Origin of the sequence: Amycolatopsis rifamycinica (assembly GCF_000695625.1) — a bacterium.
GTDB classification, from domain to species: Bacteria; Actinomycetota; Actinomycetes; order Mycobacteriales; family Pseudonocardiaceae; genus Amycolatopsis; species Amycolatopsis rifamycinica.
Genome location: NZ_JMQI01000021.1, coordinates 167,897 through 225,567 on the forward strand (window position 1 = coordinate 167,897; position 57,671 = coordinate 225,567).

48 protein-coding genes (1 of these 48 cut by a window edge) are annotated in these 57,671 nt (G+C 71.8%); 35 read left to right on the forward strand and 13 right to left on the reverse strand.

Going from position 1 to position 57,671, the window contains the following annotated elements; translation table 11 throughout:
* From yjfF to mmsB, 8 genes are all read left to right on the forward strand, one after another.
* A protein-coding gene (yjfF, locus tag DV20_RS10385) for a galactofuranose ABC transporter, permease protein YjfF (protein ID WP_043778801.1) crosses the window boundary here: on the forward strand, positions 1-264 show its 3' end. The gene continues 720 nt to the left of window position 1, outside the view; 264 of the gene's 984 nt are visible here — the last part of the coding sequence; the start codon falls outside the window, past its left edge; the stop codon is at positions 262-264.
* 17 nt (positions 265-281) lie between these two features.
* The gene (locus tag DV20_RS10390; protein ID WP_084093404.1) at positions 282-4,106 is read left to right on the forward strand and encodes a LamG-like jellyroll fold domain-containing protein; all 3,825 of its coding nucleotides are present in this window, start codon (positions 282-284) and stop codon (positions 4,104-4,106) included.
* 71 nt (positions 4,107-4,177) lie between these two features.
* Positions 4,178-5,806, forward strand: coding sequence for a ribulokinase (araB, locus tag DV20_RS10395; RefSeq protein ID WP_043778805.1), 1,629 nt, complete (start codon positions 4,178-4,180; stop codon positions 5,804-5,806).
* Complete coding sequence (locus DV20_RS10400; protein WP_043778808.1) at positions 5,806-6,483, forward strand: L-ribulose-5-phosphate 4-epimerase; 678 nt, start codon at positions 5,806-5,808, stop codon at positions 6,481-6,483. The genes araB and DV20_RS10400 overlap by 1 nt, the downstream gene beginning before the upstream one ends.
* 17 nt (positions 6,484-6,500) lie before the next feature.
* Positions 6,501-8,000, forward strand: a complete 1,500-nt coding sequence (gene araA, locus DV20_RS10405) for an L-arabinose isomerase (RefSeq protein ID WP_043778811.1) — start codon at positions 6,501-6,503, stop codon at positions 7,998-8,000.
* Positions 8,001-8,052: 52 nt separating this feature from the next.
* Entirely contained in the window at positions 8,053-9,159 is a 1,107-nt protein-coding gene (gene chvE / locus DV20_RS10410) for a multiple monosaccharide ABC transporter substrate-binding protein (protein ID WP_043778816.1), read from the forward strand.
* The gene (mmsA, locus tag DV20_RS10415; protein WP_043778819.1) at positions 9,156-10,676 is read left to right on the forward strand and encodes a multiple monosaccharide ABC transporter ATP-binding protein; all 1,521 of its coding nucleotides are present in this window, start codon (positions 9,156-9,158) and stop codon (positions 10,674-10,676) included. Before chvE ends, mmsA begins: the two co-directional genes overlap by 4 nt.
* Positions 10,673-11,893, forward strand: coding sequence for a multiple monosaccharide ABC transporter permease (gene mmsB, locus DV20_RS10420; protein ID WP_043778821.1), 1,221 nt, complete (start codon positions 10,673-10,675; stop codon positions 11,891-11,893). The genes mmsA and mmsB overlap by 4 nt, the downstream gene beginning before the upstream one ends.
* A 223-nt stretch (positions 11,894-12,116) precedes the next feature.
* On the opposite strand, the gene DV20_RS10425 is transcribed toward mmsB, so the two are convergent.
* The gene (locus DV20_RS10425; RefSeq protein WP_043778941.1) at positions 12,117-13,568 is read right to left on the reverse strand and encodes a DUF1996 domain-containing protein; all 1,452 of its coding nucleotides are present in this window, start codon (positions 13,566-13,568) and stop codon (positions 12,117-12,119) included.
* Positions 13,569-13,808: 240 nt separating this feature from the next.
* On the opposite strand from DV20_RS10425, the gene DV20_RS10430 reads away from it, so the two are divergent.
* On the forward strand, positions 13,809-14,639 hold the full coding sequence (locus DV20_RS10430; RefSeq protein ID WP_043778823.1) for a substrate-binding domain-containing protein: 831 nt from the start codon (positions 13,809-13,811) through the stop codon (positions 14,637-14,639).
* A gap of 18 nt (positions 14,640-14,657) precedes the next feature.
* Here DV20_RS10430 and DV20_RS10435 read toward each other — a convergent pair whose 3' ends face one another.
* From DV20_RS10435 to DV20_RS10445, 4 genes are all read right to left on the reverse strand, one after another.
* Positions 14,658-15,614 carry a MerR family transcriptional regulator gene (locus tag DV20_RS10435; protein ID WP_043778825.1) on the reverse strand — a complete coding sequence of 319 codons (957 nt, stop codon included), beginning with the start codon at positions 15,612-15,614 and terminating at the stop codon, positions 14,658-14,660.
* A gap of 55 nt (positions 15,615-15,669) precedes the next feature.
* A complete protein-coding gene (locus DV20_RS45460) occupies positions 15,670-15,846 on the reverse strand; it encodes a hypothetical protein (RefSeq protein ID WP_160169710.1) in 177 nt (58 codons plus the stop codon).
* A gap of 126 nt (positions 15,847-15,972) precedes the next feature.
* Positions 15,973-17,922 (reverse strand): glycerol kinase GlpK, encoded by a 1,950-nt coding sequence (gene glpK, locus DV20_RS10440; protein WP_043778827.1) that lies wholly within the window; start codon positions 17,920-17,922, stop codon positions 15,973-15,975.
* 10 nt (positions 17,923-17,932) lie between these two features.
* Entirely contained in the window at positions 17,933-18,700 is a 768-nt protein-coding gene (locus DV20_RS10445) for an IclR family transcriptional regulator (RefSeq protein WP_043778831.1), read from the reverse strand.
* A gap of 154 nt (positions 18,701-18,854) precedes the next feature.
* Here DV20_RS10445 and DV20_RS10450 point away from each other — a divergent pair, with 154 nt between their 5' ends.
* The 4 genes from DV20_RS10450 to DV20_RS10465 are packed head-to-tail and all read left to right on the forward strand — an operon-like array spanning position 18,855 to position 24,074.
* A complete protein-coding gene (locus tag DV20_RS10450) occupies positions 18,855-19,676 on the forward strand; it encodes an MIP/aquaporin family protein (protein ID WP_043778834.1) in 822 nt (273 codons plus the stop codon).
* A gap of 13 nt (positions 19,677-19,689) precedes the next feature.
* On the forward strand, positions 19,690-21,204 hold the full coding sequence (gene glpK / locus DV20_RS10455; RefSeq protein ID WP_043778835.1) for a glycerol kinase GlpK: 1,515 nt from the start codon (positions 19,690-19,692) through the stop codon (positions 21,202-21,204).
* Positions 21,201-22,910: a glycerol-3-phosphate dehydrogenase gene (glpD, locus tag DV20_RS10460; protein ID WP_200876387.1), complete on the forward strand. Its 1,710-nt coding sequence runs from the start codon at positions 21,201-21,203 to the stop codon at positions 22,908-22,910. Before glpK (DV20_RS10455) ends, glpD begins: the two co-directional genes overlap by 4 nt.
* Positions 22,911-22,970: 60 nt before the next feature.
* Positions 22,971-24,074 carry a hypothetical protein gene (locus DV20_RS10465; protein WP_043778838.1) on the forward strand — a complete coding sequence of 368 codons (1,104 nt, stop codon included), beginning with the start codon at positions 22,971-22,973 and terminating at the stop codon, positions 24,072-24,074.
* Here the strand turns inward: DV20_RS10465 and DV20_RS10470 are convergent.
* Positions 24,058-24,933, reverse strand: a complete 876-nt coding sequence (locus tag DV20_RS10470; protein ID WP_043778839.1) for an aminoglycoside phosphotransferase family protein — start codon at positions 24,931-24,933, stop codon at positions 24,058-24,060. The genes DV20_RS10465 and DV20_RS10470 overlap by 17 nt on opposite strands.
* A 91-nt stretch (positions 24,934-25,024) precedes the next feature.
* Between DV20_RS10470 and argG the strand changes: the two genes are divergently transcribed.
* On the forward strand, positions 25,025-26,470 hold the full coding sequence (gene argG / locus DV20_RS10475; protein ID WP_043778841.1) for an argininosuccinate synthase: 1,446 nt from the start codon (positions 25,025-25,027) through the stop codon (positions 26,468-26,470).
* 53 nt (positions 26,471-26,523) lie between these two features.
* On the opposite strand, the gene DV20_RS10480 is transcribed toward argG, so the two are convergent.
* Complete coding sequence (locus tag DV20_RS10480) at positions 26,524-27,531, reverse strand: medium chain dehydrogenase/reductase family protein (RefSeq protein ID WP_043778843.1); 1,008 nt, start codon at positions 27,529-27,531, stop codon at positions 26,524-26,526.
* An 80-nt stretch (positions 27,532-27,611) separates the two neighbouring features.
* On the reverse strand, positions 27,612-28,181 hold the full coding sequence (locus tag DV20_RS10485) for a TetR/AcrR family transcriptional regulator (protein ID WP_043778844.1): 570 nt from the start codon (positions 28,179-28,181) through the stop codon (positions 27,612-27,614).
* Between the two features lie 163 nt (positions 28,182-28,344).
* Here DV20_RS10485 and DV20_RS10490 point away from each other — a divergent pair, with 163 nt between their 5' ends.
* Positions 28,345-31,116: an AfsR/SARP family transcriptional regulator gene (locus DV20_RS10490; RefSeq protein WP_063607786.1), complete on the forward strand. Its 2,772-nt coding sequence runs from the start codon at positions 28,345-28,347 to the stop codon at positions 31,114-31,116.
* 237 nt (positions 31,117-31,353) lie between these two features.
* On the opposite strand, the gene DV20_RS10495 is transcribed toward DV20_RS10490, so the two are convergent.
* The gene (locus tag DV20_RS10495; RefSeq protein WP_043778849.1) at positions 31,354-31,857 is read right to left on the reverse strand and encodes a hypothetical protein; all 504 of its coding nucleotides are present in this window, start codon (positions 31,855-31,857) and stop codon (positions 31,354-31,356) included.
* 233 nt (positions 31,858-32,090) lie between these two features.
* Here DV20_RS10495 and DV20_RS10500 point away from each other — a divergent pair, with 233 nt between their 5' ends.
* The 5 genes from DV20_RS10500 to DV20_RS10520 all read left to right on the forward strand — a co-directional run bounded on the left by DV20_RS10500 (position 32,091) and on the right by DV20_RS10520 (position 36,691).
* On the forward strand, positions 32,091-32,666 hold the full coding sequence (locus tag DV20_RS10500; protein WP_043778851.1) for a DUF6801 domain-containing protein: 576 nt from the start codon (positions 32,091-32,093) through the stop codon (positions 32,664-32,666).
* Between the two features lie 195 nt (positions 32,667-32,861).
* A complete protein-coding gene (locus DV20_RS10505; RefSeq protein ID WP_043778852.1) occupies positions 32,862-33,434 on the forward strand; it encodes a papain-like cysteine protease family protein in 573 nt (190 codons plus the stop codon).
* Between the two features lie 2 nt (positions 33,435-33,436).
* Positions 33,437-34,195 carry a hypothetical protein gene (locus DV20_RS10510; RefSeq protein WP_043778855.1) on the forward strand — a complete coding sequence of 253 codons (759 nt, stop codon included), beginning with the start codon at positions 33,437-33,439 and terminating at the stop codon, positions 34,193-34,195.
* A gap of 82 nt (positions 34,196-34,277) precedes the next feature.
* Positions 34,278-35,315 (forward strand): Lrp/AsnC family transcriptional regulator, encoded by a 1,038-nt coding sequence (locus tag DV20_RS10515; RefSeq protein WP_043778857.1) that lies wholly within the window; start codon positions 34,278-34,280, stop codon positions 35,313-35,315.
* Between the two features lie 137 nt (positions 35,316-35,452).
* Positions 35,453-36,691, forward strand: a complete 1,239-nt coding sequence (locus DV20_RS10520; RefSeq protein WP_043778860.1) for an FAD-binding protein — start codon at positions 35,453-35,455, stop codon at positions 36,689-36,691.
* 5 nt (positions 36,692-36,696) lie between these two features.
* Here DV20_RS10520 and DV20_RS47305 read toward each other — a convergent pair whose 3' ends face one another.
* The 3 genes from DV20_RS47305 to DV20_RS10535 are packed head-to-tail and all read right to left on the reverse strand — an operon-like array spanning position 36,697 to position 38,625.
* Positions 36,697-37,158: a transposase gene (locus tag DV20_RS47305; protein ID WP_407638327.1), complete on the reverse strand. Its 462-nt coding sequence runs from the start codon at positions 37,156-37,158 to the stop codon at positions 36,697-36,699.
* A gap of 40 nt (positions 37,159-37,198) precedes the next feature.
* Entirely contained in the window at positions 37,199-37,606 is a 408-nt protein-coding gene (locus DV20_RS47310) for a transposase (protein ID WP_407638328.1), read from the reverse strand.
* 35 nt (positions 37,607-37,641) lie between these two features.
* Positions 37,642-38,625: a LacI family DNA-binding transcriptional regulator gene (locus tag DV20_RS10535; protein ID WP_043778862.1), complete on the reverse strand. Its 984-nt coding sequence runs from the start codon at positions 38,623-38,625 to the stop codon at positions 37,642-37,644.
* Positions 38,626-38,922: 297 nt separating this feature from the next.
* On the opposite strand from DV20_RS10535, the gene DV20_RS10540 reads away from it, so the two are divergent.
* From DV20_RS10540 to DV20_RS10605, 14 genes are all read left to right on the forward strand, one after another.
* On the forward strand, positions 38,923-40,128 hold the full coding sequence (locus tag DV20_RS10540; RefSeq protein WP_051735877.1) for a Gfo/Idh/MocA family protein: 1,206 nt from the start codon (positions 38,923-38,925) through the stop codon (positions 40,126-40,128).
* A 221-nt stretch (positions 40,129-40,349) separates the two neighbouring features.
* Positions 40,350-41,645: an ABC transporter substrate-binding protein gene (locus tag DV20_RS10545; RefSeq protein WP_235190769.1), complete on the forward strand. Its 1,296-nt coding sequence runs from the start codon at positions 40,350-40,352 to the stop codon at positions 41,643-41,645.
* Positions 41,646-41,648: 3 nt separating this feature from the next.
* Positions 41,649-42,623 (forward strand): carbohydrate ABC transporter permease, encoded by a 975-nt coding sequence (locus tag DV20_RS10550; RefSeq protein WP_043778867.1) that lies wholly within the window; start codon positions 41,649-41,651, stop codon positions 42,621-42,623.
* Complete coding sequence (locus DV20_RS10555) at positions 42,620-43,465, forward strand: carbohydrate ABC transporter permease (protein ID WP_043778870.1); 846 nt, start codon at positions 42,620-42,622, stop codon at positions 43,463-43,465. The genes DV20_RS10550 and DV20_RS10555 overlap by 4 nt, the downstream gene beginning before the upstream one ends.
* A 4-nt stretch (positions 43,466-43,469) precedes the next feature.
* Positions 43,470-44,084, forward strand: a complete 615-nt coding sequence (locus DV20_RS10560) for a DUF624 domain-containing protein (protein WP_043778872.1) — start codon at positions 43,470-43,472, stop codon at positions 44,082-44,084.
* Complete coding sequence (locus DV20_RS10565) at positions 44,081-45,205, forward strand: Gfo/Idh/MocA family protein (RefSeq protein ID WP_043778874.1); 1,125 nt, start codon at positions 44,081-44,083, stop codon at positions 45,203-45,205. The genes DV20_RS10560 and DV20_RS10565 overlap by 4 nt, the downstream gene beginning before the upstream one ends.
* Positions 45,206-45,217: 12 nt before the next feature.
* Positions 45,218-46,444, forward strand: a complete 1,227-nt coding sequence (locus tag DV20_RS10570; RefSeq protein WP_043778876.1) for a Gfo/Idh/MocA family protein — start codon at positions 45,218-45,220, stop codon at positions 46,442-46,444.
* Entirely contained in the window at positions 46,441-47,382 is a 942-nt protein-coding gene (locus tag DV20_RS10575) for a DUF6807 domain-containing protein (RefSeq protein ID WP_043778878.1), read from the forward strand. The genes DV20_RS10570 and DV20_RS10575 overlap by 4 nt, the downstream gene beginning before the upstream one ends.
* A 10-nt stretch (positions 47,383-47,392) precedes the next feature.
* Positions 47,393-48,679 carry a pectate lyase family protein gene (locus tag DV20_RS10580; RefSeq protein WP_043778880.1) on the forward strand — a complete coding sequence of 429 codons (1,287 nt, stop codon included), beginning with the start codon at positions 47,393-47,395 and terminating at the stop codon, positions 48,677-48,679.
* A 209-nt stretch (positions 48,680-48,888) separates the two neighbouring features.
* The gene (locus DV20_RS10585; protein WP_043778948.1) at positions 48,889-49,659 is read left to right on the forward strand and encodes a pectate lyase; all 771 of its coding nucleotides are present in this window, start codon (positions 48,889-48,891) and stop codon (positions 49,657-49,659) included.
* A 66-nt stretch (positions 49,660-49,725) separates the two neighbouring features.
* Complete coding sequence (locus tag DV20_RS10590) at positions 49,726-50,748, forward strand: pectinesterase family protein (protein WP_043778881.1); 1,023 nt, start codon at positions 49,726-49,728, stop codon at positions 50,746-50,748.
* A gap of 133 nt (positions 50,749-50,881) precedes the next feature.
* Positions 50,882-51,868, forward strand: coding sequence for an arabinan endo-1,5-alpha-L-arabinosidase (locus tag DV20_RS10595; RefSeq protein WP_043778882.1), 987 nt, complete (start codon positions 50,882-50,884; stop codon positions 51,866-51,868).
* A gap of 26 nt (positions 51,869-51,894) precedes the next feature.
* On the forward strand, positions 51,895-53,817 hold the full coding sequence (locus DV20_RS46460; protein ID WP_043778884.1) for a GDSL-type esterase/lipase family protein: 1,923 nt from the start codon (positions 51,895-51,897) through the stop codon (positions 53,815-53,817).
* A 16-nt stretch (positions 53,818-53,833) separates the two neighbouring features.
* Positions 53,834-56,740 carry a beta-galactosidase gene (locus tag DV20_RS10605; protein WP_235190771.1) on the forward strand — a complete coding sequence of 969 codons (2,907 nt, stop codon included), beginning with the start codon at positions 53,834-53,836 and terminating at the stop codon, positions 56,738-56,740.
* Here DV20_RS10605 and DV20_RS10610 read toward each other — a convergent pair.
* Positions 56,720-57,097 (reverse strand): amidohydrolase family protein, encoded by a 378-nt coding sequence (locus DV20_RS10610; protein WP_200876388.1) that lies wholly within the window; start codon positions 57,095-57,097, stop codon positions 56,720-56,722. The genes DV20_RS10605 and DV20_RS10610 overlap by 21 nt on opposite strands.
* A 112-nt stretch (positions 57,098-57,209) precedes the next feature.
* Here DV20_RS10610 and DV20_RS10615 point away from each other — a divergent pair, with 112 nt between their 5' ends.
* Complete coding sequence (locus tag DV20_RS10615; RefSeq protein ID WP_043778886.1) at positions 57,210-57,569, forward strand: STAS domain-containing protein; 360 nt, start codon at positions 57,210-57,212, stop codon at positions 57,567-57,569.
* Positions 57,570-57,671: the final 102 nt, after the last annotated feature.

Consider the following 57,671-nt stretch of genomic DNA (forward strand, 5'->3'; position numbering starts at 1 on the left):
CTCTACAAGTCCTCGGGCGACCCGCTCAACGGCGTCGGCCTGGAGCTGACGGCGATCGCCGCGGTCGTCATCGGCGGCACCATCCTCACCGGCGGTTCCGGTTACGTCCTCGGTACCGTCCTCGGGATCATGGTGCTGGGCATCATCCAGACGCTGATCACCTTCGACGGCACCCTCAACTCCTGGTGGACCTCGATCATCACCGGCGCCCTCCTGTTCGTCTTCATCGTCCTGCAGCGCCTCGTCACCCGACGGACCCGCTGAAACCTCGAGGGAGAGTCATGCTCCGCAGACTGCGGCGGCCCATGGCCGTGCTCGCCGCTTTGGCGCTGTGCGCCGCCGTCCCCATCGCGGCGGCGCCGGCCGCCGTGGCCGACACCGACGCGGCCCTGGCGGGGCACTGGACGTTCGACGACGGCAGCGGGACGACCGCCGCCGACACGGCGGGCAGCCACCCCGCGACCCTGACCGGCGGCGCGGGTTGGGGCCCGGGCATCCGCGGCGGTGCACTGACGACCGACGGCGTGAACGGGTTCGCCGACGCCGGCGCGCCGGTGCTCGACACGACCAAGAGCTTCTCCGTGAGCAGCTGGGTGAAGCTGGACAGGACGTCGGGGTTCCAGACGTTCGTCAGCGTCGACGGCACCCAGGTGAGCAACTTCTTCCTGCAGTTCCGGGACGACTCCCGCCGGTTCGCCTTCACCCGCCTGGCCGGGGACGCCCCGGCCGACGGCGTCGTCGCCTCGGCGAACTTCGACCCGGTCGTGGGCCAGTGGTACCAGCTGACCGGCGTGTACGACTCGGCCGCGTCGACGCTGTCGCTGTACGTCGACGGAACCCGCCAGGTCACCGTCGCCGCCCCCACGGCGTGGGCGGGCACCGGGCACCTGGTGATTGGCCGCGGCAAGTACGGCGGCAACCCGGTGGACTTCGTCGACGGCTCGATCGACGACGTCCGCGCCTACTCGGGCGCCCTGACCGCGGCCGACGCCGCCCGCCTGGCCATCGCCGGGCACTGGGGCCTCGACGAGGGCACCGGCACCACGACCGCGGACGACTCCCTCGACGCCCGCACGGCGACTCTCACGGGCGGCGCGGCCTGGGGTGACGGTGTCGTCGGCCCGCACGGCGGCGTGTTCAACGGCACCGACGGCGCGGTCGACGCCCCCGCGCCGGTCGTGGACACCGCGCAGAGCTTCTCGGTGTCGGCCTGGGTCAAGCCCACCGCGGCCGGCGGCTTCCGGACGGCCGTGAGCGTCGACGGCTCGGCGATCAGCGGCTTCTACCTCCAGCGCGCCGCCGACGGCCGCTTCGCCTTCACCCGCCGCGCGGGCGACGGCGACACCCCGTCCTCCTCGGCGGTGTCGACGCTGCCCGCGCAGGCCGACCAGTGGCAGCACGTGGCCGGCGTCTACAACCGGGCGGCCGGGACGCTTTCCCTGTACGTCAACGGCACCCTGCAGCAGAGCGTCCCGTTCACCTCGCCGTGGACCGCGGGCGGGCACCTGGAGATCGGCCGCGGCAAGTGGGCGGGCGCGTCCGCCGACTGGTTCGACGGCGGCATCGACGACGTCCGCGCGTACCCGGTGCCGCTGACCGGATCCGCCGTCGCGGCCCTGGCCGCGAGCGGTTCGTGGCACTTCGACGAAGGCGCCGGCCCGGTGGCCCGGGACGCCTCGGCCAACGCGGCCGACGGCACGCTGACCGGTGCCACCTGGACCGCCGGGGCGGCAGGCAAGGCCGTCCAGTTCGACGGCAAGTCCACAGTGGACATGGGCGGCTCGCCCGCGTTCGACACCGGGACCGGCTCGCTGTCCCTGGCCGCCTGGTTCCGCACCACCGCGTCCGGCACGCTGGCCGGCCACGGTGACGGCTACGCGCTCGGCGTGACCGGCGGCAAGCTGACCGCCCGCGTCGGCGCGATCCAGGTGACCACCAACGGCGGCGGGCTCGCCGACGGCAACTGGCACCACGCCGCCCTCGTCCTCGACCGCGCTTCGCAGCGGCTCACCGTTTACGCCGACGGCGACGCCTCCGCGGTCACCAGCACCTGCGGCACGCCGACCGGCACGACCCTCGACGTCGCCGCCTGCCCGGCTTCGGGCACCGCGGCGGCGCCGTTCACCGTCGGCTCCGGCTTCACCGGCGCGATCGACGAGGTCGAGCTGCGCCGCTTCCCGCTCACCGCGGCCCAGGTCGGCGCCCTCGCCGGGGCCAACCAGCTCGCCGTCGACGCCAACGTGGTCCGGGCCAACACCCGGCCGACGACGTACGGCTCGATCCTCGAGGACATCAGCCACTCGGTCGAGGGCGGGCTCTACGCCGAACTGGTCCGCAACCGCACGTTCAAGGAGGGCTACCAGCCCGGCAGCGGCGCGGGTGCCACGCCGGTCCCGTACTGGTCGCTGCTCACCTCGGCGGGCGCCACCGGCACCTACGCGGTCGACACGGCGGTTCCGCTCAACACCGCGCTCGACCGCTCGCTGAAGCTGCACGCCGACGCGGTCCCGGCCGCGGGCCGGGTGGCCGCCGCGAACGTCGGCTTCTACGGCGTCGCCGCGAAGCCGTCCACCAAGTACACCGGCAGCTTCTTCGCCAAGGGCACCTGGACCGGTGGGGTCCGGGTCAGCCTGGAAAAGCCGGACGGCACGGTGCTGGCGAGCAAGGACCTCCAGCCGGTCGGGGCGAACTGGGCGCAGCAGACGTTCAGCTTCACCACGCCGTCGACGATCACCTCGTCCACCGACAACCGGATCGTCGTCTCGCTGGTCAACAAGGGCCGGACGGTTCTCAGCGGGGACGCCTGGTTCCAGCAGGTCTCGCTGTTCCCGCCGACCTTCAAGAACCGGCCCAACGGCGTCCGCGCCGACCTCGGGCAGAAGCTCGCGGCGATGAAGCTCGGCCTGTTCCGCGTCCCGGGCGGCAACTACCTCGAGGGCAACACCCTCGACACGCGGTTCGAGTGGAAGAAGACCATCGGCGCGCCGGAACAGCGGCCGGGCCACCAGAACACCGCGTGGGGCTACTGGTCCACCGACGGCTTCGGCATCCTCGACTACCTGAAGCTCGCCGAGGACATCGGCGCGCAGCCGCTGCTGGCCCTGTTCGCCGGCTACACCCTCAACGGCCAGCACGTCGACCAGGCCGACTACCCGGCCTACGTCCAGGAAGCCCTCGACGAGATCGAGTACGCCATCGGCGACTCCACCACGACGTGGGGCGCCAAGCGGATCGCCGACGGGCACCCGGCGCCGTTCGACCTGCACTACGTCGAGGTCGGCAACGAGGACTGGTTCGACGGCTCGGGCAGCTACGCCTGGCGCTTCACCGACATGTTCGACGCCATCAAGGCGAAGTACCCGCAGCTGACCGTCATCGCCACCACCGGCGGCCTGCAGGGCGGGGCCGCGTCGAGCACGTCGACCGGGGTGCGCCCGGACGCCGCGGACGACCACTACTACCAGTCGCCGCAGTGGTTCACCGACAACTCGACCCGCTACGACACCGCGGATCGGTCCGGCCCGGACATCCTCGTCGGCGAGTACGGCGCCCAGGACGGCCGGCCCACCGGTACCCTGGCCGCCGCCATCGGCGAGGCGGCGTTCCTCACCGGGCTCGAACGCAACAGCGACGTCGTCATCGGCTCGATGTACGCGCCGGTGCTGGTGCAGGAGAACCAGTCCAACTGGCCGGTCAACCTGATCGGTTTCGACGCCGGGACGAGCTACGCCTCGCCGTCGTACTGGGTGCAGCAGATGTTCTCCAGCACCCTGGGCAAGCAGATCGTGACCAGCCGCCTCAACCAGGGCAGCCCCCTGCGGCAGGTGGTCAACGTGACCACGAAGAGCGGAAGGAAGACCTTCACGGTCAAACTCGTCAACCCGACTCCGCAGGTGCAGACCGCGCGGCTGGCGCTCACCGGCGTCACCGCCGTGGACGGCACCGGCACGCTCACCACGCTCACCGGCGACCCGGCGGGGCGCAACAGCCTCGCCGCGCCGACTGCCATCGTGCCGCAGACCAGGGAGATCACCGGCCTGGCCGCGACGTCGAAGCTGACGTTGCCGGCCAACTCGGTGACGGTCCTGGTCCTCACCGGCCGCTAAAGACCCCGGGACGCGGCGCGTTCACCGCCGCCCGCGCCGCGTCCCGGTCACCAACCAGGAGGGAAGACACCGTGGGAGAACCACTCACCGTCGGCGTCGACTTCGGCACCCTGTCCGGCCGCGCGGTGGTCGTGCGCGTGGCCGACGGGGCCGAACTCGGTTCCGGCGTCTTCGAGTACCCGCACGGGGTGCTCGACGAGACGCTGCCCGCCACGGGCCGCGCGCTGCCGCCGGAATGGGCGCTGCAGGTCCCGGCGGACTACGTAGGAGTGCTCCGCAACGCCGTACCGGCGGCGCTGCGGGACGCCGGCGTCGACGCGGCGGACGTCGTCGGGATCGCCACCGACTTCACCGCGTGCACGATGGTGCCGACGACCGCGGACGGGACGCCGCTGTGCGAACTGCCCGAGTTCGAAGGCAACCCGCACGCGTACGTGAAGCTCTGGAAGCACCACGCGGCGCAGCCGCAGGCCGTGCGGATCAACGAGCTGGCCCGCACCCGCGGCGAGAAGTGGCTCCCGCGCTACGGCGGGCTGATCTCGTCGGAGTGGGAGTTCGCCAAGGCCCTCGAGGTCTTCGAAGAGGCCCCGGACGTCTACGCCGCGATGCGGCACTGGGTGGAGGCGGCGGACTGGATCGTCTGGCAGCTGACCGGGTCCTACGTCCGCAACGCCTGCACGGCCGGCTACAAGGGCATCCTGCAGGACGGCCAGTACCCGAGCCGCGACTTCCTCCGGGAGCTCGCCCCCGGCTTCGAGTCCTTCGTGGCCGACAAGCTGGAGCACCCGCTGGGCCAGCTGGGCTCCCGCGCGGGTTCGCTGACCGCGGAAGCCGCGGCCTGGACCGGGCTGCCCGAGGGCATCGCGGTCGCCGTCGGCAACGTCGACGCACACGTCACCGCCCCCGCCGCCCAGGCCGTCGAGCCCGGGCAGATGGTGGCCATCATGGGCACCTCGACCTGTCACGTGATGAACGGCGCCGAGCTGCGCGAGGTGCCCGGCATGTGCGGCGTCGTGGAAGGCGGCATCGTGCCCGGGCTGTGGGGGTACGAGGCCGGCCAGAGCGGCGTCGGCGACATCTTCGGGTGGTTCGTCGAGCACTTCGCCGGGGCGGGGCACGAGGAGCTCACCCGGCTGGCCGCCCAGCAGGAGATCGGCGAGCACGGCCTGGTCGCGCTGGACTGGCACAGCGGCAACCGGTCGGTGCTGGTCGACCACGAGCTGTCCGGCGTGATCGTCGGCCAGACCCTCGCCACCCGCGCCGAGGACGTCTACCGCGCCCTGCTGGAGGCCACCGCCTTCGGCACCCGCAAGATCATCGAGACGTTCGACGCGGCCGGTGTCGGCGTCACCGAGCTGATCATCGCGGGCGGGCTGGTGAAGAACGCGCTGCTGATGCAGATCTACGCCGACGTCACCAACCTCCCGCTGTCGGTGATCGGCTCGGCGCAGGGGCCCGCGCTCGGCTCGGCCATCCACGCGGCCGTCGCCGCCGGGGCCTACCCGGACGTCCGCGCGGCCGCCGCGGCGATGGGCTCGGTCGAGCGCGCGGTGTACCGGCCGGTGCCCGCGCACGTCGTCGCCTACGACGAGCTGTACGCCGAGTACACGCAGCTGCACGACTACTTCGGCCGTGGCGGCAACGATGTCATGCACCGGCTGGCCGCCCGCAAGCGCGCCGTCGCGAAAGGACAGTCCTGATGTCGCTGACCGGTGAAGTCCTCGACACCGTCGCCGAGCTGCGGGAGACCGTGGCGAAGCTGCACGGCGAGCTGACCCGCAACCAGCTGGTCATCTGGACCGCGGGCAACGTCTCGGCCCGGGTCCCGGGCCGCGACCTGCTGGTCATCAAGCCCTCGGGGGTGTCCTACGACAACCTGTCGGCGGACACCATGGTCGTCACCGACCTGCACGGCGAGCTCGTCGAAGGCGACCTCGCGCCGTCGTCCGACACCGCCGCGCACGCCTACGTCTACCGGCACATGCCGGAGATCGGCGGGGTCGTGCACACCCACTCGACCTACGCCACGGCGTGGGCGGCGCGCGGCGAACCGATCCCGTGCGTGCTGACGATGATCGCCGACGAGTTCGGCGGGGAGATCCCGGTCGGGCCGTTCGCCCTGATCGGCGACGACTCCATCGGCCGCGGCATCGTCGAAACGCTTCGCTCGAGCCGCTCGCCCGCGGTCCTGATGCGCAACCACGGCCCGTTCACCGTCGGCCGCACCGCGCGCGACGCGGTCAAGGCCGCGGTGATGGTCGAGGACGTGGCCCGCACCGTCCACAAGGCCTTCGAGCTCGGCACCCCCGAACCCCTCCCGCCCGAGGACGTCGACCGGCTCTACGCCCGGTACCAGAACGTCTACGGCCAGCACTGACCTTCCCAAGGAGAACGATGACTTCGGCATCGAAACCCCAGCTCTGGTTCCTCACCGGCAGCCAGGCCCTCTACGGCGAGGAGACCCTCGAGCAGGTCGCCGGCCAGTCCCTGCGCATCCAGCAGCTGCTGGACGCCTCGGGCGCGCTCCCGGCCGAGATCGTCGGCAAGCCGGTGCTGACCGAGGCCGCCTCGATCCGCCGCGTGCTGCAGGAAGCCAACGCCGACGCCGCCTGCGTCGGGGTGATCGCCTGGATGCACACCTTCTCGCCCGCGAAGATGTGGATCACCGGGCTCGACGCGCTGCGCAAGCCGCTGCTGCACCTGCACACGCAGCTCAACGAGACGCTCCCGTGGTCCACCATCGACATGGACTTCATGAACCTCAACCAGGCCGCGCACGGCGACCGCGAGTTCGGGTTCATCCAGACCCGGCTCGGTGTGCCGCGCAAGACCGTCGCCGGGCACGTGTCCGACCCGGCCGTCGTCGCGCGGATCGACGCGTGGGCGCGCGCCGCGATCGGCGCCGACCACCTGCGCAACCTGCGGCTGGCCCGGTTCGGCGACAACATGCGCGACGTCGCCGTCACCGAAGGCGACAAGGTCGAGGCCGAGCTGCGGTTTGGCGTCTCGGTCAACACCTACGGCGTGAACGAGCTGGTCGAGCAGGTCGATAGTGTGTCCGATGTGGACTCGCTGGTGCGGCGGTACGCCGAGGAATACAACGTTGTGCCGGAGCTGGCGGCCGGGGGAGCGCGGCACGAGTCGCTGCAGTACGCCGCGCGCATCGAGGCCGGGCTGCGGAAGTTCCTCACCGACGGCGGGTTCGGCGCGTTCACCACGAACTTCGAGGACCTCGGCGGGCTGCGGCAGCTGCCCGGCCTCGCGGTGCAGCGGCTGATGGCCGACGGCTACGGTTTCGGCGGCGAAGGCGACTGGAAGACCTCGGCGCTGCTCGCCGCGGTCAAGGCGATGAGCGTGGGCCGCGACCGCGGCACGTCGTTCATGGAGGACTACACCTACCACTTCGGACCGGGCAAGCCGAAGATCCTCGGCGCGCACATGCTCGAGGTCTGCCCGAGCATCGCCGCCGCCAAGCCGTCCTGCGAAATCCACGCACTGGGCATCGGCGGCCGCGAAGACCCGGTCCGGCTGGTGTTCGACGCCGCGCCCGGCCCCGGCGTCGTGCTCGGCCTGGTCGACCTCGGCGACCGGTTCCGGCTGGTGGCCAACGAGATCGACGTCGTCGCGCCGGACGAGCCGCTGCCGAACCTGCCGGTCGCGCGGGCGGTCTGGGAGCCGGCGCCGTCGCTGGCGACGTCCGCCGAATCGTGGATCACCGCGGGCGGTCCGCACCACACCGTGCTTACCCAGGCCGTGAGCACGGAGACCCTCCGCGACTTCGCGAATCTGCTGGGAGTAGAACTGCTGGTCATCGACAAGGACACGACCCCGCACGACTTCGCCGACCGCATCCGCTGGAATCAGGCCTACCACCGCCTCGCCCAGGGTTTCTGACCGGGCGCTTTCACGTGAAAGCGCCCGGTCGTTGAGAAAGGAAGAAGGAACAATGAAGTTCAGCACCAGAGGAATCGCGGCGCTCGCCGCCGCGGGGCTGGCGCTCACGCTGTCGGCGTGCGGCTCGAGCCAGAAGACCGCGGACCAGACGGCCGCACCCGGCGCGAGCGCCGAGGGCGCCCTGGTCGGCGTCACCATGCCGACGAAGTCGTCGGAACGCTGGATCCACGACGGCGACAACATCAAGTCCGCCCTGGAGAAGCTCGGCTACAAGGTCGACCTGCAGTACGCCGAGAACGACATCCCGACCCAGGTCAACCAGATCGAGAACCAGATCACCAAGGGCGCCAAGGTCCTGGTCATCGCCTCGATCGACGGCACCGCGATCACCACCCAGCTGCAGGAGGCGGCCGACAAGAAGATCCCGGTCATCGCCTACGACCGGCTGATCCGCAACTCGCCGAACGTCGACTACTACGCCACCTTCGACAACTTCAAGGTCGGCGTCGAGCAGGCGAACTCGCTGGTCAAGGGCCTGGGTGACGGTGCCGGCCCGTTCAACATCGAGCTGTTCGCCGGTTCCCCCGACGACAACAACGCCACCTTCTTCTTCAACGGCGCGATGTCGGTCCTCAAGCCCCTGATGGACAGCGGCAAGCTGGTCGTCAAGAGCGGCCAGACCGACTTCGCCCGCGCGGCCATCCTGCGCTGGGACCCGGCCACCGCGCAGAAGCGCATGGAGGACCTGCTCACCAAGACCTACACCGGTGGCGCGAAGGTCCAGGGCGTGCTCTCGCCGTACGACGGCCTGTCGATCGGCATCCTGTCGGCGCTGAAGAGCAACGGCTACGGCACCGCCGGCCAGCCGTACCCGATCGTCACCGGGCAGGACGCCGAGGTCGCCTCGGTCAAGTCCATCATCCTCGGTGAGCAGTACTCGACGATCTTCAAGGACACCCGCAAGCTCGCCGACACCACCGTCAAGATGGCCGACGCGGTGCTCAAGGGCGGCAAGCCCGAGGTCAACAACACGAAGGACTACGACAACGGCAAGAAGGTCGTCCCGTCCTACCTGCTGCAGCCGGTCACCGTGGACAAGACGAACTACCAGAAGGAACTCGTCGACTCGGGCTACTACACGGCAGGTCAGCTGAAATGACCGAACTGCTCGGCATGCGCGGGATCACCAAGACCTTCCCCGGGGTCAAGGCGCTGTCGGACGTCAACCTTTCCGTGCGCCGCGGGGAAATCCACGCGATCTGCGGGGAGAACGGCGCCGGGAAGTCCACCCTGATGAAGGTGCTCTCGGGCGTCTACCCGCACGGGAGCTACGACGGCGAGATCACCTTCGACGGGCAGCGGTGCGAGTTCGGGTCGGTGCGCGACAGCGAACGGCGCGGGATCGTGATCATCCACCAGGAGCTCGCGCTGTGCGGCCAGTTGTCGATCGCGGAGAACATCTTCCTCGGCAACGAGCAGGCGAAGCGCGGCTGGATCGACTGGAACCGCACCAACCACGAGGCCGGCGCGCTGCTCAAGCGCGTCGGCCTCGCGGAAAACGCCACGCGGGCGGTGCAGGAACTCGGTGTCGGCAAGCAGCAGCTGGTCGAGATCGCCAAGGCGCTGTCCAAAGAGGTCAAGCTGCTGATCCTCGACGAGCCCACCGCGGCGCTCAACGACGACGACTCGGCCCACCTGCTCGACCTGCTGCGCGGGCTGCGGGACGAGGGCGTTACGTGCGTGATCATTTCGCACAAGCTCGGCGAGGTGACGGCGATCGCCGACACCGTCACGATCCTGCGTGACGGCAAGACGATCGAGACGCTCGACGCGGCGGGGCTGACCGAAGAGCGCATCATCACCGGCATGGTCGGCCGCGACCTCGAGCACCGGTTCCCGCCCCGGGAGCCGTCGATCGGCGAAGAGGTGCTGCGGATCGAGGACTGGACCGTGCACAGCCCGACCCAGGCCGGGCGGGTCGTCGTCGACCACGCGTCGCTTTCGCTGCGACGCGGGGAGATCGTCGGCCTGGCCGGGCTGATGGGCGCGGGCCGCACCGAGCTGGCGATGAGCGTGTTCGGCCGGTCGTGGGGCAAGGACATCTCCGGCCGGATCCTCAAGCACGGCGAGGAGATCGAGGTCCGGTCGGTGCAGGACGCCGTCCGCCACGGCATCGCCTACGCCACCGAGGACCGGAAGCGCTACGGGCTCAACCTGATCGAGGACATCCAGCGCAACGTGTCCGCGGCCGGGTTGGGCAAGCTGGCCAAGCGTGGCTGGGTCAACGAGCACGCCGAGCACGACACGGCCAACTCCTACCGCCGCGATCTGCGGATCAAGGCACCGAGCGTGCAGAGCGTGACCGGGAAGCTCTCCGGCGGCAACCAGCAGAAGGTCGTGCTGGCGAAGTGGATCTTCACCGATCCGGACGTGCTGATCTTGGACGAACCGACCCGCGGCATCGACGTGGGCGCGAAGTTCGAGATCTACACGATCATCAACGAGTTGGCCGCCCAGGGGAAGGCCGTCCTGGTCATCTCCTCCGAGCTGCCGGAACTGCTCGGGCTCTGCGACCGGATCTACGCGCTCTCGGCGGGCCGGATCACCGGCGAGGCCAAGCGCGAAGAAGCCACTCAGGAACTGCTGATGCAGTACATGACTAAGGAACGGGAATGACCACGACCGAAGCGCGGCCCGCCGTGCCCCCGGTTGAGCGCTCCAAGCGGAGGATCTCGATCAACCCGCGCCAGAGCGGCATCTACGTCGCGTTCGCGCTGATCGTGGTGCTGTTCGAGGTGCTCACCGGCGGCGCGCTGCTGGAGCCGCAGAACATCTCCAACATCATCGTGCAGAACAGCTACGTGCTGATCCTCGCGATCGGGATGATCCTGGTGATCATCTCCGGGCACATCGACCTGTCCGCCGGGTCGGTCGTCGCGATGACCGGCGCGGTGTCGGCGGTGCTGATGGTCAACTCGCACATGCCGTGGTTCTGGGCGGTGCTGATCACCCTCGTCGTGGGCGCGGCGATCGGCGCGTGGCAGGGCTACTGGGTCGCCTACTTCGGCATCCCGGCGTTCATCGTGACGCTCGCCGGCATGCTGGCGTTCCGCGCCCTGACCCTGACGGTCCTGGGCAACCAGGGCATCGGCCCGTTCCCGGACACGATCCGCACGCTGTCGAACGGCTTCACCGACGGCTACCTCGGCAACATCGGCCTCGGCCCGCTCGGCGGCGCCGACCTGGTGTCGCTGCTCGCCGGCGTCGCCGCGGTGGCCGGGATCGCGTTCACCCAGTGGCGCAAGCGGATGGGACGGATGGGCTACGGCCAGGACGTCGACCCCTTCCCGGTGTTCGTGCTCAAGATCGCCGGGATCGCGGTGCTGGTGCTCGCGCTGGTCGTGCAGCTGGCCCGGTTCAAGAACCTGCCGTGGGTGCTCATCCTGCTGACGGTGCTGGTGCTCGGCTACTCGCTGGTGGCCGGGAAGTCGGTGTTCGGCCGGCACATCTACGCCGTGGGCGGCAACCTGCAGGCCGCGACGCTCTCGGGCGTCAAGGTCAAGCAGGTGACGTTCTGGATCTTCGTCAACATGGGCGTGCTGGCCGCGCTGGCGGGGATCATCTTCGCCGGCCGGCTCAACCAGGCGGGCCCGACGGCCGGCATCAACTTCGAGCTGGACGCGATCGCGGCGGCGTTCATCGGCGGCGCGGCGGTCCAGGGCGGCGTCGGCAAGGTGGTCGGCGCGATCACCGGCGGCCTGATCATGGCCGTGATCAACAACGGCATGTCCCTGATCGGCGCCCCGAGCGAGCGGGTCATGCTGGTCAAGGGCGTCGTCCTGCTGGCCGCGGTGGCCTACGACATCTGGACGAAGCGCCGCGCGGCCTCCTGACGCGCGGTTGAGGTGAAGGCCACCTCGAGGTCGACTCCCCGAGGTGGCCTTTCACCGTGATGCCCCGCCGATCACGCGAGATGCCCTCCCGATCACGCGAGATGCCCCGCCGATCACGCGAGTCACGTGCTCGTTCACGCCGGTCGCGGCTTTCGCTCGTGCGCGGAGGGGCATCTCTCGTGATCGAGCGGGCATCATGCGTGAGGGGAGGGGCATCACCCGGCTACTGGTTGCAGCGCTTGCCGGTGTTGATGCAGTTGACGACCTGGTTCATCAGGCGCTGGCCCATGACGTTGGCGAAGTCGTCGTGGTCCGAGCGGGGGTTGTGGCTCTCCTGCGCGAAGGCGTCCACTTTGTACTGGCCCTTGACCTGGATGTCCCGCGGGATGTTGTAGACCAGCTTGATCACCAGCTGCGGCACGTTCTTGAAGCCCTGCGGGCACTTGCCCTGCTGGTCGGCGAACACGATGTGCGTGCGGTGGTTGGCGCTGTCGATGTTCTTGCCGTCCCAGCAGTTCGGGAAGGCGTGGATGCGCTCGACCTTGCTGTTCTGCGGGCAGATCGGGTAGTGGTCGGTGAGCCGGTCCTCGAAGCCGGTGCAGGTCCAGCTCGCCCGGGCGTTGGCCGGGCCGTTGGTGCTCTGCTTGGCGTCGCCGTACAGGATGCGGAGGAACTGCGGCATCGCCACGACCTTGCTCGCGCCGCCGCTGGTGAACGTGATCGTCGCCGACTGGACGCGCTGGATCTCGCCGTCGTTGTCGCCGACCTCGTTCTTGTCGTTGACGCCGGGCAGTTCCGCCGGCTGGCCGCCCGAGTTCTGGCCGCCGTTGTCGAGGCCGCCCTTGCCGTTCTGCTTGAGCGCGCACTGCGCGAGGCCGCCGAGGTTCGTGGGCTTCGCGGCGCGGCGGCCGATCGCGATGGCGATCCGGTCGATGGTCGAGGCCCGCTTGTCCTTGAGCGGGCCGACGACAGCGTTCTGGATGTCCTGCGGCGTCTTCAGGTCGCCGTTCGCGATCCGCTTGTTGGCCTCGTCGATCTGCTTGTCGAGCAGGTCGAGGTTGCGGTTCACCTCGTCCATCGCCTGGTCCGGGACGTCGGGCAGCTTGCTCGCGACGTCGGGGCAGTCGACCTGGGTGCTCGCCTTGTCCTTGGAGCCCTGCGCGCGGTCGCCCGTGGGCTCCTTGCCGGGCGGGTTCTTCTCGGCGTCGCCGGTGTCGATGCGGACGACGGGCCAGAAGTAGGCGGACTTGTCACCGTTCTTGCAGGTGGTGCCGGCCCTCAGGAGGCTCTTGTTGTTGGAGTCGGCGTTCGTGGAGAGGTTGCCGACGTAGTCGTGCAGGTGCTGGGCACCGTTCTTGATCCCCGGTTGGGCGATGAAGTTGTCCGGGTTGAAGTGCTGGTTTTCGTTGCGGCCGCAGTCCACCGTGAACGTGCCGCGGGCGCCCTTCTGCTGCAGCGCCTTGTTCACGTTGACGCCCGAGGGGACCTTCGCGATGTCGATGAAGAACGACGGGTCGGCCTCGTCGGCGCTGGCCTCGCCGGTGCGACCGGCGGTGGTCGCGACGACGATGCCGCCGACGGCGAGGGCGAGCGCCAGTCCACCGGTCGCGATCTTCGTGCGGCGGGTGATGCGATGTCTGCCCGTGGCGGGGGTGCGGGACGTATTCCGGGCCATGTTCACCTCGTTCGATTTTCCGGGCACGCCGAAGAAAGCCTGCGTGCCCGGGCTGGAGACGCGCGGAACCCGGGGAGCGAGCACCGGGGCGCGGGTATCGGGGGAACCCGCCCGGTGTCACTGGTTCCGGCATTGAGGGGAACGGACGCCGCGAGAGGCCGGTTCAGTCCGTTACCTTTTCGTTATTTACGGAAGGTGAATGAAGTTCACGTCTACGAGTGTGATCGCTAACATCGACGCATGTCCGTGGACGACGCAGGTCCCGACGGCCCCCTCCGCGCGCGGGCCCACCGGCGGCGCGGCACGCTCGGGGTGATCGCGACGGGGGCGTCCGCGTCGGGGCCGGTGCTGCACGGCCTGCGCGCGGCCGCCCGCGAGCAGGAGTACGTGCTGAGCGTCTTCAGCGTCTCGGGCACCGGCGGAGCGGCGGTGCCGGCCGCGGTGGCCGGCCTGCAGCTGCAGGGGGTGGCCGGGATCGTGGTGCTCGACGGGCACCTCCTGGCCGAACTGGCCCCGGTCGCCGACATCCCGCTCGTCCCCGCGGCGTCGACCGACCACTACGCGGGTGCGCGTCAGGCCACGGAACACCTCCTGGCCCTCGGGCACCCGACGGTCTGGCACCTCGGCGGCCCGGAGGAGGGCCCGGTGGCCCGCGCCCGCGAGCGCGGCTGGCGCGAGACGCTGGAACGCCACGGGGCCGAAGTGCCGCCGGTGGTCCGCGGCGACTGGTCCGCGCGGTCCGGATTCCGGGCCGGCCAGTCCCTGGCGGTCGAATCCGGGGTGGGCGCGGTGTTTTCGGCCAACGACCACATGGCACTGGGGCTGGTGGCGGCCTTCGCGGAGGCGGGCATGAGCGTCCCCCGCGACGCCCACGTGGTCGGCTTCGACGACGTCCCCGAGGCGGCGTACTTCGCCCCGCCGCTGACCACGGTCCGCCAGGACTACGTGGCGGCGGGCCGCCAGACCCTGGCCACGCTCGCCGCCCGCCTCGACGGCGTACCCGCACCACGGACGACCGTCGAGGCGGAGCTGGTGGTGCGGGAGAGCAGCCGCTGCCTGAAGGGCGCGTAGTCCCGGCGGCGGGTTCGGTCAAGGGCGGCTCCGGTGGCGGCTGTCGAGATGAGTCCGCAGGGCCCGGCCGAACCAGGTGAACACCGGCCCCGGATCCGGCAGCGCAGGCCGGCCGTCGATGGCGGCCACCAGCCGCCAGTACCGCGTGACGCGCGGATCATCGGCGACCTCGAGTCGTTCGAGGAGCCAGCTCTTCAGCTGGTCGTCGTCGGCCTTGCCGAAGGTCTCGGCGTAGCGTGCGGTGAGTGTGGCGACGATGCCGCCGGCCTGCTCCGAGTCCGGCGCGATCCCCGCCGTCACCGCCCGGCCGACTTCGTCCAGCACGGTCTCGGTCAGGTCGTGGTGCAGGCCGGTGGTGTCTCCCTCGGCGCGCTGGGCCGCCTGGTACTCGGCCATCCGCCGCACCGCGGCCCGGAAGCCGGTGTCCTGGACCAGCTCCACGAGCTCCACCCACGCCTCGACCTGTTCGGGGCCGGCGTCCTCGGGGAAGTCCGGCATGCTCGAACGCAGCAGGTCCACCATGGCCGGATTGGCGTCGACGCCGCCGAAGGTGTCGTCGACGAAATCGTGGATGTAGCGGCGTCGTTCGGCGTCGGACAGGTTCACCAGCCGGTGCATCAGATCCATCTCCTGAGGGCTCGATTTCCGGTTCGCGACGGCGGTCAGCACCGCACGCCGCAGGCGCAGGGCCCGGATCTGCACGTCGAGCGCCGCCGCGTGCGCTGCGGCGACCTCGGCCAGCGAGGTCTCACCGGCCAGCACGCGCCGGACCGTGGCCAGATCGACGTCCAGCTCACGGAGCGTGCGGACCAGTTCCAGCCGAGCCATGGCGTCCACGTCGTACCGGCGATAACCCGCCGGGCTCTGCGAGGTCGCCGGAACGATCCCCTTGTCGGAGTAGAACCGGATCCGCTTCACGGACAGACCGGTACGCGCGGCCAGCGCCCCGATGGTGAGGAGGTTCTCGTCGTCCATGCCCACAGCCTGCAGTCTCCCCCGGTGGGAGACGCAACGGAAAACCGCGACCGGCTCACCCGCCGGTCAGCGGGTGAGCCGGCAGGGCCGTCATCCCGCGCGGCGCCGGGTTCGGGCGGCGCTCCACCGCACCCTCGATCCGCAACGCCGGGAACCGCTTTCCCAGCTGTTCCAGCGGCACGGTCAGCTCCAGGCGCGCCAGTGTCGCGCCAGCCGGGCCGGTGCCGGTCACGCCACCCGCGCGTCCGGGACCGCGAAGGTTCCGCCGTCGGCGAGCACCTGCCGGCAGTCCGCGAACCGGCTGAGCACCCAGCCGCCGCGGCAGGGCCCGGATCCGGCTTCACCCGGATGGCCCGCCTCAGAGCTTCAGGCGATCGCCCAGGCCGCGGACGTGGTCCGCGCCGCCGCAGCCGAGGTCCAGCTGGCGGCGGCGTTCGGCGACGAACGCCCGGCCCAGCCCCGTCCGGTCCGAAGTGGACATCTGACGGCGCAGCTCGTTCAGCAGCCCACGCTCCTCGCCGCGGACGTGGGCGTCCACGGCGTTTTCCAGTCTCAGCAACCCCTTTTCGAAGTCGTCGCCCTCCAAGACCGCCAGCAGGTCTTCGGCGAAGGGTGCACCCGGGCCGGCCGGCCGGACGATCCGCTCGGTCGCCGTCGCGTGCGCGACCAGCAGGGCCGACAGCTCCGCCACCAGTGCCGGCCGGTCGGCTTCGCTGTTGCGCAGGTCGCGCAGCAGCTGCTCGAACCGGCGGTGGTCGGCCAGCAGCACCTCGACCAGGTCCGAACCGGGCGCCGCGGCCGCCGGGGCCGGGCGCATCCAGCCGAACGTCAGCTCCACCGCCTGGCGCCAGTGCGCGTACTCGGAGTCGCGGCGGGCCGGGTCCATCGCCGGCAGCCACTGGCCGGCCCGGTGCCAGTTGCGCCGCAGCCCCTCCAGGTCCGGCCAGTACCCGACGGACAGCCCCGCCGCGTAGGCCGCGCCGAGCGAGACCGTCTCGGCCACCATCGGGCGCACCACCGGCACGTCGAGGACGTCGGCGACGAACTGCATCAGCAGGTTGTCCGCGGTCATCCCGCCGTCGACCTTCAACGTCGAGAGCGCCAGCCCCGAGTCGGCGTTCATCGCGTCGACGACCTCGCGGGTCTGCCAGCCGGTCGCCTCCAGCACCGCCCGCGCCAGGTGGCCCTTCGTGATGTACGACGTCAGCCCGGCGATCACCCCGCGTGCCTCGCTGTGCCAGTGCGGCGCGAACAGGCCGGAGAACGCGGGCACGATGTAGCAGCCGCCGTTGTCCTCGACGGTCCGCGCGAGGGTCTCGATCTCGGGGGCGCTGCCGATCAGCTCCAGCCCGTCCCGGAACCACTGCACGAGCGAGCCGGTGACGGCGATCGACCCTTCGAGCGCGTACACCGCGGGCTCGTCGCCGATCTTGAAGCCGACCGTGGTGAGCATGCCGTGGGTGGAGAGCACCGGCGTCGGGCCGGTGTTGAGCAGCAGGAAGCTGCCCGTGCCGTACGTGCACTTCGCCTCGCCGGGCGCGAAGCAGGTCTGGCCGAACAGCGCCGCCTGCTGGTCGCCCAGCGCGGCCGCGATCCGGATGCCGGGGACCACCCTGGTGGTCGTGCCGTAGACCTCCGTCGAGGACCGGATCTCCGGCAGCATCGCGCGCGGGACGTCGAAGAACTCCAGGAGCTCGTCGTCCCAGTTCAGCGTGCGCAGGTTCATCAGCATGGTGCGGGAGGCGTTGGTGACGTCGGTGACGTGCACGCCGCCCTCGGCGCCGCCGGTGAGGTTCCAGATCAGCCAGCTCTCGATGGTGCCGAAGAGCACGTCCCCGCGTTCGGCGCGCTCGCGCAGCCCCGGCGTGCGTTCGAGCAGCCAGCGGACGCGCGGCGCGGAGAAGTACGTGGCGAGGGGGAGCCCACACAGCTGCCGCACCCGGTCGGCGCCGGGTTCGCGGGCGAGCTGTTCGAGCATGGCGTCGGTCCGGGTGTCCTGCCAGACGATCGCCCGGCCGACGGGGTTGCCGGTGCGCCGGTCCCACAGCACGGTGGTCTCGCGCTGGTTGGCGATGCCCAGCCCGACGACCTGCTCGGCGGTCGCCCCGGCGTCGGCCAGGGCCTGCGGCACGATCCGGGAGAGGTTCCGCCAGATCTCGGTCGCGTCGTGCTCCACCCAACCGGGGCGCGGGAAGTGCTGCTGGTGCTCCCGCTGCACCACGGAGACCAGCCGCCCCCGTGCGTCGAACAGGATGCACCGGGTGGAGGTGGTGCCCTGGTCGATGGACATCACGTACCGCTGGACCATGCCCCTCCCTTCACCATCGGGACGCCCCCAGGTCCCGTGAGACCGCGCGCGCCGCGTCGCGGACGTGGCCGAGCAGCCGGGTGCTCGGGCTGCCGTCCGGCTCGCAGATCCGCTCCACCGCGCCGGACACCCCGATCGCGCCGACCACGATGCCGCCGTGGCCGCGGATCGGCGCCGCGATCCCGGCCTCGCCCGAGATCATTTCACCGTTCTCCGCCGCCCAGCCCGCCTCGCGGACCTTCGCGCACGCGCGTTTGATCGCGGTCTGGGTGACCAGGGTCCGGCGGGTGTAGGCCTCGGGCTCGCCGGTGCGCAACGATGCCACGAGAGTCGTGTCGTAGGCCAGCAGGACCTTCCCGAGCGCGGTCGCGTGCAGCGGCAGCAGCGTGCCGACGTCGAGGGTCTGCAGGCTGTCGTCCGGCCGGAACACGTGGTGGACCACGAGCACCCGGCCCTCCAGCGGCGCGCCGATCCGGACGGCCTCGCCGCTGCGGGCGGCCAGCGCGTCGGCCCAGTTGATGGCCCGGGACCGCAGCTCGTTGACGTCGAGGTAGCTCGTGCCCAGGTGCAGCAGCGCCGCGCCGAGCTGGTACTTGCCCGTGTCGCGGTCCTGCTCGACGAACCCGACGCCCTGCAGCGTGCGCAGGATCCCGTGCGCGGTGCCCTTCGCCAGTTCGAGGGACTCGGCGATCTCGCCGACGCCCAGACGCCCCGAGCCGCGCGCCAGCAACCGCAGGATCGCGGCGGCGCGCTCGATGGACTGGATCGGACCGGGCACCGCGCGACCCTAACCCGACCGGCCCTGATTCGACAATGTCGAACATCCACTTCGGCCGTTCGACAATGCCGACCGCGGTCCGTTGACCCCTTCGACCAGCGAACTTAGCTTTCATCCACCAATAGGGGGACAAGGTCCTTTGTGGAGGAAAGCAATGGTGCGGAACCTCAAGGCCCGCGGGCTCGGCGGCGAGATGGCCGCCGAGTTCGTGGGGACGATGATCCTCATCCTGTTCGGGTGCGGGGTGGTGGCGCAGGTCGTCGCCGCGGGCATCGGGGACCACGACAGCATCGCCTGGGCCTGGGGCCTCGGCGTCACCCTGGGTGTCTACGTCGCTTCGCGGATCAGCGGCGCGCACCTGAACCCGGCCGTGACCATCGCCCTCGCGGTGTTCAAGGGCTTCGAATGGCGCAAGGTCGCCCCGTACGCCCTGGCCCAGACGGCCGGCGCGTTCGTCGCCGCGTTGCTGGTGCGCTGGAACTACACCGAGGTCCTCAACGCCAAGGACCCCGGACTGACGATCAAGACGCAGGGCGTGTTCTCCACCCTTCCGGGTAACGGCACGCTTCCCGTCGGTGACTGGGGCGCCTTCCGCGACCAGATCATCGGCACCGCGATCCTCCTGATCGTCCTGTTCGCCATCACCGACCTCCGCAACACCTCGCCGGGCGCGAACCTGGCCCCGGTCGTCGTCGGCTTCCTCGTCGTCGCCATCGGCATGGCGTGGGGCACGAACGCCGGGTACGCGATCAACCCCGCCCGCGACTTCGGCCCGCGCCTGGCCTCCTGGCTGACCGGGTACGACACCGCGTTCACCGACCAGTACGGCTTCCCCTACTGGTGGATCCCGATCGTGGCGCCGGTGATCGGCGCCCTCGTCGGCGGCGCGATCTACAAGTTCCTGATCGAGCGGTTCCTGCCCGCCGGGGACCCGCTGGACGCCATGCCCGCCAAGGACCTCGAGCCCGCCGCCTGAAAGGGGAACAACCATGCCTGACTTCGTCGGCGCCGTAGACCAGGGCACCACCAGCACCCGCTTCATGATCTTCGACCACGGCGGCAACGAGATCGCCCGCCACCAGCTCGAGCACGAGCAGATCCTGCCCAAGCCGGGCTGGGTCGAGCACGACGCCACCGAGATCTGGGAACGCACCCGCTCGGTCATCGCGACCGCGCTCAACAAGGCCAACCTGACCGTGGCCGACCTGGCCGCGCTCGGCATCACCAACCAGCGCGAGACCACCGTCGTGTGGAACCGCCGCACCGGCCGCCCGTACGGCAACGCGATCGTCTGGCAGGACACCCGCACCGACCGGATCGCCTCGGCGCTGGAGCGCGAGGGCAAGGGCGACATCATCCGCCGCAAGGCCGGCCTGCCGCCCGCCACCTACTTCTCCGGCGGCAAGCTGCAGTGGATCCTCGAGAACATCCCCGGTGTGCGTGAGGACGCCGAGAAGGGCGACGCCCTCTTCGGCACCACCGACACGTGGCTCATCTGGAACCTCACCGGCGGCCCGGACGGCGGCGTGCACGTCACCGACCCGACCAACGCCTCGCGCACCATGCTGATGGACCTCGAGACCCTCGACTGGGACGACGAGCTGCTGTCGTTCTTCGGCGTCCCGCGGCAGATGCTCCCGGCGATCCGGCCCTCGTCGAACCCGGGCTTCGGCACCACCCGCGCGGACGGCCCGCTCGGCGGCGAGGTCGCCATCACCGGTGTCCTCGGCGACCAGCAGGCCGCCACCGTCGGCCAGGTCTGCTTCCGGCCCGGCGAGGCCAAGAACACCTACGGCACCGGCAACTTCCTGCTGCTCAACACCGGCCAGGAGCTCGTCCGCTCGAAGCACGGCCTGCTGACGACCCTCTGCTACCAGTTCGGCGACGACAAGCCGGTCTACGCGCTGGAAGGCTCGATCGCCGTCACGGGTTCGGCCGTGCAGTGGCTGCGCGACCAGCTGGGCATCATCAGCGGCGCGTCGCAGAGCGAGAGCCTGGCCCGCCAGGTCGAGGACAACGGGGGCGTCTACTTCGTCCCGGCGTTCTCCGGCCTGTTCGCCCCGTACTGGCGCTCCGACGCCCGCGGCGCGATCGTCGGCCTCACCCGGGCCACGACGAACGCCCACATCGCGCGGGCCACCCTGGAAGCGATCTGCTACCAGACCCGCGACGTCGTCGAGGCGATGCAGAACGACTCCGGCGTCACGCTCGACGTGCTGCGGGTGGACGGCGGCGTCACCGCCAACGAGCTGTGCATGCAGCTGCAGGCCGACATCCTCGGCGTGCCGGTGTCGAAGCCGGTCGTCGCCGAGACCACCGCCCTCGGCGCCGCCTACGCGGCCGGGCTGGCCGTCGGGTTCTGGAAGTCCACCGACGAGCTCGAGCAGAACTGGAACGAGGACAAGCGCTGGACCCCGACGTGGAGCGACGAGCAGCGCGCCGAGGGCTACGCGGGCTGGCAGAAAGCCGTCGGCCGCACGCTCGACTGGGTCGACGTGCAATGAGCAGGAGGAGGAACACCGTGACCCCGCTTTCCCCGCAGTACCGGGCGGAGACCCTGCGGAAGCTGGTCGAGGAAGAGGTCGACGTGCTCGTCGTCGGCGGGGGAGTGACCGGGGCCGGCGTCGCGCTCGACGCCGCGTCCCGCGGGCTGTCGACCGCGCTGGTCGAGGCCCGCGACTTCGCCGCCGGCACGTCCAGCCGGTCGTCCAAGCTGATCCACGGCGGTCTCCGCTACCTGGAGCAGCTGGACTTCAAGCTGGTGCGCGAAGCGCTCAAGGAGCGCGGGCTGCTGCTGCAGAAGCTGGCCCCGCACCTGGTGCGGCCGGTGAAGTTCCTGGTCCCGCTGCAGCACCGGGTGTGGGAGCGCGGCTACATCGGCGCCGGCGTCACGCTGTACGACACCCTCGGCGGCGCCCGCGCGCTGCCGCGGCACCGGCACCTGTCCAAGCGGGGCGCCTTCAAGGTGGCTCCGGCGCTCGCGGACGACGCGCTGGTCGGGGCGATCCAGTACTACGACGCCCAGGTCGACGACGCCCGCCACACGATGACGATCGCGCGGACCGCCGCCGAGCAAGGCGCTTCGGTGCTCACGCGGACTCGCGTGACTTCGCTGCTCCGCGACGGCGAGCGCGTCGTCGGGGCGAAGGTCGTGGACCGCGAGAGCGGGGTCGAGTTCGAGATCCGGGCTCGCGTCGTCGTGGCGGCCACCGGCGTGTGGAGCGACGACATGGCGGAGGCGGCCGGGATTCCCGCGCCGTTCACCGTCCGCGCGTCGAAGGGCATCCACCTGGTGGTGCCGCGGGAGAAGATCGACCTGGACACCGGGCTGATCCTGCGCACCGAGAAGAGCGTGCTGTTCGTCATCCCGTGGGGGCGCCACTGGATCGTCGGCACCACCGACACCGAGTGGGACCTCGACCGCGAGCACCCGGCGGCGAGCCGCGCGGACGTCGACTACGTGCTCGAACACCTCAACGCCGTCCTGCGCACCCCCGTGACGCACGACGACATCGAGGGTGTCTACGCGGGCCTGCGCCCGCTGCTGGCGGCGAAGGCGGCCGCGACGACGAAGCTGTCGCGGGAGCACGCCGTGGCGCACCCGGTGCCGGGCCTGGTCATCGTGGCCGGCGGCAAGTACACGACGTACCGGGTGATGGCCGCGGACGCGGTCGACGTCGCGGTCGAAGAGGTCGGCCGCCCGGCCCCGCCGTCGTGGACCGACCGGCTCCCGATCGCCGGCGCCGAGGGCTACCACGAGCTGTGGGAGGACCGGTTCGGCCTGGCCGCGCGCGCCGGGCTGCCGCTGACCCGCGTCGAGCACCTGCTGCAGCGGTACGGCACGCGGATCTGGAACCTCCTCGACCTGATCGAGGAGCAGCCTTCGCTCGGGGAACCGATCACGGAGACCGCGGAGTACCTCCGCGCGGAGGCGGTCTACGCGGTCTCCCACGAAGGTGCGTTGCACCTGGAAGACGTGCTGACGCGGCGGACGCGCATCTCGATCGAGGAGCGCGACCGCGGCGTGGCGGCGGCGCCCGTCGTGGCCGGCCTGATGGCCCCGCCGCTGGGCTGGGACTCGCACCGGACCGACCGCGAGGTGGCGAACTACCTGGCCCGCGTCGAGGCCGAGCGCTCGGCCCAGGAAGCCCCGGACGACGCGGCGGCGAACGCCACCCGGCTCACGGCGCCGGCGCTGCTGCCGAGCTAAACCGGTCACCGCCGTCGCGCGTGAACACCCCGCGAACCGACCTGAGGGGGAGGAACAGGGATGTTCAGAGGTGTTCTCGCGACGGCGGCGGTGGCGATGGTGCTCACCGCCGTTCCGGCGAGTGCGGACGAACCGGGCGGCCCGATCGACCTGGGCACGCTGCCCGGGGGATTGACCAGCAACGGATATCTGGTGTCGAACGCCGGAACGGTGTTCGGGACGGCGTTCGACAAGGCGTTCGACCAGCGCGGGGCGCGGTGGGACGCGGCCGGCCGGATCACCGAGCTGCCGCCGCAGCCGGGCTACGCGTCGGTCCACCCCGCCGCGATCACCGAAGACGGGCTGGCGGTCGGGGATTCGATGGCCGCCAACGGGTGGGTCGGGCGGGCGACCCTCTGGGGCGCGTCCGGGGCACCGGTGGACCTGGCGCCGGTGCCCGGTTTCCCGGGCTACGCGTATTCCAGCGTGGCCGCGATCAACACCCACGGCATCGCCGTCGGGTACTCCTACGGCGCTCCAGGCCCGGACATGGTCGTCAAGTGGGACACGACCCAGGGGACGGTCACGGCACTCGACTACGGCCGGGCCTTCGCGATCAACGACGCGGGCGCGGTGCTCAGCTCGTACCAGGGGCGGTCGCAGTACTGGGATCCGGCGGGCAACGTCGTGACGTTGGAAGGCGGCGGTTCGCCCGCCGACCTCGACGACGCGGGCACGGTCGTCGGCTCGAGCGGCTCCCACGCGGCGAAGTGGGATTCGGCGGGACACCTCACCGTGCTCGACACCACCTGGAAGTACAGCTCGGCGGACGAGATCGGCGCGGACGGGACGATCTACGGCGAAGTGGGGGCGGGGGACGGAAAGAGCCGCCCGGCCCGCTGGGACCCGGCCGGGCAGCTCACCGTGTACCCGGTCCCGGACGGGGCCGAAGGCGGATTCGTCACCGCCAACGACACGGGCGGTGCGCTCGTGGAAATCGGCTTCGGCGACTTCTTCGTGTGGGGATCCGGCGGCGGGATCACCCGGCTGCCACTGCCCGCGGAGGACGCCTCCTGCCGCGCCGAGGACCTCAACGATCGGGGCGCGGTCACGGGCAGCTGTTCGATCCCGGGCCGGAACTCCCACGCCGTCCGGTGGGACCTGCCGGTCATCGGGACCTGGTGAGCACGCCCAGCTCCGCGAGCACGTACCGGGCGTTGGCCGAGATGACCGCGTTGGTGTGCCGGTAGTACGGCAGCTGGATCACGGCCATCGACAACGCCCGGCCACGGCCGCGGGCCCAGGTCGCGTCGTCGGGGGCCACGGCGTCGCGGAAGGCGCGCCGGGTGGCCGCGGTCAGCAGGTTCCACGCGGGGATCAGGTCGATCGCCGGGTCGCCCACGCCGGCCGTGGCCCAGTCGAGGACCCCGGTCAGCCGGCCGTCGCGCAGCAGGAGGTTGCTCGGCATCAGGTCCCCGTGCAGCCGGCACGGCGGCGCGGTCCACTGTGGAGCGTCGAGCGCTTCGGCCCACACCGCGAGCGCGGCCTCCGCGTCGAACGGCTCGTCGGTGCGGCTCAGCTCCTCGATCGCCCGGCGGGTGGCGGTGTCCACGCCTGCCAGCGGCTGCCCGCGACGGGCCGGGGGACCGGCCGCGGTGTTCGCCCGGAGGGCGAGGACGAACTCCGCCAGGCCGCGGACCGCGCGGCCTTCGAGCGCCGGTGCGCCGTCGAGCCAGCTGTGCACCGCCCACGCCCACGGGTACCCCTCGGCGGGTTCCCCGACCGCGACGACGGCCGGGACCGCCACCGGCAGCTCGCCCAGTGTGCTCAGCGCCCGGCGTTCCTTCGCGATGTCGGCGGCGCCCCCTCCGGTGAGCGGAAGCCGGACCGTCAGGTCGTCACCGAGGCGGTAGACCGCGTTGACCGTCCCTCCGGACGCCAGGGGAGTGACCGGCAGGTCGGCCCACCGCGGGAACTGCCCACGCACCAGCCGACGGACCAGCGTGGTGTCGATGGCGTGCTCATCGGCGTGCATCCGGCCCATGCGCCCACCGAACCACGCACGTCAACGGGGTTTTCGTGAGCCGGGGCACCCCGGATTGCACGACGATGCATCGCCGTGCATAATCATTCGCATGTCCAAGGTGCTCACTTCCCTGCCCGTCGGCGAGCGTGTCGGTATCGCCTTCTCCGGTGGCCTCGACACTTCCGTAGCGGTCGCGTGGATGCGCGACAAGGGCGCGGTGCCCTGCACCTACACCGCCGACATCGGCCAGTACGACGAGCCCGACATCGAGTCGGTGCCCGGCCGGGCCGGTCAGTACGGTGCCGAGATCGCCCGGCTCGTCGACTGCAAGGAAGCCCTCGTCGAAGAGGGGCTCGCGGCGCTGACGTGCGGCGCGTTCCACATCCGCTCCGGCGGCCGCAGCTACTTCAACACCACCCCGCTCGGCCGCGCGGTCACCGGCACGCTGCTGGTGCGCGCCATGCTCGAGGACGACGTCCAAATCTGGGGCGACGGCTCCACCTACAAGGGCAACGACATCGAGCGGTTCTACCGCTACGGCCTGCTGGCCAACCCCTCCCTGCGCGTCTACAAGCCGTGGCTCGACGCGGACTTCGTCACCGAGCTCGGCGGCCGCAAGGAGATGTCGGAGTGGCTGCTGGCCCACGGCCTGCCCTACCGCGACAGCACCGAGAAGGCGTACTCGACCGACGCCAACATCTGGGGCGCCACGCACGAGGCCAAGTCGCTCGAGCACCTGGACACCGGCATCGAGATCGTCAAGCCGATCATGGGCGTGGCGTTCTGGGACCCCGAGGTCGAGATCCCCGCCGAGGACGTCACGATCGGCTTCGAGCAAGGCCGGCCGGTGACCATCAACGGCAAGGAGTTCGCCACCGCCGTCGATCTGGTCCTCGAAGCCAACGCCATCGGCGGGCGGCACGGCCTCGGCATGTCCGACCAGATCGAGAACCGGATCATCGAGGCCAAGAGCCGCGGCATCTACGAAGCGCCCGGCATGGCGCTGCTGCACGCCGCCTACGAGCGGCTCGTCAACGCCATCCACAACGAGGACACCCTCGCCAGCTACCACAACCACGGGCGGCAGCTCGGCCGCCTGATGTACGAGGGCCGCTGGCTGGACCCGCAGGCGATGATGCTGCGCGAGTCGCTGCAGCGCTGGGTCGGCACCGCGATCACCGGCGAGGTGACGCTGCGGCTGCGCCGCGGCGAGGACTACTCGATCCTCGACACGACCGGCCCGGCGTTCAGCTACCACCCGGACAAGCTGTCGATGGAGCGGACCGAGGACTCGGCGTTCGGCCCGGTCGACCGGATCGGCCAGCTGACGATGCGCAACCTCGACATCGCCGACTCGCGGGCGAAGCTGGAGCAGTACGCGAGCCTCGGCATGGTCGGCGGCTCGAACCCGAAGCTGATCGGCGCCGCCCAGGCCGCGTCGACCGGCCTGATCGGCGCGATGCCCGAGGGTGGCGCCGAGGTGATCGCCTCGCGCGGCAAGACCGACGACGTCGAGCTGCTCGACAACGCCGCGATGGAGCTCGGCACGGACTGACTTCCTCCCGGTCCCGAAGGCCACCACGCCCGCCGTGGTGGCCTTCGGTGCGTTCAGGGAACGAGCACGACCTTGCCGGTGACCGTGCCGGATTCGGCCAGCGCCAGGGCTTTCCCGGCGTCGGTCAGCGGAATCCGCGCGGCCACCTGCGCCTGGAGCTTTCCCGCCACCGCCAGGTCGAAGACGGCCGTCAGGTCTTCGGCCAGGCGCGCCCGGAACCGGGGGAGGTTCCGCTTGCCGCCCCAGACGTTGTAGAAGTGCGCCCGGCGCCGGTTCGGCAGCGCGGTCCACCAGAGCAGGCGGGCGAACAGCTTCAGCACCGGCAGCCGCGAGTTCCCCGGCTCGTCCTTCGTGGACGCGCTGCCGTAGGCGACCAGGGTTCCGCCCGGCGCGAGCAGCCGGAAGGAATCGGCGATGCCGGGCCCGCCGACGTGGTCGAACACCGCGTCGACCCCGCGGGGGGCCAGCGCGCGGACCTGGGCCGGGACGTCGCCGCGGTAGTCGACGGGCGTCGCGCCGAGTGCGGTCACGACGCCGGCGTTGCGGGCCGACGCGGTGCCGATCACCTCGATCCCGGCCGCGCGGGCCAGCTGCACCAGCGTCGTGCCGACGCCGCCGCTCGCGCCGTGCACCAGGATGGTCGCGCCCGCCTCGACCTTCGCGATCCGGTGCAGCATCTGCCACGCCGTGATGCCGTTGACGACGAACGTCTCGGCCTCGGCCGCGTCGAGCCCGTCGGGCACCGGGACCAGGTCGGCCGCGGGCAGGACGAGGTGGCTGCGCCAGCCGCCGGTCTTCGTCAGCGCGGCCACGCGGCGGCCGGTCAGGGCCGGGTCGGCGGCTTCGAGCACGGTCCCGACCACGTCGTAGCCGGGCACGAAGGGAAACGGCGGCTGGTCGTAGTACTTGCCGCGGCGCATCTGCTGCTCGGCGAAGGAGACGCCGGTCGCCTCGACGCGGAGGAGGACCTCCCCGGCGCCGGGCCGCGGCAGGTCCCGGTGTTCGACGCGCAGGCCGTCCGGCTCGACGAGGCCGGGAAGGACGATTTCGGTGACGGTCATGAAGAGTTCCTTTCGATTGTGAGTGACTGATCAATCACTCGAAGGGCCGGAAAACGGCCCCGGGGGTCGGGGCCGGAAGTTCAGCCGCGGCCGGGGTGGCGGATGCCGGCGGAGAGCACGGCGGCCCACGCGCCGGCGTGTTCGTCCAGGTCGAGAGTGGCGACGAGGTGGCAGAGCTGTCCGTAGGCGATGAACCGCTGCACCTCGTCGTCGGGTGCGCCGGAGCGCGACCGGGCGAATTCGGTCACCTTGGCCAGCCCGCGGCGGACGGCATCGGCGATTTCGGGGGTGTCGGCGGCCGACTGGGCGTGCACCTGCAGCATCAGCAGGTTCCGGTCGGCGATCAACTCCGCGTAGGCGCCGCCCATCTCGTGGAGGATCTTCCCCGGGCCGGCGTCCCCGGCGCGGGCGGCACCGTTCGAGAGGGCGTGGACGACGAGTTCGTAACACCGGTCGAGCGCGGCGACGAACAGGGAAACCTTGCCCGGGAACAACTTGAACACGTAGGCGGGGGAGATGTCGGCCCGGGCGGCCACCGCGCTGATCGGCGTGCTGTGGTAGCCGCCGCGGGCGAACTCGGCGATGGCCGCGTCGACCACGGCGTCCCGCCGGGCGTCGGAGGTGGAGAGCGTCGCACCGCGTTTCGTCATGTGAGTGACTGTACACTCACTCCGGGTCGTAGGGCAAATGAGTGACGTCCGCCGCCTCGACGTCCCGGATGTGCGCGAATCCTCCACGAGCCGCACGGCCGTCCGGTTACAGTCCGGCGGCGAGGTGCCGCCTGGGGGCGGCCGCGGAACGGGGGCACGCGCGATGGCGCCTGAAGTGCGGTTTCACCTGCTCGGACCGCTGACCGTGACGGTCGGCGGGCGGGCGCTTCCCCTCGGCGGCGCGAAGCAGCGGGTCCTGCTCGCCCACCTGCTGCTCAACGCGAACCGGACGGTTTCGCCCGGGCAGCTGATCGACACGCTGTGGCCGCACGACCCCCCGACGTCGGCCACCGCCAACCTGCAGACCTACGTGTGGCGGCTGCGCCGGCTGCTGCCCGACGGTGCCGTCCTGCGCACCCACGACCCGGGCTACGCGCTGGCCGTCGACCCCGGCGACATCGACGCGCACCGGTTCACCCGGCTCGTCGGCGACGCGGCCCGCGCGGCCAAGGACGGCTCGCCCGAGACCGCGCTGACCCTGCTGGCCGAGGCGGAAGCGCTGTGGCGCGGCGATCCCCTGGAGGACCTGCCGACCGCACCCGCCTGGGACGCCGAACTCGGCCGGCTCGTCGAGAACCGGCTGGCCGCCGTCGAGGAACGGCTCGCGCTGCAGGTCCGGCTGGGCCGGCACGACCCCGCCATCGCCGAGCTCACCGTGCTGCTGGCCGAACACCCGTACCGCGAACGGCTCTGGCAGCAGTACCTGCTCGCGCTCACCGGCGCCGGCCGCCGGGCGGAGGCGCTGCGGGCGTACGCGACCGCCCGCGAGCGGCTCGTCACCGAACTCGGCGTCGAACCGGGGCCGGAACTGCGGGCCCTGCAGGCGGCGATCCTGACCGGCGAGCCGCTGCCCCGACCCGCTCCGTCGGCACCGTTGCGGCAGCTCCCCGCCGACCTGCCCGACTTCACCGGCCGCGAGGAGTACGTCCGCGAGCTCTCCGCGGCCCTCGGGGCGGGGCCGGCGCCGGTCGTGCTGACCGGCGCGCCCGGCACCGGGAAGACGGCGCTGGCCATGCACGTCGCCCACGGCCTGACGGACCGGTTCCCCGACGGCCAGCTCTACGTCGACCTCGCCGGCACCGGGGCGCCACGCGATCCGGCCGAGGTGCTCGCCGACTTCCTGCACGCGCTGGGCGTCACCGGGAACACCGTCCCCGCCGGGCTGGGCCAGCGCGCCGCGCTGTTCCGCTCCCGCCTGGCCGGGCGCCGGATGCTGCTGGTGCTCGACGACGCGGCGACCGCCGCCCAGGTCCGCCCGCTGCTGCCCGCGGACGCCGGGTGCGCCGTGCTGGTGACGACCCGCGGGCGGCTGCCCGAGCTGGCGGGCGCGAAGCACGTCGAGCTGCCCGTGTTCGGCGAACAGGAGGCCGCGCGGCTGCTGGCGGAGCTGGCGGGGCCGGACCGGGTCGTCGGCGAACCGGCCGAAGCGGCGGCGATCGTGCGGTGCTGCGGGTACCTGCCGCTGGCGATCCGCATCGCGGGCGCGCGGCTGGCCGGGCGGCAGGCGTGGAGCCTGCGCACGCTGCACGACCGGCTGGCCGACGAGTCGAGCCGGCTGAGCGAGCTGCGCGTCGGCGATCTGGGCGTCCGGCCGAGTTTCGAGCTGAGCCTGCGCCAGCTGCCACCGGCCGCGCGGACGGCGTTCGGCCGGTCGGCGGTGCTGGGCGCGCAGGACTTCCCGAGCTGGGTGATCGACGCCCTGCTGGACCGCGCGGGCACGCACGACGTCCTCGACGTGCTCGTCGACGCCAACCTGGTTTCGCTCGCCGGGCGGGATTCCGGCGGCCACCCGCGCTACCGCCTGCACGACCTGCTGCGCTGCTACGCGTCGGAACTCCTGGCGGAGGAACCCCCGTCGGCCCAGCACGAGACGCTCGCCCGCGTGCTGTCGGTGCTGCTGGCGCTGGCGAAGACCGCGGCGGCGGCCCTGCCGCCGGCGTTCGGCGCGATGACCGGGCCCACGCTGGCCGCGGGGTCCGTCCCCGCCGGGCTGGTGACCGACCCGCTGGGCTGGTTCACGGCCGAGCGCAAGCTGCTGGCGGCGGCGGTCCAGCTGGCGGCGGACGCGGGCCTGGCCGAACTGGCCTGGCAGCTGACGGCGGCCGCGGTCCCCTTCTACGACCTGCGTGGCGCGTACGACGACTGGCGGCGCAGCCACCTGACGGCGTTGGCCGCGGTCGAAGCGGCGGGCGACCGCCGGGGAGCGGCGGTGCTCACCCGCGGCCTCGGCCAGGTCCGCCTGTACCACGACGAATACGCGGCGGCCGAGCAGGACATGCAGCGGTCGGCGAAGCTGTTCGCCGAACTCGGCGACGTCCGGGGCGAGGCGTTGGCGGTGGCGGGATCGGGCACGGTGGCCCGCGTCCGCGACCGGCCCGCCGAGGCCCTGGGTTTCTATCGCCGGGCACTGGCCGGCCTGGAACAGGCGGGAGACCTCAGCGGCGTCGCCCAGATGCGCAATTCGATCGGCTCGACGTACGCGTTGCTCGGTTCGTTCGCCGAAGCGGAGACGTGGCTGCGCCGGGCTCGTGAGCTGGCCCGCGAGATCGAAGACCCGCACCGGGAGGCGAAGGTCCTGACGGAGCTGGGCACGTTGCACCGCGACTCGGGAAGACTCCCGGAGTCGTTGACGTGCCTGCGGCTGGCGTTGAGCATCCTGGAGGAACTCGACGACGAGCGGTGCAGCGCGTACGCGTTGCTCGGCATCGGCCAGACGCTGCTGGCGGCGGGCGAGCCGGTCCAGGCGCGCGGGGTGTGCGACCGGGCGTTGCGGGTGTTCCGCGAGACGGGCAACCACCAGGGCGAGACAACCGGGCTGGCGTTGCTCGAGCAGGCCCAGCGCCGCCGCACGCCATCGCCCGCGGCCCGCCCCTGAGGCGACAGGCGTGCGGGGACAGGCAACACGCGTGATTTGGGAGGCATCTCGCGTGATCAGGGAGGCATCTCGCGTGACTGAAGCGGCATCTTGCGTGTTTGGCGGGGCATCTCGTGGGCTGGGTAAGCCTTTGCGTGCGGCCAGGGGCATCTCGCGTGATCCGGAAGGCATCTTGCGTGATTGGCGGGGCATCTCGCGGGTGGTGAGGGGCGGGCGGGCCGCCCCTCACCCGCGGGGTCAGTTGCTGTTGCCCGGCTTCCAGCCGAGGTAGTTCGCGAAGTAGCCCTGGCGGGCGTGGCCGATCGCGCCGTTCACGCTCGTCGCCCAGACTCCGCCGCTGCCGTCGGCGATGCCGACGTGGCCGTACGCCGAGATGTTCCAGAACACGAACGCGCCGCGGGGCGGGGTGCCCGTCGTGTGGCGGGCGCCGTCGGACGACCGCCAGTGCTCGATCGCGCTCGCGTGGTGCGTCACGCGGTCCCACGCCAGGCGCACCGCCCGCTCGCAGTAGCCCTGGTACGCGGTGCTGCCGTTGCGGCTGGAGAACCAGGCGATCGCCTGGCTCGCCGTCCGCGCCGCGGCCAGATCCGCGGCCGAGTCGGTGATCACGGCGCCCGGTTCGGCGATGTCGGCGGCGGTGACCTCCGAGTAGACGTCCGGAGCGGACGCGGCCGAAGCGACGGACGCGCCGCCGAAGAGCAGGGCGGCCGAGAGCGCGGCCGCTTGGCAGATCATTCGCATGGTGTCTCCCTCAGTGGGCCGGGGCAGGCGTCCCGGCGTCGACGGGGAGAACCCTGCGCGCCGCCGCTACACCACCACTACACCGCCGCTCTCGCGCGGGCGAATGACAAGAACCGGGGCGGCGGAGCCGGTCGCGCGTGACAAATTCCCGGGTCACGCGAAAACGACGTGGCCGGTTGGGAAGTTTTCCACTTAGTATCCGAAGCGCCGTTCAACGACGAAAGGACGAACAAATGCCGAACACCCGACTCCGCGGAATCGGTGTAGCCGCAATGCTGGCCGGCGCGCTCGCGATTGTTTCCGCGGGACCGGCCGCGGCGGCCGAAAAGACGCTCACCTACCGGGGCGGGTTCCCGCTCATCGGCGACCAGACGGTCACCGTCGTGGTCGCCGCCGACATCCCGGCCACCGCCACCGCGGGCAGCACGGTTTCGGTGCCCTTCAGCCTCGACGTCGACGCCGGCCAAGCCGCCGGCGACGGCCTGCGCCTGGTCGGCGCCACGCAGCTTTCGGGCACGATCAAGTCCCGGGTGAACGTCGCGATCGGCGGCGAGTCCGTGGCCATCCCGGTCGAGCTGCCGATCCCCGGGACGCCGGTGCCCGCCGAAGGCACCCTGAAGTTCACCGCCCGCGGGCAGGTCGACTTCACCGTGCCGGCCGGCACCCCCGCCGGTGAGGCGACCAGCAGCGTCGACCCCGCCGCGAGCACGCACGTCGTCACCGACAGCGCTCTCGGCGAGTTCGACGTCGCACTGACGCTCGACCCGCCCGACCAGGACGCCACCCTGGGCACGACGACCGTTTCCTGACCCGGTCACCGGCCGCCGGAATCCGCCCGGCGGTCCCGGGCCGATGCCGGAATCCGGCGTCCCGGAACCGCCGGGATCCGCCGGAACCCCTTTTCCGCCAACGTGATCCTCCCTTGGTAGGTACCGGATCCCCGTGGTGGGCGCGGAGTATTCCGTGCCACCACGTCGCATCGTCACCGGCTGGAGGAGGACTTCGTGAACACCACCGCAAGAGTCCTGTGTGGACTCATCGCGTTCGCGGCCGCGGCGTTGCCGTCCCCGGCCGCCGCGGCCGCGGCCCGGACGGATCTCGGGATCACCATGCAGGCCCAGCAGAAGGACCAGTGGTGCTGGGACGCCAGCGGCAACACGATCGCCGCCTACTGGGGCCACTCGCTGACCCAGACGCGGTTCTGCCAGATCGCGCACAACGAATCCGGCGGCGACTGCGCCAACAACCAGGGCTATCTGTCGGACCAGCAGCGCGTATTCCGCTATCTCGGCTTCCCGGACGCCGGGACGTACTACCCAGGCGGTCAGACGCTTTCCTTCACCGGCGTCAAAAACCAGATCGACGCCGGAAAACCGGTCGGTACCCGGATCGGCTGGCGTTCCGGCGGCGGCCACATGCACGTCCTCTACGGGTACGACGACTCCAGCGGTGCCCCGCGCGTCGAATACGGCGACCCGTGGCCGAACAACAGCCGTTACAACTCGATGAACTACGACACCTACCGCTCGAACAGCCAGTTCCAGTGGACCCACACGCTGTCCGGGATCGAGGGATGAACATGCTGCGGAAAGCGATCGGCGCGGCCGTGCTGGCCGGCGCCGCGATGCTCGCCACGGACGGCGCCGCGACGGCCGCGGGCGGGCCCGCCGGCGCGCCGACCCCCGCCGACACCGCCGCCATCGGGGCGGTCACCGGCGGCCCGGCCACGCTCGGCCGGCTCGCGACGACGAAGTTCCCCGGCGGCCACGCGGCCGCCGCGGCGCAGCAGACGGCCGACCCGCGCACGCAGGTCCCGGTCTACGAGCCGACCGCGGCGTTCGTCGCCGGCCACTCGGACGTCCCGGCCGCCCTGGCCTACGTCGCCGTCCCGGCGCGGACCGGCGACGGCACCGCCGCCACGGTGTGGGCGGAGCGCCAGGGCCCGGCCTGGACCGTCGTCAACGTCGCCTCCGGCGACTTCGAGCGGCAGTACGCCCAGGCCGCGGCCGGCGGCTACCTCCTGCACGAACCGCAGGTCAACGCCTGGTACGCGGCACACGAAGACGCCGTGACCGTCCTGGACGGCTCGGTCACCGGCCTCGCCGCGGGCACGACGCTGTCGTGGGAGGACTACCGCGCGGCCCTGCACGAGCGGTACGCGGACAAGCTGCCGGGCTCGGCCTACGACCGCGACGGCGCGGGCGGCGGCTACGGCGGCCGCGAACGCGCGGTCCCGGCCGCGGCCCCCGGCGACGTTCCCGTCCTGCCCTTCGTGATCGGCGGTGTCCTGGTGCTGGTGGCGGGCGCGGCCGCGGTGCCGCGGCTGCGCCGCCGGTAGGACCGGCAGGACCAGGACGACGAGGGCCGCCGGCCGAGCCGGCGGCCCTTGGCAGCCGGCCATGATCAGGTCACAATGCGCCATGCCCGTTTCCCCCGGTGCGCCGCCGGAAGCGGCGCGCCCGGGGCTGAGCGCGTCCGACCTCGCGCTGGTGGAGGCGCTGCAGCGCGACCCGCGGGCACCGTGGACGCGGATCGCCGCCGCCGTCGGCACCGACGCGACGACGGCGGCCCGCCGCTGGGAGCGGCTGCAGGCCGCCGGACTGGCCTGGCTCACCGCCTATTCGACACCGCCGACGACCACGGTCGGCTACGTCGACCTCGCCTGCCGCCCGGACGCGCTGAGCGCACTGACCCGCGAGCTGTGCGGCTGGCCGCCGGTGTTCAGCGTCGAGCGCACGACCAGCCGGTTCGCGCTGTTCCTCGGCTTGGCCGCGCGCGACCTGGACGCCCTCGACGCGCTGGTCACCGGCCGCATCGGCGCCCTGCCCGGGGTGCGCGAGGTCCGCTTCGCCGTCGCGACCCGCGTCTACCGGGAAGGCAGCGGCTGGCTGGTGGACGCCCTCGCCCCGGAACAGCGGGCGGTGCTGGACGACACCGCGGTGCGGGCCCGGCTGGTCGTCCCGCGGCCGTGGAACGACCGGGACCTGCGCGCGCTGGTGGAGTCCCTCGGTGAGGACGGGCGGCGCAGTTACGCGGAACTGGCCCGCGACTGCGGGATGAGCGAGTCCGCCGTGCGGCGCACGCTGGCGCGGATGTTGCGCAACCACGAACTCGACTTCCGGTGCGACCTCGCCCACATCCCGGCCGGCTGGCCGGTGATCGCCGGCTACCGCCTCGACGTCGCGCCGGCCGAACTCGACGGCGCCGGCGCGGCGATCGCCCAGCTGCCGGAGACCCGCCTCTCGGCCGCGGTGGTGGGGGAGGGCAACCTCGTGGTGTCGGCCTGGCTCCGGGTGCCGGCCGACTGCACGGCCTACGAGACGCGGCTGGCGGAAGCGGCCCCCGGCGCGCGCGTCCTCGACCGCGCGATCACGCTGCGGATGCCGAAGCGCATGGGCCGCCTGCTCAGCCCGCACGGCCTCGCCGGCCCGCACCAGGCGATCATCCCGGCCCGCTGACCACCGCCAGGCGACCGGCCGGGGATGACCGTGAGCTGCGCCGCTTCCCGTCCACCACCGAGCCGATCACCGCGTCCGGCGCGCGGCGGCCGCGTAGGGTCGGGAGTGGATCTCGTACGGCGGAAGGACATGGCGGAGTGGGCGAGTCGAACTGGGCCGGGAACCACACCTACGGCGCGGACGCGGTGACGACCCCGCGCACGGTCGACGAGGTGCGGGCGGCCGTCGCGGCGGCGACGCGCGTCAAAGCCCTCGGGAGCCGGCACTGCTTCAACGACATCGCGGACTCCCCGGGCGGGCTCCTGCTGGACCTGCGGACCCTCGACGCCGGCGTCGAGATCGGCGACGGCACCGTGACCGTCGGCGGGTCGGCCCGCTACGGCGACTTCGCGCAGCAGTTGCACGAGGCGGGCTTCGCGCTGCCGAACCTGGCGTCGCTGCCGCACATCACCGTGGCGGGCAGCGTCGCGACCGGCACCCACGGCTCCGGACGGCGGCAGCCCGGGCTCGCCGCGGCCGTCTCCGGGATCGAGCTGGTCACCGCCGACGGTGAGCTGCGGCACTTCACCCGCGCCGACGCCGAGTTCCACGGCCTGGTCGTCGGGCTCGGCGCGTTCGGCGTCGTCACCCGGCTGACGCTCGACGTCGTTCCGGCGTTCGACGTCCGCCAAGACGTCTTCGACGCGCTGCCGTGGGAAGCCGCGGACCGGCACTTCGACGAGATCGAAGACGCCGGCTACAGCGTCAGCCTGTTCACGAACTGGGTGAACGACACGATCGACCAGGTGTGGGTGAAGAGTCGCGTCGACGACTTCACCGAGCGCGCCGGTCTCTTCGGAGCGGTGCCCGCGGACGGGCCGCGCCACCCGGCGCACGCCGCGGGCATCCCGGCGGACAACTGCACCCCCCAGCAAGGCGTGCCGGGCCCGTGGCACGAGCGGCTGCCGCACTTCGCGCTGGCGTTCACCCCGAGTGTCGGGGACGAGCTGCAGTCGGAGTACTTCGTGCCCTACGGCTCGGCCACCGCCGCGATCCGGGCGGTCCGCGAGATCGGCGACCTGGTCGCGCCGCTGCTGCTGGTCTCGGAAATCCGGGCCATCGCGGGCGACGACCTGTGGCTCAGCCCCGGCCACGGCGGCGACCGGGTGGCCCTGCACTTCACGTGGCAGCCGCGGCAGCCCGAGGTCGAGGCGGTGCTGCCGGTGCTCGAGGAGCGCCTGGCGCCCTTCGGCGCGCGCCCGCACTGGGGCAAGCTGTTCCACGGCGTCCCGGACGGCTACCCGCACCTGGCCGACTTCCGCGGACTGGCGGAGCGACTCGACCCGCGGGGGAAGTTCCGCAACCCGTTCCTGGACCGCAACGTCTTCGGCGGCTAGCTCAGCTAGGGCGTGTCTGACAATGCCTTGGTCCAGGTGATCACCGCGTGGAGGACAACTGCTGATCGGTAGACGATGGCGAGCTTGTCGTAACGAGTGGCCAGGCCCCGCCACTGTTTGAGCAGATTGAACCGTCGCTCGACCACGTTGCGGCCGCGGTAGTCGACCGCATCGAAGCCAGGCGGGCGTCCGCCGCAGGAACCACGTCGCTTGCGGTGCCCGGCCTGGTCAGCGGGTTCGGGGATCACCGCGACGATGCCACGGTCGCGCAGATGCCCGCGGATCGCGCGCGAGGAGTAGGCCTTGTCGCCGCGGACGCGGTCGGGTCTCGTGCGGGCCCGGCCGCGTCCGGCCCGGCGGATCCGCAGATGCCGCATCAAATGAGGGAACATCGGTGCGTCCCCGGCCTGCCCGGGACCGACCAGCGTCACCAGCGGCCGGCCGTTCCCGTCGACGAGATGGTGCACTTTGGTGCTCCAGCCGCCGCGGGAGCGGCCGATCCCGTGATCAGGCGGCTCGCTGCGCAGATCCGTGTAATTCGACCCAGCCCCCTGTGGGGCGGGTGATGTTGGTGGCGTGCTGATGCGCCCGGGCGATCGTGGAATCCACCGACACCGACCAATCCACCAGCCCGGCCGCGTCCGCTTCAGCCAGCAGGCGTTGCAGGACGGTGTCCCAGGTACCGTCGCCGGCCATCCGGCGATGCCAGGTCCAGATCGTCTGCCACGGACCGAACACCGCCGGAACATCCCGCCACGGGATCCCGCACCGATACCGGTAGATGATCCCCTCCACCATCGCCCGCGCATCAGAAAACGGCCGACCCCGCTTACCCGTGCGGACCGGAAGCAGATCCTCGATCAACGCCCACTGAGCATCCGAGAGCAACTCGAACCGCGACACGACCGACAGCATCCCAGCCACCAGCCGAAACTTTTGTCAGACACGCCCTAGCCCGCCGGCGGGGCCGTGGTGGCGCGGACGATGAGGTGGGTGTCCAGCACCTGCGTCGTGTGCTCGTCGGCCTCGCCGTCGAGCAGGCCCAGCAGGATCGTCACCGCCGCGCGGCCCGCCGCCTCCGTCGGCATCGCGATCGTCGTCAGCGGGGGTGCGGAGATCGCCGCGAAGACCAGGTCGTCGAAGCCCACGAGGCTGACCTCCTCCGGCACCGGCACCCCGCGGGCGTTGAGCCGCGCCAACGCGCCGAAGGCGACCAGGTCGTTGTAGGCGACGATCGCCGTCACGTCCGCCGCCAGGGCCAGGTCCGCGCCCTGCAGGCCGCCTTCGAACACCGGCGGGAACGGGCCGAACTCGACGACGTCCGTGCCGTGCTTCCGCGCGGTCTCCGCCAGGCCCTGCCTGCGGGCGCGGTTGGCCCACGACGTCCGGGGCCCGCCCAGGTAGGCGCACCGGCGGTGGCCCAGCGCGGCCAGGTGCTCGATCGCCTGGCGCATCCCGTCCGCGGCGTCCATCACGATCGACGGGATGCCGGGCACCTCGCGGTTGAGCAGCACCAGGGTCGTCTGCCCGGCGAGCGCGCGCAGCTGGTCGTCGGTCATGCTCGGGCTGCACAGCACGACGCCGTCGACCTGCTTGGCCATCCGGCGGACGAGGTTCTGCTCGGTCGCCGGGTCCTCGTCGCTGTTGGCGAACAGCACCGCGATGTCGTCCTGCCGGGCGCGGGCCTGGACGCCGTTGAGCACGCCGGTGAAGAACGGGTTGCCCAGGTCGGAGACCACGATCCCGATGTGCCCGGTGCGCACCGCGGGCCCCGGCTGCGGCGCGGCCGCCGCGTGGTAGCCCAGCTCGTGCGCCGCGGCCAGCACCCGGGTGCGGGTCTGCTGCCGGACCAGGTCCGGGGACGTGAACGCCCGCGAGACGGTCGAGATCGACACGTTGGCCCGGCGGGCGACGTCGTGAATGGTCACGGTCACGGCAACTCCTCGGCAGGCTCCGAGCAACATCATGGAAACGCCTGAGAGCGTTGTCAACAAATCCTGCAAACGGTGGCGGTCGCTTGCAGGCGGAACCGAGACATTCCAGTAAGCGCTATCTCGAAACCCGCGCCGCCATCCGGCGCATCGGCCGATCGAAGATTTCGACCGGAGTGTCCTGATCATTGACACGTTTGTCGCGCACGCCCTACGGTGACGACCGGAAGTTTCTCCCACCGCCTGACCCATTCGTCAGTTCCGCGCGGGCCGCCACCGGGTCCCGCCGATCGGAGATCCATGTCGGGGAGCCGGAGCCGCACCGTGGCGGACCCGCCGAGGCTGGCGGTCGTCGGCACGTCCGGCTACGCGTTCAGCTACCTGCACCGGGCGCGGATCCTGCACGACGAAGGGCTGGTCCGGTTCGCGGGCATGGCCGACATCCGGCCCCCGTCGGCCGCCGCCGTCGCGCTGCTGCCGCCCGGCGGCACCGCCCACACGAGCGTCGAAGACCTGCTCCGCCGCTGCCGCCCCGACATCACCGTGGTCGCGACGCCGCCGCACGCGCACGTCCAGACCGGGGCCGCGGTGCTGCGGGCGGGCAGCGACCTGCTGCTGGAGACCCCGCCGGTGCTCGACCTCGACGGCTTCACCACGCTGTCGCGGCTGGCCGCGGAGACCGGATCGGCCTGCCAGACCGGGTTCCAGAGCTTCGGCTCCCCGGTGCTGCCCGTGCTCCGGGCGGCCATCGCCGCCGGGAAGCTCGGCACCGTGGTGGGGGTCGGCGCGGCCGGGGCGTGGATCCGCACCGACGCCTACTACCGCCGCAACCCGTGGGCCGGCCGCCGCTGGCTCGACGGCGAGGCCGTCGTCGACGGCGCACTGACCAACCCGTTTTCGCACGCCGTGGCCACCGCGCTGCTGGTCGGCGGGGTCGCCGGGCGCGACCCGGCGGAGATCGCCCTGGAGCTCTACGGCACCCGTGACATCGAAGCCGACGACACCGCGTGCCTGCGGATCCGGTTCGGCGACGGGCCCGAGATCGTCGTCGCCGCCTCGTTGTGCGCCGAGCAGGACCACGAGCCCTACGTCGTGGTGCACGGCGAGCGCGGGCGGGCGAAGTTCTGGTACAAGAGCCACCGCCTCGAGATCGACGACGAGCGGTTCCACCTCGGCGAACCGGCCGACCTGCTGCGCAACCTGATCGCCCACCACCTCGACCCGCACGGCGTGCCGCTGCTCGCGCCGCTGTCCGGGACCCGGGCGTTCGCCTCGGTGGTGGAGGCGGTCCGCGACGCGCCCTCGCCGTCGCGGATCCCGGCGGGCTGGATCCGCACGGTCGGCGAAGGGGCGAGCCGGCACCCGGTCGTGCGGGGGATCGGCGAAGAGGTCGCCGTCGCCGCGGACCGGCTGGCGCTGTTCTCCGAGATCGGCGTGCCGTGGGCGAGTGCCGCCCGGCGGCCGGGTGGCGGCCCGGGCGCGGCCGCCGCCGAACGCACCGGCTGACCCGCACCGGTGCTCACCGCGCTGACCGCCCGGCTTCCGATCCGGCTCCGGTAAGCGCTTTCTCACGCTGCCCGCGTTCGCGTATCTGAATGCTGAAAGCGTTGCCGCACAAAGGCTGTTGCGCCGAATTGGCCGTTGACACCGGTGTGGCGCACTGCCTACCGTGAGCGCGCTGACAGCGTTTTCAGAAAAGTGCTGACCGGCTGAGGACGGAGAGTTCGATGGGGCGGACAACTGAGCGTAGGACCAAGGGGCGGGGTGTCGCTGCGCTGGCCGTGGTGGTCCCGCTGCTGCTGACGGGGGTGGCCGCCTGCGGCTCGGACTCCGGGGGCGGCGGCGACGTGACCATCAATTTCGTCTGGTGGGGCAGCGAAGGACGCGCCAACCTGACGAAGAAGGCGGTCGAGCTCTTCCAGCAGAAGAACCCGAACATCAAGGTGCAGACGTCGTTCTCGGCGTACGCGGCCTACTGGGAGAAGCTGGCGACGCAGACGGCCGGGGGCAAGCCGCCGGACGTGCTCAACGTCGACAGCCGCTACCTGGCCGAATACGGCGGGCGCAACGTGCTGGCCGACCTGAACTCCGGCGCCGGCAAGGCGATCTCACTCGCCGACGTCAACCCGGAACTGGCCGCCACCGGCGTCTACCAGGGCAAGCGGTACGCCGTGCCGTGGGCGCAGAACACCCCGGCGATGATCTACGACCCCGCCGCGTTCACCGCCACCGGCGCGGACCCGGCGAAGGGGATGACCTGGGACCAGTACGCCGAGGCGGCGCGGAAGGTCAGCGCGGCGGGGGGCCAGACGCGCGGGGTGACCGACTTCGGCATCCTCGACACGACGCTGGAGATCTGGCTGCGCCAGCAGGGCAAGCAGTTCTACACGCCCGAGGGCAAGCTGGGCTTCACCGCTGACGACCTGCGCCGCTACTGGCAGCTGGCGAGCGAGTTCCGGGACACGAAGGCCGCGTCGCCGGCCGACGTCACGGCGTCCTACAACACTTCGCCCGAGCAGGCCCCGCTGGGCAAGAAGCTGACCAGCTCGGAGTTCGCCTACGACAACCTGCTGCCGGCGTATGCAAAGGCGAACGGCAAGCCGCTGAACGTGGCGCCGTACCCGAGCGGCGCGAACGGCGACACCGGGCAGTACCGGCGGCCGTCGATGTTCCTGGCCGTGTCCGCGCGCAGCCAGCAGCAGGAGGCGGCGGCGAAGCTCGTCGACTTCCTGGTCAACGACCCCGAGGTCGGCAAGATCGTCGGCACCGACCGCGGCCTCGCCCCGAACCTCAAGGTCCGCGCGCAGCTGGCCGCCGGCGCGAAGGGCAACGACAAAATCCTCTACGACTACGAAGCCGCGCTCGAACCGAAGCTCGGGGCCGCGCCACCGGTACCGCCGAAGGGCGCCGGCGCGATCCAGAAGCTCCTCCAGCGGACGTACGAAGAGGTCGCGTTCGGCCGGATGAGCCTCGACGACGCGGTCAGCCGGTTCATGACCGAAGCCCAGAAGGGACTGTCCTAGCCGATGACGACCCTGCGCACGCCGGACCCGCCGGTCGCGCCCCCGGCACCCGCCGCGCGCGGCCGCCGGGGCCGTCCGGCCGGGCGCCGCCGCAAGAGCCAGCCGGAGGCGTTCGCCTTCCTCACGCCGTGGCTGCTCGGCGTGGTGGCGCTGACCGTCGGCCCGATGGTGGTCTCGCTGTACCTGTCGTTCACCGACTACGACATGTTCACCTCGCCGAAGTGGGTCGGCTTCGGCAACTTCACGCACATGTTCACCGGCGACGACCGCTACCTGCAGTCGGTGAAGGTGACGCTGATCTACGTGCTGGTCTCGGTGCCGCTGAAGCTCACGGTGTCGCTGCTGGTGGCGATGCTGCTCAACACCCGCCGCGGCGCAGGGGGCTTCTACCGGGCGGCGTTCTACGCGCCTTCGCTGCTCGGCGCGAGCGTCGCGGCGGCGCTGGTGTGGCGGGCGCTGTTCATGGGCGGCGGCCCGGTGAACGAGGTGCTGGCGTTCTTCGGCTGGCACACCCCGAGCTGGGTCGACGACCCGCAGTTCAGCCTCGCCTCGATCGTGCTGCTGGGGGTCTGGCAGTTCGGCGCGCCGATGGTGATCTTCCTGGCCGGGCTCAAGCAGATCCCGGCGGAGCTGCACGAGGCGGCGGCGATCGACGGCGCGGGCGCGTTCCGCCGGTTCCGGCACATCACGTTGCGCATGCTGTCGCCGGTGATCTTCTTCAACCTGGTGATGGAGGCGATCCACGCCTTCCAGGCGTTCACCCCGGCGTTCGTCATCGGCGGCGGCCGCGGCGGCCCGGCCGACGCGGACCTGTTCTACACGCTCTACCTGTTCGAGGTCGGCTTCCAGGACTTCCGGATGGGCTACGCGTCGGCGATGGCGTGGGTGCTGCTGGTGGTCATCGCGATCGTGACGGCCATCGTCTTCCGCACCGCGAAGCTCTGGGTGTTCTACGACGACGCGGAGGAGAAGAAATGACCGTGCTTCCGCGCACGGCGCGGTCCTTCGGCTGGCACGTGCTGTGTCTCGGCATCGTCGCCGTGGTGCTCTACCCGCTGGTGTGGCTGGCGTTCGCGTCGGTCAAGCCGCCGGACGAGATCCTCTCGCGGCTGGCGCTGCTGCCGACCCGGTTCGTCTTCGACGGCTACACGAAGGGCTGGGAGGGAGCGGCGGGCGTCGGGTTCGGCCGCTTCTTCCTCAACTCGTTCCTGGTGGCCGGGCTCTCGGTGGCGGCGAACGTGCTGTCGTGTTCGCTGGCCGCGTTCGCCTTCGCCCGGCTCGAGTTCCGGTTCCGCGGCGCGCTGTTCGCGTTCATGATCACCACGCTGATGCTGCCCTACCACGTGACGCTGATCCCGCAGTACGTGATCTTCCAGCAGGCCGGCCTGGTCAACACGTTCGTCCCGCTGATCCTGCCGAAGCTGCTGGCCACCGAGGCGTTCTTCGTGTTCCTCATCGTCCAGTTCATGCGGGGCATCCCGCGCGAGCTCGACGAAGCGGCGATCATCGACGGCTGCTCGGTCTACCGCACCTTCTGGCACGTCGTGCTGCCGCTGTCGAAACCGGCGCTGGTGACGACGTCGATCTTCACGTTCATCTGGACGTGGAACGACTTCTTCACGCAGATGGTGTACCTGAACGACACGGAGAAGTTCACCGTGCCGCTCGGCCTGCGGCTGTTCGTCGACACCAGCAGCGAGTCGAACTTCGGCGCGATGTTCGCGATGTCCGCGCTCGCGCTCGTCCCGATCGTGCTGTTCTTCCTCGCCTTCCAGCGCCTGCTGGTCGAAGGCGTCAGCACCAGCGGCCTGAAGGGGTGAACTGATGCGGACGCCGAAGCGATCGACGGAGTGGCGGACCGGGCTCGGTGACTTCTCGGACTGCCTGCTGGCCGGGCTGCTCGTCGCACTGGCGTCGGTGCCGGTGGTGACGGCGGCCCCGGCGTTCGTGGCGGGCTGCCGGGTGCTGGACCGGACCCGGCGGGACGTGGGAGGTCCATTGTGGACGACCTTCTGGGCGGACTTCCGGTCGGTCGCCCGGGGCGGCCTGGGCTTCGGACTGGGGTGCCTGGCGGCGGTGCTGCTGTTCGCGGTGGACCTGGAGGTGGTGGCGTCGACGCCGGGTGCGGGCGTGCTGCGGCCGGCGTTGTGGCTGCTGGCGGCGGCGGGTGCCGTGGTCGCGGTGCGGACCTGCGAGCTGGTGGCCACCGGCGCCGCACCGACCAGCGGCGGCGCGGGCGCGGCTCGTGCGGCCGCCCCCGTGTGGCGCCGGGCGTTCGTCACCGCGGCGCGGGAAACCGCCGCCGGCCCCAAGAACGCCGTGCTCCTCGCCGCCGCCCTCGGCATCGCCGTCCTGCTCGCCTGGATGCTCCCGATCCTCGCCCTCGTGGTGGCCGGGCCCCTCGCCCTGGCCGCCGTGGCCACCGGCGGCCGCCGATGAGGCCCGAGGTGGTCGTCTTCGGCACGGCCGGCTACGCGGCCCAGCACCTGCGCCGCGCCCGCGCCCTGCACGACCGCGGCGAGATCCTCCTCGCCGGCGCGTGCGACATCCGCGAACCGCCGGACGAGGCCCGCGCGCTGCTGCCCGGAGGCGCGGTGATCACCCGGGACGCCGCCGAACTGCTCGCCCGCACCACCCCGGACATCGCCGTGGTGGCGACCCCGCCGCACACGCACCTGCCCCTGGCGAAACTCGCGCTCACCGCGGGCTGCCACCTGCTCGTCGAGAAACCGCCGGTGCTGGACCTCGCGGCCTTCGGCGAACTCACCGAGCTGGCCCGCGGCCGCGCCTGCCAGACCGGCTTCCAGAGCTTCGGCTCCGCCGCCGTCCCGGTCGTGCGGGCCGCGATCGAGGCCGGCGAGATCGGCACGGTCACTGGGATCTCCGCCGCCGGGGCGTGGATCCGGCGGGACCGGTACTTCGCGCGCGCCGAGTGGGCGGGCCGCCGCCGCGTCGGCGGGCAGCCGGTCGTGGACGGGGCGCTGACCAACCCGTTCGCGCACGCCGTCGCGACCGCCCTGCTGGTCAACGGCACCGCCGAGGTCCGGCCCGAGCGGACCGCCGTCGAGCTGTACCGGGCCCGGGACATCGAGTCGGACGACACCGCCTGCGCGCGGCTGAGCTTCGCCGCGGCGCCGGACGTCGTCGCCGCGGCCACCCTCGACGCCGAGGCGGACCACGACCCGTACGTGCTGGTCCACGGCACCGAAGGCCGGATCCGCTGGCACTACAAGACCGACCTCGTCACCGTCGGCGGCGAACAGCGCGAGGTCGGCCCGCCGAGGGACCTGCTGGCCAACCTCGTCGCGCACCTGCGCGACGGCGAGCCGCTGCTGGCCCCGCTGGCCGCCACCCGCGCGTTCACCGCGCTGGTGGAGGCGGTCCGCGACGCGCCCGAACCCCTGCCGCTGCCCGCCGAATGGGTGCACGCCGTGGACACCGGCCCGGACCGGCACTTCGTCGTGCCCGGCGTCGATCGGGACGTCGACACCGCGGCCGAGCGGCTCGCGCTCTTCTCCGAACTCGCCCTGCCCTGGACCGGCGCGGCTACCCGCGCCTGAACGAGAGAGGTGATGGCGGTGCGACGCCACGCGATCGTCGGCCTGGGCTCCCGGGCCCAGCTGTTCGCCCGGGCCCTGGTCACGTCGCCGCGAGCCGAGCTCGTGGCCTTCTGCGACCACAACGAGACCCGCATGCGGGTCCACAACGACTGGCTCGGCACCGGAATCCCCGGCTACCGGCCGGCGGACTTCACCGCCATGCTGGCGAAGGAACGCATCGACGTCGTCGTGGTGTGCACCCCCGACCACACGCACGCGGACTACGTCGTCGCCGCGCTCGAGGCCGGCTGCGACGTCGTCACGGAAAAGCCGATGACCACCGACGTCGAGGGAGCCCGGCGGATCCTGGCGGCCCGGCGCGAGACCGGCCGCTCGGTGCGGGTCACCTTCAACTACCGGTACAACCCGGTGCACCGCCGGGTGCGCGAGCTGCTGGCCGGCGGCGCGATCGGGCAGGTCGGCTCGGTCGAGTTCAGCTGGCTGCTCGACACCGCGCACGGCGCCGACTACTTCCGCCGCTGGCACCGGGACAAGGCGAACTCCGGCGGGCTGCTCGTGCACAAGTCCGGCCATCACTTCGACCTGGTCAACTGGTGGCTCGGCCGCGGCCCCGAGACGGTGTTCGCGCTGGGCCGGCTGTTCTTCTACGGCGACGAGAACGGCCGCGGCAAGGCCGGCGACCGGTTCGCGCTGGACCTCGAAGCCTCACCCCGGCTGCGCGCGCTCTACCACGACGCCGAGCGGGAAGACGGCTATGTCCGGAACCAGGACGTGTTCGCGCCCGGCGTCACGATCGAAGACGACCTGTCGGTGCTCGTGCGCCACCACGGCGGTGCGGTGCTGAACTACCACCTGCACGCGTATTCGCCGCGGGAGGGCTACCGCGTCGCGTTCTCCGGCAGCGAAGGGCGGCTGGAGCTGGACGTCCGGGAGAACGAGTACGCCGCCGGCGCCGAGCCGGTGCCGAAGCGGGCGCGGGCCCGGCTCACCGTGCAGCGGCACTGGGAACCGCCGGAAGCCGTGTTCGACGGAATCCTCGGCGACGGCCACGGCGGCGGCGACGAGCGGATGCTCGCCGAGCTGCTCGGCGACGCCGAACCGGACGCGCTCGGCTGCGCGGCCGACCACGACGCCGGCCTGCAGGCCCTGCTCACCGGGCTGGCCGCGAACCGGTCCCTGGAAACCGGCCGGCCCGTGTCCGTCGAAGAGCTGCTGGGGGAGATCGGGGAACCGGCGTGAGCCGGGCGGCGGTGGGGGACGGCACGCCGGAGGTGACCGAGGAGCCCGACGGCCGGGTGTGCGTGCGCCTCGGCGACGTCGTGCTGGCCGAGTACGTCGTCGCGCCGCCGACGCCGGCCGGGGATTCGCCGAAGCCGTACCTGCACCCGCTGCGGACCACCGCGGGGGAGATCGTGACCGCGGTCCGGCCGCACGACCACACCTGGCACAACGGCCTGCAGTTCACCATGGCCCACCTCTCGGGGGAGAACTTCTGGGGCGGGCGCACCTACGTGCGCGGGCGCGGTTACACCCCGCTCGACAACAACGGCACCGTCGGCCACGTCCGCTGGGAGGGCATCGACGACACCGGCGGGCACTGCGAACTGCGGCACGAGCTGGCCTGGCGCACCGCGGCCGGCCGGCGCTGGCTCACCGAACACCGCACGCTGCACTTCGGCGACGTCTCGCGCGAGAGCGGGCACTGGACGCTCACCTGGTCCAGCCGGCTGCGCAACACCAGCGGCCACGAACTGCGCTGGGGGAGCCCGGTCACCGAGGGGCGGGACACCGCCGGCTACGGCGGCCTGTTCTGGCGCGGGCCGCGGTCCTTCGTCGGCGGCACGGTCCGGACGTCGGACGGGAAGTCCGCCGCCGACGCGATGGGGCACCGGGCGCCCTGGCTCGCCTTCACCGGGCAGCACGACGAAAGCCTGCGGACCTCGACGCTGCTGTTCGCCGACAGTCCGGACAACGCGGCCCACCCGACGGCCTGGTACGTCCGCGCCGAGCCGTTCCCCGTGGTCAGCTTCGCCGCGACCTACCACCGGCCGTGGCTGCTCGAACCGGGCGAGGAGCTGACCCTGACCCACCACGTCGTCGTCATCGACGGCGCCCCGGACGCCGCCGGGCTCGCCCGGCACGCGGCGCGGGTGCTCGGAAGATCGGACACCGACTAGAGGAGCCGGTATGCGCTGGAAGGCTTTCGCGGGGTGCTTCGCCCTGCTCGGACTGACGCTCACCGCGGCACCCGCCCAAGCCCACGGCCGGGACCCCGGCCGGGTCGTCCTCGGCGCCCACGACGGCTGGGCCGCCGCGACCACCGGGACCACCGGCGGCGCGGCCGCCGCGCCCGGCGACGTCCGCACGGTGACCAAGCGTTCCGAACTGGCGGCCGCACTGGCCGCCGACCCGGGCGCACCGAAGATCATCTACGTCCGCGGCACCGTCGAGGGCAACGTGGACGCCGCCGACCGGCCGGTGGGCTGCGAGTACTTCGCCGATCCCGCGTACAGCCTTCCGGCCTACCTGACGGCCTACGACCCGGCGACGTGGGGGAGAGTGCCGCCGGCGGGGCCGCTCGAGGAAGCCCGCGAGCGGTCGCAGGCCAACCAGGCCGAGCAGGTCGTGCTCGACGTCGGCCCGAACACCACGATCGTCGGACTCGGCCGCGACGCCACGCTGCACGGGCTCACCCTGCGCGTCACCGGGGACAACGTGATCCTGCGGAACCTGCACTTCTCCGACGCCCACGACTGCTTCCCGCAGTGGGATCCCCTCGACACCGCCGACGGCAACTGGAACTCCGAGTACGACAACCTCGACCTGGTCGGCGCGACGCACGTCTGGGTGGACCACAACGAGTTCAGCGACGGCGGGAACGACCGGCAGCCGTCGTACTTCGGCCGCGAGTACGAGGTCCACGACGGGCTGCTCGACATCGTGAACGGCTCGGACCTGGTCACGGTGTCCTACAACCGGCTGCACGACCACGACAAGACCATGCTGATCGGCAACACCGACAAGCCCACCTACGACGTCGGGAAGCTGCGGGTCACCCTGCACCACAACCTGTTCTCCGAGATCGGGCAGCGCGCGCCCCGGGTGCGGTACGGCCAGGTGCACGTCTACGACAACCTCTACGTGGTCGAGGACCCGGCCGCCTACACCTATTCGCTGGGCGTGGGCGTGGAGTCCCGCATCTACGCGGAGAACAACTTCTTCCGCGTTCCGGCCGCGCTCCCGCTCGGCCGGTTGGTGCACTACTGGAAGGGCACCGTGCTGCACGCGACCGGGACGCTGGTGGCGCAGGGCCACCGATGGCCGCGTGCGGTCGACCTGCTGGCCGAGTACAACGCGGCCAACGACCCGGACCTCGGGGCGGACGTCGGCTGGACGCCGGCCCTCGTCGAACGCCTCGACCCCACCTGGCAGGTGCCGGCGCGGGTACTGGCCGGTGCCGGCCCGGGCCGCTGAACCTTCGACAGTTTCGCCGTTTTCAGAAAACCGCCGCGGTCGGCGACCATCCGGGCGACATGCGTGGCGCTGCGGCGAACGACATTGACACGCTACGACCCGCAACCCGAAACTCGGGACGAGAAAGCGCTTTCACAACCCGGTCGGACGTTTTCCGTCAACGCCGATTGAAGCTCAAGACCAGGGAGTGACGAATGATTCCCCCAGCACTGTCCCGGATCGTCCGGGTGGCGGCGGTCGCCGCGCTCGTCGGTTCGGCGGCCATCGGCACCGGCGCCACCGCGTCGGCCGCCTCCTGGCCGAACCCGAGCACCAGCGTGCCGGTGGGCGCGACGATCAAGGTCACCAGCGGCACCTACGACGGCGGGCTCAAGCGGTTCTACGGCACCGGCGACCTCGGCAGCGGCGGCCAGGACGAGGGCCAGAGCCCGCTCTTCCAGCTGGCCAACGGCACCACCCTGAAGAACGTCGTCCTGGGCAGCCCGGCCGCCGACGGCGTGCACTGCCTCGGCACCTGCACGCTGCTCAACGTCTGGTGGGAGGACGTCGGCGAGGACGCGGCGACCTTCAAGGGCACCTCCGCCTCCCAGACGATGACCATCGACGGCGGCGGTGCGCGCAAGGCCTCGGACAAGGTCTTCCAGCACAACGGCCCGGGCACGATGTACATCCGCAACTTCCAGGTCAACGACTTCGGCAAGCTGTACCGCTCCTGCGGCAACTGCAAGACGCAGTACAAGCGCAACGTCGTCGTGGACAACGTCACCGCCACCGTGCCCGGCAAGGCGCTGGTCGGCATCAACACCAACTACGGCGACACCGCGAAGCTGACCCGGATCACCATCGTCGGCGATTCGAGCCGCAAGCTCGAGCCCTGCACGAAGTACAAGGGCGTCACCAGCGGCGAGCCGACGAAGATCGGCAGCGGCCCCGACTCGACGAACTGCCTCTACACCTCGGCCAACATCACCTACCAGTAACCGACCCGCGCCGGGGGTACCGGCCGCCGTCCGGTGCCCCCGGCGCGTTCCACCCGTGGAGGCGTCATGCTGAAGACCCTGCTCGTCGCGTCGGTGCTCGCCGGGGCGGCGCTGGCCGCCCCGCCGGCCGGCGCGGCGGCGGCGAACGTCGTCGTGGCCAAGGACGGATCCGGCAACTACACGAGCGTGCAAGCCGGGATCAACGCGGTCTCGGCGGGCGGCACGATCTCGGTCAAACCCGGGACCTACCGCGAGGTGATCTCCGTGCCGTCGGGCAAGACCGGGATCACCCTGCGCGGCACCACCGGGAAGGCCGCCGACGTCGTCGTCGACTACGACAACGCCAGCGGGACCAAGAAGCCCGACGGCTCCACGTACGGCACGTCCGGCAGCGCGACGGCGACGATCGCCGCGAACGGCTTCACCGCCACCGCGCTGACCTTCCGCAACTCCTTCGACCGCAACGCCCACCCGGAGATCAAGGACACCCAGGCCGTCGCGGTCAAGACCAGCGGCGACAAGATGGTCTTTGACAACGTCACCTTCCTCGGCCACCAGGACACCCTGTACGCCGACACCGCGGCCGTCGGCACGGTCGGGCGCCAGTACTACCGCAACTGCGCCATCAGCGGCGACGTCGACTTCATCTTCGGCCGCGCCACGGCGGTGTTCGACCGGGCGGCGATCACCCTGCTCGACCGCGGCTCGAGCAGCAACAACGGCTACCTGACCGCGGCCAGCACCCGGCGGTCGAACCCGTACGGCTTCCTGATCACCGGCAGCAAGGTGCTCAGCTCGGCCGCCACCGCGAGCTTCCACCTGGGCCGTCCGTGGCACCCGAGCGGGGACGTGGACGCCATCGCCCAGGTCCTGATCCGCGAGACGTCCCTGCCCGCGGCGATCAAGCCGGCGCCGTGGACCGACATGTCGGGCTTCTCGTGGAAGGACGCGCGGTTCTCCGAGTACCGCAACACCGGCCCGGGCGCGGGAACCGGGACCGACCGGCCGCAGCTGCCCGCCGCGCAGGCCGGGAACTACACCGCGCAGAAGTACCTCGCGGGCGGCGACGGGTGGAACCCCGTGCACTGACCGGCGCCGGGCCGGGCGGGGGAACCCTCCGTCCGGCCCTTGACGCACCGGCCCGTGACCGCCGACCATTCTCACCGTCAGACGTTGTTAGCGTTAACAGCGTCGAGGATCAGCGCCGAACCGAGGACACCCCATGAGCCTGCGCCGTCTCCCGGCCCTCATCGCCGTCGCCGCCGCGCTGCTGAGCGCGCCCGCCGCGCAAGCCGCGACCTACCCCGACCCCGGCTACGTGACCGGGGACATCGAGGCGGTGCACGACCCGGCGATGATCCGCGCGGCCGACGGCAGCTACCTGCTCTACTCCACCGACCAGTACCTGCAGATCCGCCGCTCGACCGACCGGATCCACTTCACGAAGATCGGCTCGGTCTGGCCGAACGGCGCCCCGTGGACCGCACCCTTCACCGACCCGGCCAAGCCGGAGTACCTGTGGGCGCCGGACATCTCGTTCCACAACGGCAAGTACTACCTGTACTACGCCGCTTCGTCGCTCGGCTCCCGCAACTCGGCGATCTTCCTCGCCACCAGCACGACCGGCCTGCCGGGCAGCTGGACCAACCAGGGCATCGTCATCCAGACCAGCACGAGCAACGACTACAACGCGATCGACCCGAACCTGTTCGTCGACTCGTCGGGCCGCTGGTGGCTGAGCTTCGGCTCGTGGTGGACCGGGATCAAGATGATCCGGCTCGACCCCGCGACCGGCAAGCGCAGCACCTCCGACACGGCCCTGCGCGGCATCGCCCAGCGCACGGGCAGCACCTCGGCCGAGGAAGCGCCCTTCATCGTCCAGCACGGCGGCTACTACTACCTCTTCGTCTCCTGGGACCTGTGCTGCCAGGGCACGAAGAGCACCTACCGGGTGATGGTCGGGCGTTCGACGTCGATCACCGGCCCCTACACCGATTCGGGCGGCGTCCGGATGACCGCAGGCGGCGGCACCCAGATCCTGGCGAGCCACGGCGCGGTCCACGGCCCCGGCCACGTCGCCGTCGTCCACGACTCCGACGCCGACGTGCTCGTCTACCACTACTACTACTCGGACGCGACGCCGCTGACGGGCAAGCTCGGCATCAACCTCATCGGCTACGACAGCGCCGGCTGGCCCTACGTGTACTGATCCCCCGCCGGAACGGAGTTCTCGCCATGCCCCGCTTACGTGCGCTCTTCGCGACGATCGGTGCCGCGCTCGCGGTGTCCGTCACCGCGCCGGCCACCGCCGCCGCGGCCACGGACGTGCCGGTCACCGACCCCGGCCTCGGCTACGTCGGCCGGTGGACCACCGAATCCGCCGGTGCCGTGCCGCACTGGGCCGGCGCCTACGTGAGCACCGGCTTCACCGGCACCACGGTGAAGGTCAAAGCCCGTAATGCGGTGAACTTCTACGCGAGCATCGACAACGGCCCGGACGTCTTCTACGCGGCGGTGAAAGGCGTCGTCTCGCTGACGCCGACGGCGTTGCCCGCCGGGACGCATTCGCTGCGGTTGTCCTACCGCTCGGGCGACACCATCTTCCAGGGGCTCGTCCTGGACTCCGGGGCGAAGACGGTCACGACGGCGCTCCCGTCGAAACTCGTCGAATTCGTCGGCGATTCCATCACCTACGGCGCGCTGACGAACAAGCTCGCGCTGTCGGCGTACGGCTGGCAGGTGGGGGAGAAGCTCGGCGTCCGGCACACGCAGATCGCCCGCTCGGGATACTGCCTGGTCGCCGCGTCCGGGTGCGTCGGACAGGCCACGCAGTTCTTCAGGACCGACAGCACCGGCGACGCGGCCTGGGACTTCGCGCGCTACCAGGCCAGTGCCGTCGTGATCAACCTCGGCACGAACGACGCGGGCCACGGCGTGAGCGGGCCCGCCTTCCAAGCGGCGTACACGAAACTGCTGCGCGATGTCCGGGCCAAGTACCCGAACGCGACGCTGTTCGCGTTCGAGACGCTGAAGAAGCGCTACGTCACCGAGACGAAGAACGCGGTCGCCGCGCTGGGCGACGCGAAAGTCCGGTTCATCACCACCGAGGGGTGGCTGACGACCGGCGCCGACTACGCGGACGGGGACGGCCACCCCAACGACGCCGGGCACGCCAAGATCGCGGCCCGGCTGGCCCCGATCCTCGCCCCCACCCTGGGCGCGGCGACCCTGGGCGCCGCCGCGGGCACCGGCCTGCCGACCGACACCAACATCAAGTACTTCGGGCGCTGGGACACCGGCTCGCCGAGCGCGTACGTCTCCGAATGGGCCGGCGCGTACGTGGTCACCGGCTTCACCGGCACCACGGTGAAGCTCAAGCAGCGCGGCACCGTGGACCTGTTCGCGAGCATCGACGGCGGCGCGTTCACGGCGTACAAGAACGTGAGCGGCACGGTGAACCTGACTCCCCGGCCCCTCAGTCCCGGCAATCACGTGCTGCGCGTGTCCTATCGCCCGGTCGCGGGTTCCTACCACGGTGACGCGGTCTTCGGCGGCGTCACCCTGGACGCCGGCGCGACGACGTTCGCAGCGGCGGTCCCGGCCAAGCTCATCGAGTTCGTCGGGGACTCGATCACGGTCGGCCAGCTGTCGTCGGCCCAGGCGCTGACCGCCTACGGCTGGCTCGTCGGCGAGCGGCTCGGCCAGGCGCACACGCAGATCGCGGTCGGCGGCGCCTGCCTGTACCCCTCGGCCGACGGCTGCCTCGGCATGCGGGACCGGTTCCTCAAGACCGGTCTCGACGCGGCCACCCCGGACTGGGACTTCGCCCGCTACCAGGCGAGCACCGTCGTCGTGAACCTTGGGACCAACGACGTCGGGCACCACGTCACGGGCGCCCAGTTCCAAGCCGCGTACGTGACGCTGCTGCAGCGCATCCGGGCCAAGTACCCGAACGCCACGATCCTCGCCATGGAAACCTTCCGGAAGCGCTTCGTCACCGAGACGCAGAACGCGGTCGCGGCGCTGGGCGACGCCCGGATCCGGTTCGTGAACACCGAAGGGTGGATCACCGAGGCGACCGACACCGTGGACAACGTGCACCCCAACGACGCCGGGCACCGCAAGATCGCCGACCGGCTCGCCCCGCTCATCGGCTGACCCGGGAGGTCGCGCCATGCTCCACACCGGCAGGATCCGGCGCCGGCTGCCGGCCTTGGCCTTGGCCTTGGCCGTCGCGACCGGGCTGTGCGCGGCACCGGCGTCGGCCGCACCGGCGGCGCCCGAGCACCAGGTCACGTTCGACAAGTACTCGCTCATGCTGGACGGCCGCCGCCAGGTCGTCTGGTCGGGGGAGTTCCACCCGTTCCGGCTGCCGAGCCCGGACCTGTGGCGGGACGTGCTGCAGAAGATGAAGGCCACCGGCTACACGGCGGTCTCGATCTACTTCGACTGGAACTACCACTCGCCCGCGCCCGGGGTGTACGACTTCACCGGCGTCCGGGACATGGACCGCGTCCTCGACCTCGCCGCCGAAGCGGGGCTGTACGTCATCGCGCGGCCCGGTCCGTACATCAACGCCGAGGTCACCGGCGGCGGCTTCCCGGCGTGGCTGAGCACCCAGGCCGGCCGGGCCCGCAGCGACGCGCCGGACTACCTCGCCGCGGCCGACGAGTGGCTGACCGCCATCGACGCGATCATCGCCCGCCACCAATACACCGACGGCCGCGGCCCGGTGATCCTCTACCAGATCGAGAACGAGCTCGCCGCCACCGGAACCGCCCAGCGCAACTACGTCGCGCACCTCTACGACAAGGCCCGGGCCGACGGGATCACCGTCCCGGTCTTCCACAACGACAAGGGCCGCAACGGGATCTGGGTGCCGCCGGGCTCCGGCGTGCCCGGCACCGTCGAAGGCAAGGTGGACCTCTACGCCTTCGACGGCTACCCCGGCGGCACCTGCCGGACCGACGCGACGCCGGGCAACCCGAACGTCGCGCCGGACTGGGGGACCTACGGGCCGGGCGGGGCGAAGGGCGGTGCGAGCGCGTCGCCGGACACGCCCGGGTTCGTCGCCGAGTTCGGCGGCGGCTGGTTCGACTACTGGGGCAGCAACGGCACCTACCCGTGTACCGCGGTGCGCCAGGGTCCGGGCTACGAACGCGTCTTTTACGGCACCAACCTGGCGAACGGCCTGACCATCCAGAACTTCTACATGACCTTCGGCGGCACGTCGTGGGGCGGGCTCCCGGCGCCGGTGGTCTACAGCTCCTACGACTACGGCGCGGCCATCGACGAAGGACGTCAGCTGCGGCCGAAGGCGTTGACGATGAAGGAGATCGGGTCGTTCCTGGCCACCGTCCCGGACCTGGCCAAAATGGACCGCGGGACGCCGGTGACGCCGTCTTCGGCCGCGGTGAAGGTCTACCACAACGTCAACCCGGACACCGGCGTGCACTTCTACCTGCCGGTGCACTCGCCGTCGAACGCCACGACGGACGACTCCTTCACCTTCCCGCTGTCCACAGCGGACGGTGACTACACCGTGCCGCTGCGGCTGACCGGGCAGGACGCCAAGTACCTGGTGGCGAACTTCGACGTCGCGGGCCAGCACCTGGTGTACTCGACGTCGGAGCTGATGGCCCAGGCCGCCGGCACCGTGCTGCTGCACGGCAGGCCGGGGGAGGACGGCGAGACGGTGCTGCGGTACGCGACGCGGCCGCGCGTGGACGTGCTCGCCGGGGACGTCACGACGACCTGGTCCGGCGACGACCTGCGCCTGAACTACGGCCACGACGGCCTCGCGCGGGTCCGGATCAGCGGCGGCGGCCGCCCGCCGGTCACGCTGCTGCTCGCCGACGACGCCACCGCGGACACGTTCTGGCCGGTCGGCGGCCTGCTCGTCCGCGGGCCGGACCTGGTGCGGACCGCACAGGCCGGGCTGGTGCTGACCGGTGACACGAAGGCGCCGAGGGACCTCGAGGTGTGGGGTGCCCGCGGTCCGCTGCTGTGGTGGAACGGGACACCGGTGCCGGTGCGGCCCACCGCCTCCGGCAGCCTGCTCGCCCTCCGGCCGCTGCCCGGTCCCGCCGACCCGCGGCTGCCCGAGCTCACCGGCTGGCGCTCGGCGCCCGGCTCCCCGGAAGCCGAACCGGGCTACGACGATTCGGCGTGGCGACCGGCCGACCGGACCACGACGAACAGCACCACCCCGCCCCCGGCCGGGCAGCCGGTGCTGACCGCGGACGACTACGGCTTCGGCGTCGGCGACGTCTGGTACCGCGGGCGGTTCACCGGGACGCCGGGGGAGCAGATCAGCCTCCGCTACGGCGGCGGGGGCGCCGGGCTGCTGCAGGCGTGGCTGGACGGGCAGTACCTCGGCCAGCACGTCGTGCCGTCCGCGCTGCCCGCGCCGCCGACGACCGGCACCGCGACGTTCCCCGTGCCCGAAGGGCTGCGCGGCGACGGCCCGCACGTGCTCTCGGTGATGGTCCGCAACAACGGCCACAACGAGGACGGCGGCGTCAACGACGCCCACAAGGAAGGCCGGGGGCTCATCTCCGCGTCCCTGACCGGCGTGGCGTGGAAGCTCCAGGGCGGCGCGGCGGACCCGGTGCGCGGCCCGCTCAACAGCGGCGGCCTCGCCGGCGAACGCGCGGGCCGGCACCTGCCCGGCTTCCCGGACCGCGCGTGGGCCCCGGCGGCGGTACCCGCGCCCACGGCCGATCCGGGGACCACGTGGTACCGCACGACGTTCTCGCTGCGCGTCCCGCGGGGGCAGGACACCTCGGTGGGCCTGACGATCGGCGACCCGGCGAAGCCGCGGTCGGGTGGCCGTTACCGGGTACTGGTGTTCCTCAACGGCTGGAACCTCGGCCAGTACATCGGGGACGTCGGGCCGCAGCACACGTTCGTGCTGCCGGCCGGGATCCTCGACCCGCACGGCCGCAACACCCTGGCCCTGGCGGTCACCAGCGACGGCGGCCCGGGCAACGGCCTGGAGCAGGTGGCGCTCACCGACCTGGGCACGGCCCGCGGCGGCGTCCCGGTCCGGCCGGTGTTCTCACCGGCCTGGCGGCCGTGAGAGGGCTGTCGTCCGGTGGACGATGTGGCCCGCCTTGACGACCAGGTCGCGCGGAGGCCGCGTCACCACGGCGTGGGCCGGGGTCTCCGCGCCGACCACGACGAGGTCCGCGGACGCGCACTCGGCGAGGCCGTAGCCGGCCAGGCCGAGCGCGCGGGCCCCGCCGTGGGTGACCGCTTCCAGGGCCGGCTCGATGTCCTCGTCGCGGCGGAAGGTGCTGCGGTAGGCCAGGTGCATCGCCCGGTCGAGGAGGTCGCCGCTGCCGTACGGGCCGTCGCGGACCAGGAGGTCGCCGGGCCGCCGGCGCCCCAGGGACGGCCGTCGCGCAGCAGGAGTCCGGGCATCATCGCTCCTCACGGTCGATTCCGAGCCGGGCAGCCGCGGGCGGCGGACGACAGGGGCGTTTGGCCCCGCCGGTGGCGGGGTAGGAGGTGATCGACTGTTGTTGATCCGTGGAAGGAGCACCTCGATGAGCGCCCTCGACCTGTCCGCGCTGCTGCTGACCGCGACGACCGCGGAGCCCCGCCCGGGAACGCTGCGCGTGACGGTCACGGGCGAAATCGACATGGCGACCCGCCCCCGGCTCGACGAGGAACTGGACCGCGCGGTCGCGGCACAGCCGCAGCGGCTGGTGGTCGACCTGCTGGGCGTGGGCTTCTGCGGCGTGACGGGCGTGGCGTCGCTGGGCCGCCTGCGGGCCCGCTGCGCGGACGCCGGGATCGACCTGGCGCTGAAGCCCTCCCCGGTCGTGCGCCGGGCGCTGGACCTCGCCGCGGTCGGCCCGCTGTTCCGGATGGAAGGCCGCCCGGAGCGGCTCGTCGCCCAGTGACGGGCGGCGCTCGCCGGTCGCCGCGCGGGTAAGACGCTGCCTGGGGTGTGGGTCATCGGCCGGTGACCGGCGGCCCGTCGCCTACTGACGGGCGCGCTCGCC

Excerpts from the sequence above, each read along its gene's own strand:
- DV20_RS10390 (WP_084093404.1), top strand. The coding sequence starts at position 282 with ATGCTCCGCAGACTGCGGCGGCCCATGGCCGTGCTCGCCGCTTTGGCG.
- DV20_RS10400 (WP_043778808.1), top strand. The coding sequence starts at position 5,806 with ATGTCGCTGACCGGTGAAGTCCTCGACACCGTCGCCGAGCTGCGGGAG.
- araA (WP_043778811.1), top strand. The coding sequence starts at position 6,501 with ATGACTTCGGCATCGAAACCCCAGCTCTGGTTCCTCACCGGCAGCCAG.
- chvE (WP_043778816.1), top strand. The coding sequence starts at position 8,053 with ATGAAGTTCAGCACCAGAGGAATCGCGGCGCTCGCCGCCGCGGGGCTG.
- mmsA (WP_043778819.1), top strand. The coding sequence starts at position 9,156 with ATGACCGAACTGCTCGGCATGCGCGGGATCACCAAGACCTTCCCCGGG.
- mmsB (WP_043778821.1), top strand. The coding sequence starts at position 10,673 with ATGACCACGACCGAAGCGCGGCCCGCCGTGCCCCCGGTTGAGCGCTCC.
- DV20_RS10425 (WP_043778941.1), bottom strand. The coding sequence starts at position 13,568 with ATGGCCCGGAATACGTCCCGCACCCCCGCCACGGGCAGACATCGCATC.
- DV20_RS10430 (WP_043778823.1), top strand. The coding sequence starts at position 13,809 with ATGTCCGTGGACGACGCAGGTCCCGACGGCCCCCTCCGCGCGCGGGCC.
- DV20_RS10435 (WP_043778825.1), bottom strand. The coding sequence starts at position 15,614 with ATGGACGACGAGAACCTCCTCACCATCGGGGCGCTGGCCGCGCGTACC.
- glpK (WP_043778827.1), bottom strand. The coding sequence starts at position 17,922 with ATGGTCCAGCGGTACGTGATGTCCATCGACCAGGGCACCACCTCCACC.
- DV20_RS10450 (WP_043778834.1), top strand. The coding sequence starts at position 18,855 with ATGGTGCGGAACCTCAAGGCCCGCGGGCTCGGCGGCGAGATGGCCGCC.
- glpK (WP_043778835.1), top strand. The coding sequence starts at position 19,690 with ATGCCTGACTTCGTCGGCGCCGTAGACCAGGGCACCACCAGCACCCGC.
- glpD (WP_200876387.1), top strand. The coding sequence starts at position 21,201 with ATGAGCAGGAGGAGGAACACCGTGACCCCGCTTTCCCCGCAGTACCGG.
- DV20_RS10465 (WP_043778838.1), top strand. The coding sequence starts at position 22,971 with ATGTTCAGAGGTGTTCTCGCGACGGCGGCGGTGGCGATGGTGCTCACC.
- DV20_RS10470 (WP_043778839.1), bottom strand. The coding sequence starts at position 24,933 with ATGGGCCGGATGCACGCCGATGAGCACGCCATCGACACCACGCTGGTC.
- argG (WP_043778841.1), top strand. The coding sequence starts at position 25,025 with ATGTCCAAGGTGCTCACTTCCCTGCCCGTCGGCGAGCGTGTCGGTATC.
- DV20_RS10480 (WP_043778843.1), bottom strand. The coding sequence starts at position 27,531 with ATGACCGTCACCGAAATCGTCCTTCCCGGCCTCGTCGAGCCGGACGGC.
- DV20_RS10485 (WP_043778844.1), bottom strand. The coding sequence starts at position 28,181 with ATGACGAAACGCGGTGCGACGCTCTCCACCTCCGACGCCCGGCGGGAC.
- DV20_RS10490 (WP_063607786.1), top strand. The coding sequence starts at position 28,345 with ATGGCGCCTGAAGTGCGGTTTCACCTGCTCGGACCGCTGACCGTGACG.
- DV20_RS10495 (WP_043778849.1), bottom strand. The coding sequence starts at position 31,857 with ATGCGAATGATCTGCCAAGCGGCCGCGCTCTCGGCCGCCCTGCTCTTC.
- DV20_RS10500 (WP_043778851.1), top strand. The coding sequence starts at position 32,091 with ATGCCGAACACCCGACTCCGCGGAATCGGTGTAGCCGCAATGCTGGCC.
- DV20_RS10510 (WP_043778855.1), top strand. The coding sequence starts at position 33,437 with ATGCTGCGGAAAGCGATCGGCGCGGCCGTGCTGGCCGGCGCCGCGATG.
- DV20_RS10515 (WP_043778857.1), top strand. The coding sequence starts at position 34,278 with ATGCCCGTTTCCCCCGGTGCGCCGCCGGAAGCGGCGCGCCCGGGGCTG.
- DV20_RS47310 (WP_407638328.1), bottom strand. The coding sequence starts at position 37,606 with ATGCTGTCGGTCGTGTCGCGGTTCGAGTTGCTCTCGGATGCTCAGTGG.
- DV20_RS10540 (WP_051735877.1), top strand. The coding sequence starts at position 38,923 with ATGTCGGGGAGCCGGAGCCGCACCGTGGCGGACCCGCCGAGGCTGGCG.
- DV20_RS10545 (WP_235190769.1), top strand. The coding sequence starts at position 40,350 with ATGGGGCGGACAACTGAGCGTAGGACCAAGGGGCGGGGTGTCGCTGCG.
- DV20_RS10550 (WP_043778867.1), top strand. The coding sequence starts at position 41,649 with ATGACGACCCTGCGCACGCCGGACCCGCCGGTCGCGCCCCCGGCACCC.
- DV20_RS10555 (WP_043778870.1), top strand. The coding sequence starts at position 42,620 with ATGACCGTGCTTCCGCGCACGGCGCGGTCCTTCGGCTGGCACGTGCTG.
- DV20_RS10560 (WP_043778872.1), top strand. The coding sequence starts at position 43,470 with ATGCGGACGCCGAAGCGATCGACGGAGTGGCGGACCGGGCTCGGTGAC.
- DV20_RS10565 (WP_043778874.1), top strand. The coding sequence starts at position 44,081 with ATGAGGCCCGAGGTGGTCGTCTTCGGCACGGCCGGCTACGCGGCCCAG.
- DV20_RS10570 (WP_043778876.1), top strand. The coding sequence starts at position 45,218 with ATGGCGGTGCGACGCCACGCGATCGTCGGCCTGGGCTCCCGGGCCCAG.
- DV20_RS10580 (WP_043778880.1), top strand. The coding sequence starts at position 47,393 with ATGCGCTGGAAGGCTTTCGCGGGGTGCTTCGCCCTGCTCGGACTGACG.
- DV20_RS10590 (WP_043778881.1), top strand. The coding sequence starts at position 49,726 with ATGCTGAAGACCCTGCTCGTCGCGTCGGTGCTCGCCGGGGCGGCGCTG.
- DV20_RS10595 (WP_043778882.1), top strand. The coding sequence starts at position 50,882 with ATGAGCCTGCGCCGTCTCCCGGCCCTCATCGCCGTCGCCGCCGCGCTG.
- DV20_RS46460 (WP_043778884.1), top strand. The coding sequence starts at position 51,895 with ATGCCCCGCTTACGTGCGCTCTTCGCGACGATCGGTGCCGCGCTCGCG.
- DV20_RS10605 (WP_235190771.1), top strand. The coding sequence starts at position 53,834 with ATGCTCCACACCGGCAGGATCCGGCGCCGGCTGCCGGCCTTGGCCTTG.
- DV20_RS10615 (WP_043778886.1), top strand. The coding sequence starts at position 57,210 with ATGAGCGCCCTCGACCTGTCCGCGCTGCTGCTGACCGCGACGACCGCG.